The organism is Brevibacterium sp. 91QC2O2, from assembly GCF_024580695.1.
GTDB lineage: Bacteria > Actinomycetota > Actinomycetes > Actinomycetales > Brevibacteriaceae > Brevibacterium > Brevibacterium moorei.
Map to the genome: position 1 here is coordinate 1 of NZ_JANIJY010000024.1, position 43,054 is coordinate 43,054.

Consider the following 43,054-nt stretch of genomic DNA (forward strand, 5'->3'; position numbering starts at 1 on the left):
AAACGCCGAGACGATGACTTCGTCATCGCCTACCGTGAATACCTGCTCGCCGCGTAGGCCACCTCGCCATGGTCGATCACCACCACCATGATCACGACCGGGCTTGACAACCTATAGGAGCATCACGCACTGTCTCAGCCGTGCCGCCCGTCAGACTTCGGTCCTCAGCTCGCGGGTGAAGTAGACCCGATCGAATCCGTCTTCCGAATGTCGACCCGTTTCACGGAACCCGCGCCGCGGATAGTACTCAAGGTTCTCCGTCATCTTCGCATTGGTGTACAGACGCATCTCCGGCCGCTCTTGCGACCGCGCACAGTGCTCCGCGTATGTCAACAGCAGCGAGCCGACGCCGGAGCCCTGGATCTTCGGGTCGACCGCCAGATTGGCGACATGGAGATGGTCGGGGTGAAGCTCCATGACCATCATGCCCACCACTTCGCCATCGCGGCGGGCGACGACGACGTGCCCATCCCCGACGAGCTTTGCATAGTCCGCATTCATCGGCGCCGGTTCCCGACCGATTCTTTCGACATACTGGCCATAGGCCGCCGCGACGATTGCGCGGATAGCGGGGACATCCGACGGCCTTGCCGCCTCGATAACAGGGGACGCGGACATGCGCTCATGCTACCCGGTCATTCCACCACGTCGACCACACCGTCACTCCGGCATACCGTAAGACACGCGGGCCCGTGATATCTTTTGACCTATGCCAAATGAATCGAGTGTGCAGGAGGCCGCCCGCAAGCACACGGCCCTTGCAGACCCGGGCATCGAATGGTCGATCATCGGCCCCGGTCTGCTGTCCATGGGCATGTCCGGCGACTATGAGCTCGCCGTCGAGGAGGGCGCCGACGTCGTGCGGGTGGGCCAGGCGATCTTCGGAGCGCGCAGCACTCCCGACAGCTACTACTGGCCGGGCGGGAGTGCAGATGCGCAATAAGACCGCCGCTGCACCCCCACAGATCTCCGGGCGCACCGCCGATGAGATAGTCGACAGCGTCCGCGGCCTCATCGACTCCGGCAGACTGCAGGCCGGGGATGCGCTGCCGCCCGCCCGGGACCTGGCCCACACCCTCGAAGTCAACCGGAACACCGTGTTATCGGCCTACCGGCGGCTCTCCGTATCCGGCCTGGCGGTCACCCGGGGCCGAGGCGGGACCTCGGTCGCACGGAACCAGCCCACCGCGACCGAGGGCTTCTCCCCCGGCACCGTGCTGCGCGATATCGGCAACGGCAACCCCGATCCGCACCTCCTGCCGGACCTGCGACCGGCACTGGCGCAATCGGCCGGCGATCCCGTCCTCTACGGAGCGCCGGTGATCGACCCCGGACTCGCCGCCTGGGCCACCGACTGGCTGGGCGAGGACCTGGACCGGTCCTTCGACCTGTCCCTGGCCGCAGGCGCGGTCGACGCGGTCGAACGGCTGCTCGCACAGGCCTTGACTCCCGGGGATGCGGTGGCTCTGGAGGACCCCTGCTTCCTCACGAGTGTGCAGACCGTCCAGCTGGCCGGCTACCGCATCCTGCCGGTGGCCGTCGACGAACAGGGGCTGACTCCCGACGGGCTGCGCGCGGCATTGGGGTCCGGGGCCAGAGCCGTGGTGTGCACGCCGAGGGCCCACAACCCCACCGGGGCCTCGCTGAACGCCCAGCGCGCCGCCGAACTCCGGGCCGTACTCGCGGACCACCCCTATGTGCTGGTGATCGCGGACGACCATTTCTCCCGCCTGTCCACCAGCGCCTACCAGAGTATCGTCGGGCCCGAGCACCAGCGCTGGGCCCTGGTCCGGTCGGTCTCCAAGTTCCTGGGACCCGACCTGCGTCTGGCCCTCATCGCCGCGGATCCGAAGACCACGGAACGGCTGAGCGCACGCCTGGCCCCCGGCGTCACCTGGGTCAGCCACCTGCTCCAACGCCTGGCTCTGGGCCTCCTGAGCGACGCGGACACCCAGGCTGCGATAGACCGGGCCCGTGAGCACTACGCCGAACGCAACCGCGCCTTCGCCGCACTCCTGGAACGACACGGCATCCCCGCTTGCGCCGGCGACGGGCTCAACCTGTGGCTCGACACCGGATGCGAGGCCCGCACCACCCACGAAGCGCTGATGCGCAAGGGCTGGCTGGCCCGCACCGGCGACGAGTTCGCCCTGACCGCCTCCGCCCCCTCGCGCCATCTGCGCCTGACGATCCATGACCTCGACGAGGCCTCCGCCCAGAGCCTGGCCGACGCCCTTGCCGATGCCCTGACAGATGCCCGTGGCACTGAACCCGCCCACCCCGATAGGAGCCGCCGATGACTCAGAGCACCCTGGTCGTGCGTCACCTCGCCTTCGAAGACCTCGGCATCATCGAACTCCTGCTGCGCCAACGCGGCCACGACATCGTCTACCGCGAGGCGGGGGTAGACGAGCTGAGCACCGGCGAGGCGCTCGCGGCGGACCTCATGATCATCCTCGGCGGGCCGATCGGCGCCTACCAGACCCGCCAGTACCCGTTCCTGCTCGCGGAGAGAGCCGCCATCGCCACCCGGCTGGAGGCCGGACTGCCGACTCTGGGGATCTGCCTGGGCGCACAGCTCATGGCAGCTGCACTCGGCGCCCCTGTCACCCCCAGCGGGCGCACGGAGATCGGCTACTCCCCGCTCACCCTGACACCCGCCGGCAGAGCCGGGGTACTGGCGCCCCTGGACGGTGTGCCGGTGCTGCACTGGCACGGGGACGTCTTCGCCATCCCCGACGGTGCCGAGCGGCTGGCGGAGACCCCCGGCTTCCCCCAGCAGGCCTTCGCCTTGGGCCCGGCCGTGCTGGGACTGCAGTTCCACCTCGAAGCGCAGCCGGAGAAAATCGAGCGGTGGTTGATCGGCCACGCCCATGAACTCGCCGGCGCCGGGATCGACCCGCAGCTGATCCGCGCGGACGCACAGCGGTATGGACCCGGGCTCGCCGCAGCCGCCGGTCGGGTGATCGAGGATTGGCTCGACCGGGCAGGCCTCGGCCACTGACCCGCCGGCCGTTCGATTCGCACGAAGAAGGAGCACGAAGGAGTTTGCACACGTGGAGATACTGAGGCTGTTGACCGCTCTGGCGCCGATCCTGGTCGTCCTGGTCCTACTCGTCTGTCGTGTGCCCTCGTTGTGGGCCGCCGGTGCTGGGCTGGTCACAGCGGTGGCCGGCAGCCTCCTCGCGTTCCCGCTGAGCGGCTCAGCTTTGGGGGCTACCGCTGCCAATATGGGTCCGACGCTCATCGAGGTCGCCCTGATCCTGCTGGGAGGGGTCGGGCTGGCCCAAACCACCGCCCGCAACGGCGCCCAGGACAGAATCGCCGAGTGGCTCGCCGCGGCCGAATCGGGTGAGGACCGCAGCATCAGCCTGTTCCTGCTGATCTTCGGACTCACCCCGTTCATGGAGTCGGTGACCGGCTTCGGCCTGGGTGTGGTCATCACCGCCCCACTGCTGATCCGCCTGGGCCTGAGCCCCGTCAAAGCGGTCGTCGCCGGCTTGCTCGGGCTGGTCCTGGTGCCCTGGGGGTCCCTGGGCCCCGGCACTCTCATCGCCGCCCAACTGGGCGGTCAGGACTTCCACCAGGTGGGTATCTGGTCCGCACTGCTAACCCTGCCCGTGCTCATCGTCAGCGCGATCGTGGCGACCGCCGTCGTCATCGGCCGCCCCACCGGTCGGCAGGTGCTGCTGGCGGGGTTCGTGATCGTCCTCGAATGGGCGGCGCTGACCGGGGCAAATCTCGTAGTCGGGACGCCGCCGGCCGGGGTCGTGGCCTCGGCAGTCGTCATCATCGGCCTGCTGGTGGTCGCCCGGCTGACCCACGGCACTCTGCCGAGCATCGACCGGGGGTTCGGACGCGCGCTGCTGCCCTACGGGGTTCTGGTCGGTGGTGTGCTCGCCTCCGCGGCACTGACCGCGCGCATCGAGGACGGCCTGCTCACCCTGATCGCCAATCCCGCCGTGTGGCTCATCCTCGCGGCGCTCATTTCCCTGTCCGCCGTGCCCGGGGCCATGCGCGGGCGGGTGCGCGTGGCCGGACGGTGCCTCGTGGCGTGGGTGCCGATCACCGCCAATGCCATCGGCTTCATGCTCATCGGCATCATCATGGCGGCGACCGGGATGGCCGAGGACTTAGCGGGGACCGCCGCACACATCGGCCCGTTCTTCACCGCTCTGGTGCCGGCGATCGGAGCATTGGGCGGCTATCTCACCGGTTCGAACACCGGGGCGGCCGCGATGTTTTCCACGGCCACGACCAGTGCCACCGCAGGGGTCGGGGCCAATCCGGTTGTGGCCCTGGCCGGGCAGAACGTCGCGGGGTCCTTTGCGATCATCGCATCTCCCCCGCGCGTGGCCCTGGCCGTGGGAGTCGCCCTGCCCACCGGACAGAAGCTTCCGACGACGGCAACTCGTGTGCTCATCGGCAGTGTGCTGGCCGCGGCAGTACTGCTGGGGATCGTGGTGTACTGCGCGGCCTGAGCGAGGTCGCCCGGCGGGCGAACGTGGTACCCCCAGTGGGACTCGAACCCACACTGAACCGATTTTAAGTCGGTTGCCTCTGCCATTGGGCTATGGGGGCGTACCGTTCCACTCTAACGCACCCGGGCCCGCGTAGCATGTCCGGCATGGAGACCGTCCCCGCGCTGCGCACCGATCACAGTCACCTGTTCCCCGGGTCCCGCCTCGGGCCGGCCGACCCGGCCACACCCGCCGAGATCCCGGCCGCCGGCGAGGTCGTGGTGCTGTTCTCCGACGGCTCCAGCGCCGAAGCAGAGCTTTCCCCGCAGGATTCCGGTCCCCTCCTCAGGGTGCAGGCGTACCGGACCGCCGCCGGCACCCCGATCGCCCAGAAGTCCTGGCGGCTCCGGGTCGAAGACCGGCACCTCAAGGTCCTGGGCCCCGCTGCCTGAGCATGAGCAAAGGGCCCGGGTGCCATCCAGTCGGATGGCACCCGGGCCCTTTGCCGGGTTCGGAGCACGGGGCTCAGGACACCGGCATCAGCTCACCGGGAGCGGCTCACTTCGCGGCGGGGGCGTCCTTCGGAGCCTTGCGCGGAGCCGGCTTCGAGTGCGCGGCCTCGACGAAGGCCTTGCGCGGCACGTCCGCGTCCTTCAGCGGGGTGACATCGCGGCCCACGACGGCGTTGAGGATCCAGTTGCCGAAGACCTTGACCTTGCGGTCCACGGTCGGGATCGCGTAGCCGTGGTACAGGCGGTGCATGAGCCAGGCCGGGAAGCCCTTGAGGTTCTTGTCGCCGAGCTTCGAAGCACCCTTGTACAGACCCAGGCCGGCGACCGAACCGATCGTCTTGTGGAAGTACTGCTTGAATTCGGTTTCACCGCGCAGCGCGGCCAGCAGGTTCTGGGCCAGGACGGGGGCCTGGCGCGAAGCGTGCTGGGCGTTCGGAACGCAGTAGCCGCCGGGGCCCATGCCCGACAGGTCCGGAACGGCGCAGGAGTCGCCGGCGCCCCAGGCATCGGCCACGACATTGCCGTCTTCGTCCTCGACGCGCAGATCGGCGCGGACCGTCAGGCGGCCGCGCTCGTCCAGCGGCAGGTCGGAGTCGACCAACAGCGGGTTGGCCTTGACACCGGCGGACCACAGGATGGTGTCGGCGTCGAATTCCTCACCGGAGGACAGCTTGACGTGCTTGTCGGTGCAGTCCTGCAGGAAGGTCGACAGGTAGACGTCGATGCCGCGGTCGCGCATGTGCTGCACAACCCACTTGGCGGTCTCCGGGGTGACCTCCGGCATGATCTTGTCCAGGGCCTCGACCAGCACGAAGCGGACATCCGCTTCGGTCAGGGTCTCGTGTTCGGCGACGGCCGAACGGACCATGTCCTCGATTTCGCACAGCGCTTCGACGCCGGCGAAGCCGCCACCGACGTTGACGAAGGTCAGCGCGGTCCGACGGGCTTCGTCGTCTTCCATCAGAGCTGCGGCGGACAGCTGGTTGAGGACGTGGTCGCGGATCGCGACGGCCTCTTCGATGCGCTTGAGTCCGATGCCCTCTTCGGCCAGGCCCGGGATGGGCAGGGTACGGGGCACGGAGCCGGCGGCGATGACCAGCTGGTCGTAGTCGAGCTCGAAGGGCTCATCGCCTTCGGCCTCGATGGTCGCGAACTTCTTGTCGTGGTTGATTGCGCGGACGTAACCGGTGATGACTTCGGCACCCTTGAGGTTGCGGCGCAGCGGCACGATGGCGTGGCGCGGCTCGATCGAACCGGCGGCGACCTCCGGCAGGAACGGCGCGTAGGTCATGTACGGGTTCGGGTCGACCACGGTGACGGTGGCTTCGCCACGGCCCAGGCCTTTCAGCAGATTCTGAGCGGTGATGAGGCCAACATAGCCACCACCGACAACGAGGATACGGGGACGCAGTTTCGAGTTTCTAATCAAAGCCATGCCCTAATTCTATGTCCGATCGACAAAGCTCGCTACAGGCGGGGTCGTCTCCAAGCTCACAATTCTTCGGACGTCCGAGAATCCGCCGGTCCGTCGCCGGGTCGACCACACGGTGATTCCGCCCCGATTCCGCCCTGTTCGGCTGCCATCCGTGCGCTTTGCCCGGCACCTGCACCACTCCCGCGGCGCACCCGGATCAGCCCGAGGCACGCGCAGACCAGCGCGGCGATGATCCCGCTTGCCAGGACGACGGGTCCCAGCACTGCCCGCGGACGACCCTGCTGGGCCTGCGCCGGGGTGTCGGTAGCGGCCGCTGTGGTGGCCGGGGCCGAGGCGCCCGCCGTGTTCTGCGGCGCCGTATCGGCCCGCCGGTGCATGGTCCTCCAGGCGGCCAGTTCCTCAGCAGCCGAGCGCGGATGCTCGGCCGGCGAAGCCGCAAGAGCCGCCAGCGGGTCCAGGCGTCCGAAACCCACCGTCGGGTCCGGCTGCGCGGCGGTGCCCCTGCCCTTGTGACCCTTGACCGGGGCGGCCGAATGCAGCAGCACGTCGGAGACCTGGTCCGCTGAGTAGTCGGGATGGGCGCTGCGGATGAGTGCCGCAACCCCCGCGACCACGGGGGCCGCGAAGGAGCAGCCCTCGGCCTCCGCATAACCTCCCTGGTAGAACGGCACCGGGATCGCCTGGGCCGGACCCATCAGATCCACCGAGGTGCCCGGAGCAGAGGATGCCTGATCGACGCGACCGTCCCGGCCCAGGCCGCCGACGCCGATCACCCCGGGCACCGTCGCCGGCGACCAGGCCCGCCTGGCGCCCTGGGATCGGTTGCCGACGCAGGCGACGACGAGGACGTCCTTGCTGTAGGCGTAGCCGAAGGCCTCGTCCCAGGACTCGGGCCAGGCCGGATCGTCCCAGCCCAGGGACATGTTGATGACCCGTGCCCCCTTGTCAACCGCCCAGCGCACCGCCTGTGCGGCCTGGGTCCGTGAATCGGAGGAACCATCGGGGGCGCCTGAGCCCAGCCACATCGAGGCCGAGAGCAGTTCGGCGTCCGGGGCCACGCCGCGCGGACCCTCTCCAACGCCCTGGCCGGCGATCACCCCGGCGACCGCGGTGCCGTGCTTGATCGTCTCCTCCGGCCCCACCGGGGTGCGGCCGTCCTTGCCGGATCCGGAGAAGTCCTTGGCCGCGACCACCGTATCGTGCAGATCCTCGTGGGAATCCTTGATCCCGGAGTCGATCACGGCGACCTTCACACCCTTGCCGGTGCTGGTCTTCCATGCCCTGTCAATCCCGTAGTCGGAGATGTACCACTGGCCCGGGCCCGCCGTGGGTGCGGCCAGTGCCGCGCCCGGAACCAGGCAACCGGCCAGCAGCGCGCAGACCGCGAACAATCCCGATGCCGGGCGCATGCTCAGTCCTGTCCCAGCCGCAGCGCCGTGCCGTCGAGGATATCGGCCTCGCTGGCCATGACGACCGGCGCGCTGCCGGTGGCGGCCAGTACCTGGGCACTGATCCGCTGGAGCAGGCGGGAGAAGATCAGGGCTCCGGCCCCGATCACGTCGACCCGGCCGGGGTGCATGAAGCCCAGTCCGGCACGCTGCGCCCGCGGCATGGCTGTGAGTTCGGCGCAGGTGGCCACGGTGTCGTCCAGGTCCAGGCGGGCACCGTGGATGGCGGCACGATCGTAGGCCTCTAGCCCGAGGACTGCGGCTGCCACCGTCGTCACGGTGCCGGCGACGCCGACAATCGTACGGGTACCCGAGACGTCGACGGTTTCCAGGGCCCGGTCGTACCAGGCGTCCACCGCGGCCTGCGCGGCCTCCACCTCTGCAGCGCTCGGCGGGTCCGAGCGCAGGAGGCGTTCGGTCAAGCGCACGCAGCCGATGTCCATGCTGAAGGCCGCGTCCACCTCCCGGGTGCCCGTGACCAGTTCGGTCGACCCCCCGCCCAGGTCCATCACCAGATAGGGAGCCGCCGGGGCGTCCTGGCCGGTGCCCAGGGTCGCGGTGGCGCCCAGGAACGACAGTCCCGCCTCCGCCACGCCGGTGATGACCTCGGGATCGACTCCCAGGCGCTCCCGGACGCCGGCGAAGAACTCCTCACGATTGGCCGCATCCCGGCTGGCCGAAGTGGCAACGAAGCGGACGCGCTGCGCCCCGTGGTCGGCGATCAGCCGCGCGTACTCCTCACAGGCCGCGAAGGTCCGCTCGAGCGCCTCGGGGGCGAATGCGCCGGTGCGGTCGACACCCTGGCCCAGGCGCACGATTCGCATCTCACGGACCACATCGCTCAGCCGGCCGGCGGCGATGTCGGCGATGAGCAGGCGGATCGAGTTCGTGCCGCAGTCGATCGCGGCCACCCGCACGGCACTACTCACCGCCTCGGCCCGTGCATCATCATCCGATGCGGGGGCCGCCGCTGTTGGGTCCGGTACCGCTGCTCCCGTCGCCGAGGCCTGGGCCGGCGCCGGTACTCCGGTCATGAGCGAGATCGCGCGGTCGCCGATCGGGTTGACCCCGGGGCCCGCCGCCAGGGCGTGGCCGACCAGGGCGTGCAGGCATTTGACCCGCACCGGCATGCCGCCGGCGGAGAAGTCCTTGATCTCCGGCACGTCATCGGTCCCGGCCAGGCGGCCCAGTGCCGCTCGGCGGTCCAGATAGTCCCGGTGGGCGTTGGCGTAGGCGGCCGCCAGGTCCGCGTCCTCGCCCAGTTCCCGCGTCCATTCGGCCATGGTGCCGGCGGCCTCCAGGCGCGAGGCCTCGGCGACGTATGCGGGATGGCTCAGATAGAAGGAGGTGGGAAACGGCGTGCCATCCGGCAGACGGGGCGCGGTGGCCACGACCAGCGGCGTGCCATCGACGGCCCTCGCTGCGATGCCGACGACCCCGCGGGGGATGCGCCCCAACTGTTCGTGAACGACGTCGAGGTCTGCCTGCGTGGCCGGTGTGATCATCTACTGCTCCTGCGTGGCGGTTCCGACGGCCTTGAGGGAGTCGAGGAGTTCGACGTACCACGGCCGGCCGCTATCGCCCTTGTTTGCCTGTCTGTCTGCCTGGGCGATCGTCTGTTCGCCCGTTGATGTGCCGTCCTCGTCGATGACGATGTAAACGGTCTCACCCTTCTTCACGTACTGCTGTTCCTGACGGGCCAGGCCGGCCAGGTAAACAGGGTCCTTCAGTTTAGCCTGTTTGCCCTGCAGATCCGTGATCTCCGATTCGAGCGCGGAGTTCTGGCTCTCCAGCGATCCGATCCGCTGCCACTGTCTGATCCCGGAATTCACCGTCGGCACGAACATCACCAGCACCAGCGCCAACGCGGCGATGATCATCAGCCGCCGCAGGCTGATGCGCCGCCGATCGTCTCGCGAGGTGGCCCGGCCGCCGGCGCGCACACCGGGCAACCGGGACCTGCGTCTGCGCGTGGCCGCGGAGTTTCTAGGACCGCGCTTTCTGCTCGCCGCCATGGCCACCTCGGATCTCGTGCATAGGGGAAGGGAAGGCACGACCCTTCAAGTCTGCCTTCCCCTCCCCTACCAGTGGCGGATTTCCACCGGTGTGTCAGCCGTACAGCGCGACGCCGTTGTCAGTCCTGCGCGAAGCGCGGGAATGCCCCGCGGCCGGCGTAGCGGGCGGCGTCGCCGAGCAGTTCCTCGATGACCAGCAGCCGGTTGTACTTGGCCACACGCTCCGAGCGGGCCGGCGCACCGGTCTTGATCTGGCCGGCGTTGGTCGCCACTGCCAGGTCCGCGATCGTCGTGTCCTCGGTCTCGCCCGAGCGGTGCGAGATCATGCAGCGGTAGCCATTGCGCTGGGCCAGTTCCACTGCGTCCAGCGATTCGGTCAGCGTGCCGATCTGGTTGACCTTGACCAGCAGGGCATTCGCCGCACCCTCATCGATCCCGCGCTGCAGACGCTCCGGATTCGTCACGAACAGATCGTCGCCGACGATCTGCACGCGGGCCCCGATCCTCTCGGTCAGATGGGCCCAGCCGGCCCAGTCGTTCTCGTCCAGCGGGTCCTCGATGGACACCAGCGGGTAGGTCTCCAGCAGCGACTCATAGTAGGCGGCCATCTCCTCGGCGGACTTCTGCTCGCCCTCGAAGGTGTAGGAGCCATCGGAGTAGAACTCGCTCGAGGCCACATCCAGGGCCAGGGCGATGTCCTGACCCGGGGTCAGGCCGGCCTCGCGGATCGCATCGATGATGAGGTCCAGGGCCGCGGCATTGGATTCGAGGTTCGGCGCGAAGCCGCCCTCATCGCCCAGCCCTGTCGAGAGACCGCGGGCCTTGAGCACGGACTTCAGCGCGTGGTAGACCTCAGCGCCCCACTGCAGGGCCTGGCGGAAGGTCGCCGCGCCGATCGGGGCGATCATGAACTCCTGGATGTCGACATTCGAGTCCGCGTGCGAACCGCCGTTGAGGATGTTCATCATCGGCACCGGCAGCACGTGGGCGTTGGGCCCGCCCAGGTAGCGGAACAGCGGCAGGTCCACGGAGGCGGCCTGGGCACGGGCCACCGCCAGGGACACGCCCAGGATCGCGTTGGCGCCCAGGCGCTTCTTGTTCTCCGTGCCGTCCAGATCGATCATGGTCTGGTCTAGGATCCGCTGCTCATCGGCTTCGAGTCCGGCAATCGCATCGTTGAGCTCGTCGAGCACGGAGACCACGGCGTTCTGCACGCCCTTGCCGTTATAGCGCTGCGCATCGCCGTCGCGCAGCTCGAAGGCCTCCCATTCGCCGGTCGAGGCGCCGGAGGGGACACCGGCCGAACCGATCGCGCCGTCTTCCAGCAGGACCTCGACCTCAACGGTCGGGTTGCCACGGGAATCGAGGATCTCGCGTGCATTGGCCGCAATAATCTCTGCCATGAATGCTCCAAAGTGTGTGAGGATACTTCCCGTCCGCTACCAGGAGTGGCACGCACGGGCACGTGCACCACCAACTCTAGTGCACGCCGGCCCCGTTCCCGCCCGCTCCCTCGCCCACCGGGCCCGCCGCGGCGACGCTGGCGGCCTCGACGCGTGCGGTGTGGGCGCGCAGTGCGGCCTCTGCATCTACTCCTGCTGTTCCTGCACGACGCACCAGGGCGAAGAGCTGGGCGCCGAAGTCCTCCGGCGTATCCCCCGCGCCAGGTGGCGGCGCTACCGCGGATTCCGCCGGTGCACCGGTGGGTGACGTTCCCGGATCGACTGCCGGCACGGACAGCCGCTGGCAGCGGTCGAGCACGGCCTGCGCCCGGGTCAGCGCCGGCAGGCTGACCGGGACCGAGGCGAAGGAGTCCGCGAGCGCAGTACCCCGGCCGCCCGCCTCGGCTCCGGTATCCGCGGTGCCGCCCGTGGCCGCAGCGCGTTCGGCCCGCTCCTGTGCCTTGATCGCCTCGTACCGGCGTTCGACCTCGGCCAATTCGACGGGCCCATCGGAGTCGAAGACGTGCGGATGACGGCGGATCAGCTTGGCCTTGAGCCGCCCGGCCACCCGGTGCAGGGTCTCCCCCTGCGCCAGCCCGTGGGACTCGTCGAGCAGGGCTGCGTGGAAGATCACCTGATAGAGCACGTCGCCCAGTTCGCCCTCGATCTCCTCTGCATCTCCGCCATCGAGGGCCGCCAGGAGTTCATAGGCCTCCTCCAACAGGTAGCGCTGCAGGCTGGCGTGGGTGTGCGCCGCGGCCCACGGGCAGCGGGCCCGCAGGTAGGCCATCACGCCGGCCAGGTCCAGAGCCCCCGTATCCGGGCGCTCCCAGCGGACTTCACCGGCGGGTTCCGCTCCGGGCGCCGTCGGTTCCTCGCCTGGGGTCCCCGTCTGCGGCCCCCTCACGAGGCCGCTTCCGCGGCCTCGACCGGCAGAATCGCGTCGAGGAACGACATGCACCAGGTGATGAGCGGCCCGTCGACCAGGTCCGACTTGTCGAAGCCACTGCCGGCCTGCGGTTTGGGCACCAACACCGAGCGGATCGCCGGCTTGATCAGCGTCTTGGGGTAGAGCCGTTTGAGGCGCACCAACTGACTGTCAAGCAGCTCGACCGGCCCGAAGCGGATGAAATTGCCCTGTGCCACGATCTCGTTGACGCCCGAGGCCCTGGCGCGGATGCGCAGTCGGGCGATATCGGCCAGCACCGCCACGGCCTCGGGATAGGGCCCATAACGGTCGGTGAGTTCGGCCAGCACGTCCTGGATGTCGGCCTCGCTGGTGGCCCCGGCCAGTTTCCGGTAGGCCTCCAGGCGCAGGCGTTCGTGGTCGACGTAATCTTGCGGCAGGTGTGCGTCGATGGGGAGTTCGACCCGCATCTCCGGGGCCTCCTCGACCGTTTCGTCCTTGAGGTTGGCGACCGCCTCGCCCACCATGCGCACGTACAGGTCGAAGCCCACGCCCTCGATCTGGCCCGACTGCTGGCCGCCCAGCAGGTTGCCGGCCCCGCGGATCTCGAGATCCTTCATCGCGATCTGCATGCCCGCTCCCAGCTCGGTGTGGGCGGCCAGGGTGGCCAGCCGGTCGTGGGCGGTCTCGCTCAGCTGCAGGTCGTTCGGATAGAGGAAGTAGGCGTAGGCGCGTTCGCGCCCGCGCCCCACCCGCCCGCGCAACTGGTGCAGCTGGCTCAGACCCAGGCGATCGGCGTGGTCGATGATGAGGGTATTGGCATTGGAGATGTCCATACCGGTCTCCACGATCGTCGTACACACCAACACGTCGTAGCGCTTCTCCCAGAAGTCCACCATCACCTGTTCGAGGCGGGACTCGCTCATCTTCCCGTGTGCCACGGCGATTCGCGCCTCCGGCACGAGTTCGGCCAGGTGCCCGGCGACCCGTTCGATGTCCTGGACCCGGTTGTGGATGAAGAACACCTGGCCCTCGCGCAGCATCTCCCTGCGGATCGCGGCGCGCACCTGTTTGTCCTCGTAGCGGCCCACATAGGTCAGCACCGGGTGGCGCTCCTCCGGGGGCGTGGCCAGTGTGGACATCTCCCTGATCCCGGTGACCGCCATCTCCAGGGTGCGCGGGATCGGGGTGGCGGACATGGACAGCACATCGACGTCCAGCCGCATCGCCTTGAGCGTTTCCTTGTGTTCCACGCCGAAACGCTGTTCCTCGTCGACGATGACCAGCCCCAGGTCCTTGAACTTCATCTCCCCGGAGAGCAGCCGGTGGGTGCCGATCACGACGTCCAGCCTGCCGGCGGCCAAGTCCTCCTTGACCTGTTTGGACTCGGCCGTGCTCTGGAAGCGCGACAGACGCCCCACCGTCACGGGGAAGCCCGCATAGCGCTCGGAGAAGGTGTCGTAGTGCTGCTGGACCAACAGGGTGGTCGGCACCAGCACCGCCACCTGCTTGCCGTCCTGCACTGCCTTGAACGCAGCACGGATCGCAACCTCGGTCTTGCCGTAGCCCACATCGCCGCAGACCAGCCGGTCCATCGGCACCTGCGATTCCATATCGGCCTTGACCTCGTCGATGGTCGTCAACTGGTCCGGGGTCTCGTTGTAGGCGAAGGCGTCCTCGAGCTCGTGCTGCCACGGGGTGTCGGGGGCGAAGGCGTGGCCCTTGGTGGCCCGGCGCACCGAATACAGACGCACCAACTCGCCGGCGATCTCCCTGACCGCCTTGCGCGCCCTGGACTTCGTCTTCGACCAGTCAGAGCCGCCCATCTTGTTCAGGGTCGGGGCGTCGCCGCCGACGTACTTGGTGACCTGGTCGAGCGCATCGGAGGGCACATAGAGCCGGTCACCTGGCTGTCCGCGCTTGCTCGGCGCGTACTCGATGACCAGGTATTCGCGGGTGTGCTGCTGCTTGCCGCGCCCGGCCGTGCGCTTGACCATTTCGACGAACCGGCCGACCCCGTGCTGTTCGTGCACGACGTAGTCACCGGGTTTGAGGTCCAGTGGGTCGACCTGATTGCGCTTGCGCCGCGCAGGCAACCGCCGCATATCCCGGGTGGACACGGCAGCGGCCCGGCCCAATACCTCGGCCTCGGTGAGCACCGCAAGGCCCGCGGCGTCGAAGACGAAACCGGCGAAGGGAGCCGCCGTGGTCACCGTCACCGTGCCCGGCGTACCAGGTTCGGGCAGATCCGTCACCAGGGTGGCGGGCAGATCCGCTTCGTTGAACACCTCGACCAGGCGCTCGCCGGGGCCCCGACCCTCCGTGAGCACGTAGACGTTCCAGCCGTCGTGCACGTGCGTCCGGACATCGGCCAGCACCGCTTCGACATCGCCGGCGTAGCCGCGGGGTTCGCGTGCGCCGATCTGGACAACGGTGTCGTCGGCCCCCAGCAGTTCCAGATCCTTGGCGAATCCGCCCATGTTCCACCACGGCAGGCCCAGCACCCCGGCGGCCTCATGGGTCTCGGCCAGGGTCCTGAAACTCGCCGCGGACAGGTCGACGGGGGCCTGCCCGCCCGCTGCCGAGGCCGACCAGGCGGCGGCCAGGAACTCCTCGGTGGTGGCCACCAGGTCCGCGGCGCGCGCGGAAACCTTCTCCGGATCGATCACGACCACTCTGGTGTCGCCCGCCATGCGGGCCAGCAGCGGCTCCATCCCATCGGCTAGGACCGGGGCCAGGGACTCCATGCCCTCCACCGCGATCCCATCTGCGACCTTCTCCAGCAGATCTGCGGCCGCCGGGATCCGGGGAATCAGGCTGCGGGCCCGGTCGCGCACGGCCTGGGTCAACAGCACCTCCCTGCACGGCGGGGCCCACAGGGTATAGACCGCACCCTCGGCCACCGGCAGCGAACGCTGATCGGCCACGGAGAACGGCCGGATCTCGTCGACTTCATCACCGAAGAACTCCACGCGCAGGGCCTGGTCGTCCGTTGGCGGGAAGATATCGAGGATGCCACCGCGCACCGCGTATTCGCCGCGGCGCGAGACCATGTCGACGCGCGAATAGGCCAGACCGGACAGGCGCTCGGCCAGATCGGCCAGGTCAGCGGTGTCGCCGGCGGCCAGTTCGACGGGCGCAAGTTCGCCGAGTCCCTGTACCAGTGGTTGGACGACCGCGCGGATCGGGGCGACGGTGATGCGGATCGCCCCGCCATCGTCCGGATGGGCCAGGCGCCGGAGCACGGACAGGCGTCGGCCGACGGTATCCGAGCGCGGGGACAGACGCTCATGGGGCAGGGTCTCCCAGCTGGGGAAGAACGCGATCTCCTCCGGCGGGTACATCCCCCGCAGGACCGCGGCCAGTTCCTCGGCCTCGCGCCCGGTGGCGGTCACCGCCAGGACCGGATGGGCGCGCCCGGCTGCCGCGATCAGATATGGCCACAGGCCCTTGACCGCGTCGATCTCACCGCCTTGCGGATCGGAGTCGAGCGCGTGGGTTGCGGCCGCTACGTCAGGAAGGGCCGACAGGGCAGAGGAGATACCGCGAAGAGACACCCCCCGAGTCTACAAGGTGGACCCGTGCCCGGCAGCCGACGTCCAGGCCCGGTACAGCCCGGTCGGGGAGAATGCGGGCATGCGATCCTACGGTCTGCGTTTCCTCTCCCCAGCGCTACTGCTGGTACTCATGTGGGTCATTCGCGGCCTCGAATGGTTCGTGCCAGGCGGCCTCACGCACCTGGGGCTGACCTCCTGGCGCCCCGCCTCCCTGGCGGGCGTTGTGGCCTCGCCCCTCCTGCACGCCGACTGGCCCCATCTGCTGGCCAACTCCGCACCTTTCCTGATCCTGGGCTGCTTGGTCACCACGGCAGGCGTCGCCCGGTTCTGGATCGTCACGGCAGTGGGCGCGCTGGCCTCGGGACTCGCGGCCTTCATCCTCAACCCACCAGGGGTCACCACCGTCGGGGCATCCGGGCTGATCTTCGCGTACTTCGCCTATCTGCTCCTGGCCGGCTTCTACGCCCCCGACTGGCCACGCCGCATCGGCTTGTGGGCGGTGGCCCTGCTGGTCTTCGGAGCCTATGGGGCCTCGCTGTTCGCCGGCCTGGTCCCCGGCACCGCCGGAGTGTCCTGGCAGGGACATCTGGGCGGGGCATGCGGGGGTCTGGTCTGCGCCCGACTGCGACGGCGTAACATTGACCCTGACCGTCCGGGCTCGAACGGGCCCGCCATCCGAACGAGGAGATCAGCACAGTGGCGACAATTGCCTCCGATATCGTGGACCACCTCCGCGCATCCGGTATCACCCGTGTCTACGGCATTCCCGGTGACTCCCTCAACGGCTTCACCGATTCCCTGCGCACCGACGACGCCATCTCCTGGGTCCACGTCCGGCACGAGGAGGCCGCCGCCTTCGCCGCGGCCGCCGATGCCGAACTGACCGGGAATCTGGGCGTATGCGCGGGTTCCTGCGGCCCTGGCAACCTGCACTTCATCAACGGCCTGTTCGATGCACAGCGTTCGCGGGTGCCCGTGCTGGCCATCGCCGCCCACATTCCGTCGGAGGAGATCGGCAGCGAGTACTTCCAGGCAACGCACCCCACCGAACTGTTCCGGGAGTGCTCGGTCTTCGCCGAAGAGGTCTCGAACCCGGCGCAGATGCCCCGGCTGTTGCGCATTGCGATGCGCGAGGCGATCGAGCGCCGCGGCGTTGCCGTGCTCGTCATCCCCGGTGACGTCGCGCTCAAGCCATCGGCGGGCAAACCAGTCGTACCGGTTCTGCCCACGGCCTCACAGACCGTCCCGGCCGCCGCTGAACTGCAGACCGCGGCTCGGGCACTGAACGAGGGCCGCAAGATCACCATCCTGGCCGGTGCGGGCGCCCAGGGCGCCCACGACGAACTTGTGGAACTGGCGGGCCTGCTCCAGGCCCCCATCGTCCATGCACTGCGCGGCAAGGAGTTCGTCGAATACGACAACCCATACGACGTCGGCATGACCGGCCTGCTGGGCTTCAGCTCCGGCTACCACGCGATGCAGGCCTGCGACACGCTGTTGATGCTGGGCACGGACTTCCCGTACCAGCAGTTCTACCCCGAGCACGCCACCATTGTGCAGGTGGACATCCGCGGGGAGAACCTGGGCAGGCGTACCCCTGTCGACGTCCCACTGCGCGGCGGAGTCAAGGAGACCTGCGCGGCGCTGACCGACCTGGTGCGCCAGAAGAAGGACTCCAAGCACCTGGACGCCATGCGCAAGCACTACGGCAAGACCCGTGGCAAGCTGGACGATCTGGCCAGCCCCACCAGGGACTCCCGGCCCATCCACCCGCAGTACCTGACCCGCCTGATCGATGAGATGGCCGATGACGACGCCGTGTTCATCCCCGATGTGGGTTCACCCGTGGTCTGGGCCGCCCGCTATCTGACGATGAACGGCAAGCGCAGGCTGATCGGTTCATTCAACCACGGTTCCATGGCCAATGGCCTGGTCCACGCGATCGGTGCACAGGCGGCGTTCCCGAAGCGCCAGATCATCTCCATGTCCGGCGATGGTGGACTGGCCATGATGATGGGCGAGCTCATCACCCTGGTGCAGAACAAGCTGCCCGTCAAGACTGTCGTCTACAACAACTCCTCGCTGAACTTCGTGGAGTTGGAGATGAAGGCGGCCGGCTTCGTCACCTTCGGCACCGATCTGGCCAACCCCGATTTCTCCAAGGTGGCCGAGGCCACCGGCATCAAGGGCTTCCGTGTCGAGAAGTCCTCGCAGCTGCCCGAGGTGGTGCGCGAGTTCCTCGCCTACGACGGTCCCGCTGTGCTCGACGTCATCACCGAGCGCCAGGAGATGTCGATGCCCCCGGCTGTGACCGCCGAGCAGGCCAAGGGCTTCGCGCTCTATGCCATCCGCACCGTGATGAGCGGCAAGGGCGATGAACTCGTCGACCTCGCCAGGACGAATCTGCGTCAGATCGTCTGAGACCACGGCGGCACTCCACCGACGAGCGGACGGGGCCCGGGAAACCAGTTGGTTTCCCGGGCCCCGTCCGCTCGGGCCACCGCGCCCTACGGTCAGCGCGAGTGGAACCTCTGCTGGGCCGCTTGCAGCCCCTCGGAGACGAGCGCCTCGACCGCGTCGGCCAGCTCCCCGACGAAGATCGGCAGGGTGGTCCGCTCCGCTGCGCTGAAACGCTGCAGCACGTAATCTGCGGTGTCCATCCGGCCCGGCGGCCGGCCCACCCCTGCGCGCACACGCAGATAGTCCTTGGTGCCCAAATGGCTGCTGATCGAGCGCAAACCGTTGTGTCCGCCCTCTCCCCCGCCCAGCTTCAACCGGATCGACTCATAGGGCAGGTCCACATCGTCATGGATCGCCACGACGTGATCGGCCGGCACCGAATTGAAGCGGGCCAGTTGCCCTACCGGGATACCGGAGTCGTTCATATAGGTCGATGATTTGACCAGGATCGACCTGGGTCCCGGGCCACCTGCCGACCGTGGCAGCCGGGTCGTGGCCGCCTGCGCCCTGGCCTTGGTCGATCCCAGGCGGGAGCCGGTGCGCTCGAGCAGCTCGTCGATCACCAACTGCCCGATGTTGTGCCGCGTCCCGGCGTAGCGCGCCCCTGGATTGCCCAGCCCGATGATCAGCCAGGTATCGCTCATTGCGTCTCTCCTCGATAACACGACGGCGGCCGCACACCGCACCCTCAGGTGCGGTGTGCGGCCGCCGTGGACATCACCGGTTGTTCACCGGTGTCCGGGTCACTCCGCTGCGGGGGTCTCTTCCTCTGCAGCTTCGTCGTCCGCGGGGGTTTCGCCCAGTTCGGCCTCGAGCTGGGCCTCGCTGATCTCGGCGGAGACGTTGACGACCAGCAGTTCGGGGTCGGCCACCAGCTCGACACCGGCGGGCAGCGCGATGTCCTTGGCGAACACGTGCTCACCGACTCCGCGGCCGGTGATGTCGACCGAGATCGACTCGGGCAGGGCGGTCGCGTCCGCCAGCACCGCCAGGGTCAGTTCCTCGTGCTGGACCAGGGTGCTCGGTGCGGCCTCGCCGACCAGGGTCAGCGGAACGTCGACCTCGACCTTTTCGCCGCGGCGCACGATGACGAAGTCGATGTGCTCGAGTTCGCGGCTCACCGGGTGCTTCTGGACCTCGCGAGCGATGGCCAGGGTGTTCTCGCCCCCGGCGATCTCCAGCTCGAACAGCGCATTCGCGTGGCGCAGGGCCAGGCGGGTGGTGTGCGCATCCACCGAGATGTGGACGGGATCGGTGCCGTGACCGTAGACGACGGCGGGCACGCGACCGGCGCGGCGCAGGGTGCGGGCAGCGCCCTTGCCAAAGCCCTCGCGCAGTTCGGCGCTCAGATTGATATCAGCCATGTTTCACTCCTTTGATCGGTTCGATTCCTCGGGCGTCGGGGCTCGAACACAGGACCGGGCGTGAACCGCAGGAGCGTGTCGAAGAACCGCGTCGATAACGGAGAGCCCAACCGGGCCTCCCTCGCCGAGGCAAACGATAATATGTTATCAGATATTGAACAGGCTCGTCACCGAGCCGTCCTCGAACACCTCGTGCACGGCGCGGGCCAGCAGCGGGGCGATCGACAGCACGGTCAGCTTGTCGAACTTCTTCTCGTCTTCCAAGGGCAGCGTGTTGGTCACGATGACCTCTTGAGCCACGGAGTTCTCCAGGCGCTCCACGGCGGGTCCGGAGAAGACCGCGTGCGTGGAGACGATGACAACGCCCGTGGCTCCGGCATTCATGCAGGCCTCTGCGGCCTGCACGATCGTGCCGCCGGTGTCGATCATGTCGTCGACCAGCACGCAGGTGCGGCCCTCGACATCGCCGACGACCCGGTTGGCCTTCGTCTGGTTCGGCCGCGTGATGTCACGCGTCTTGTGGATGAAGGCCAGCGGGGCACCGCCCAGCTTCGCAGACCAGTTCTCGGCGACCTTGATGCGCCCGGCGTCCGGGGATACCACGGCCAGATCGCCGGTGTACTTCTGCTTGACGTAATCGGCCAGGATCGGCATTGCCACCAGGTGGTCGACCGGACCGTCGAAGAAGCCCTGGATCTGCGCAGTGTGCAAATCCACGGTGATCACCCGGTCGGCGCCGGCGGTCTTGAACAGATCGGCCAGCAGGCGGGCCGAGATGGGCTCGCGGCCGCGGTGCTTCTTGTCCTGCCTGGCATAGGGGAAGAACGGCGCGATCACGGTGATCCGCTTGGCCGATGCGCGTTTGAGCGCGTCGATCATGATCAGCTGTTCCATCACCCAGTCGTTGATCGGCGCACAGTGCGACTGCATGACGAATGCGTCCGCACCGCGCACCGATTCCCCGAACCGCACATAGATCTCGCCGTTGGCGAAGTTGTACAGATCCGTCGGCAACAGTTCCGTCCCGAGGTTCTCGGCCACCTGCTCCGCAAGTTCGGTGTTAGCCCGTCCCGTGACCAGGACGAGGCGCTTCTCGCCCGCCGTCGTGATTGAGTTCACGTGTCTTCCCCTTCTACCCGTGTTCCCTGTTTAGTCTTCTTCTGACTTCTTCTTCGCGGCAGCAGCCGCCTCCGCCGCGGGGGTTCCCGGGCGATGCTCGATGACCCAGTCTTCGACGATCTTCTGCGGGCCATAGGTCAGGGCCAGCGCGCCGGCGGGAACGTCCTTGCGGATCACGGTCCCGGCACCGGAATAGGCTCCGTCGCCCACGTTCACCGGGGCCACGAACATCGTGTCCGAACCGGTGCGCACATGCGAGCCGACGGTGGTGTGGTGCTTGTTCACCCCGTCGTAGTTGACGAAGACCGAGGAGGCGCCGATATTCGACTCCTCGCCGATCGTGGCATCCCCGACGTAGGTCAGGTGGGGTACCTTCGAGGCCCGGCCGATGTGGGCGTTCTTGGTCTCCACGAAGGTCCCGATCTTACCGTCGGCGCCCAGTTCGGTGCCGGGGCGCAGATAGGCGAAGGGGCCGACCTTGGCTCCCGCTCCGATCACCGACAGGCTCCCGTGGGTTCGGATCACACTGGCGCCGGCGCCCACCTCGACGTCGGTCAGGGTGGAGTCCGGGCCGATCTCGGCCCCTGTATCGACCTTCGTCGCCCCGTGCAGCTGCACGCCCGGCAGGATCGTGACGTCTGCGGCGAGTTCCACATCCGCATCGATCCAGGTGGCGGTGGGGTCGACCACCGTCACGCCCTCGCGCATCCAGTGCGTAAGGATCCGACGATTGAGCTCGGCACCCAGACCCGCCAACTGCACCCGGTCGTTGGCACCCTCGACCTGCCAGACATCGTCGATCGGCAGAGCGGCCACCGGCGATCCGGCGTCACGGGCGATCTCGATGACATCGGTCAGGTACTTCTCCCGCTGATTGTTCTCCGTGGACACCTTGGCCAGCGAGGTGCGCAGCACCGCGGCATCGAAAGCGTAGATGCCCGAGTTGATCTCCGTGATCGCGCGGGTCGCCTCATCGGCGTCCTTCTGCTCCACGATGCGCTCGAGTGCGCCCGAGGCGTCGCGCACGATCCGGCCGTAGCCGGTCGGATCGCCCAGCTGGGCGCTGAGCACGGTGACGCCATTGCCACCGGCCTCGTGGAATCCCACCAGTTCGTCGAGGGTTTCCGAGGTCAACAGGGGCACATCGCCGTAGGTCACGACCACGGTGCCCGCCAGATCCACCGGCAGGACCCCGAGCGCACATTCAGCGGCGGCACCGGTGCCGGGGACCTGGCCCTGCTCGGCCAATTCGACGGTCAGGGGCAGTTCGTCTGCCAACTGCGCAATATGGCCTGCGACCAGTTCCCGCTCGTGTCGCAGCACCGCGACCAGGTGATCCGCCCCCGTGCCCGCCGCGGCGGCCAGCGCATGGTGGACCAGCGTGCGACCGCCGATCCGATGCAACACCTTGGGTGTGGCTGACTTCATGCGGGTTCCAGCTCCCGCGGCCAATACGATGACGGCTGCAGGCCGATGTTCGGTCATGCGCATTCCCTTCCGACCGATTGCACAACGCTCCGCCACCAGGATTCGAACCTGGACTGCACGGCTCCAAAGGCCGGCGTGCTGCCGTTACACCATGGCGGATTGTCCACTGTCACACCACCTGAACCACAGCCCATGCACACCGGCATGTGCAGCCGCTCACCCAGGCGGAGCTAAGCATACGGTTGATTATCTTTCCACTAAAATATGCCGTATGGCAATTCTGCAAAGCGTCCTCCTATTCCTCCACCTGCTCGGCATGGCCATCATCGTCGGCTCGTATTTCGCCAACATCAAGAACCCCAAGGTCATCCCCGGAATGCTGCACGGATCCTACCTGCAGCTGCTCACCGGCATCATCATGTTCGGCCTGCTGGAGGCACAGCACAGCGCGACCATGGGCATGCGCGGGGTGCTGGGCGTCAAGCTGGTGCTGGGCATTCTGGTCGCGGTCTTCGCCTTCCTGGGCAATAAGCGGCAGAAGGCCTATACGGGAGCCGCCGACGCCAAGCCGCAGCCCTCGGCCACCTTCGCCCATCTGTCCTTCGGCGCAGCCCTGCTCGCCGTGATCGCGGCTCTGGTCCTGCCCTACGCCTGACCGATTCTCCCCGACTCCCTCCTAGCGATAGGCGGCCCGCACCATGGTGTGTCAGGGCCGCCTGTTAGTTTGCAGATGTGATGAGTTCTCCTTTCGATTTCCTCAACACCGCCCCGACCGCCGGCCGCAGGGCTCCCGCGCCCTCGGCGGCCGCGTCCGCACAGGCCGGCGGTGATCAACGAGCCGATACCGGCCGACGGTCCGACGACGACACGGCCGCACACCTGCTCGAGGGCCTGAACCCCCAGCAGGCCCAGGCGGTCACACACACCGGCTCGGCGCTGCTCATCGTCGCAGGTGCCGGCTCCGGCAAGACCACCGTGCTGACCAGGCGGATCGCCTATGCCCTGGCCCGTGGCCGGGCCCACCCGGGACAGGTGCTGGCCATCACGTTCACGAACAAGGCGGCCAGGGAGATGCAGGAGCGCATCGCCTCCCTGGTGGGCCGGGCGGCCGGAGCCATGTGGATATCGACCTTCCACTCCGCCTGCGTGCGGATCCTGCGCCGCGAGGCCGCGACCCTGGGACGCAAGTCCAATTTCACGATCTACGATTCCGCAGACTCCCTGCGCCTGATCACCCAGGTGGTCAAGGAGGCCGACCTCGACTCCAAGAAGTTCACCCCCAAGTCCCTCCAGCACCGGATCTCCAACCGGAAGAACGATCTGGTCGACGTCGATGACTTCGCCGCCACTATGAAGTCCGATTCCCCCGCCGACCGGGTGCTGCTGGACGTCTACCGCCGCTACACCGATCGGCTGCGCCTGGCCAACGCCTACGACTTCGACGACCTCATCATGGAGACCGTGGGCCTGCTGGAGGCATTCCCCGCCGTTGCCGCGAACTACCACGCCAGGTTCCGACATATCCTGGTCGACGAATATCAGGACACCAATCCGGCCCAGTACCGGCTGATCCGCGCACTGGCGGGGGCCGATGCGCAGGTGGACACCGCAGAACTGACGGTGGTCGGCGATGCCGACCAGTCCATCTACGCCTTCCGCGGCGCGACGGTGCGCAATATCGTGGAGTTCGAAAAGGACTTCCCCGACGCCACGACCATTCTGCTGGAGCAGAACTACCGGTCCACCCAGAACATCCTGAGTGCTGCCAACGCGGTCATCAGCAACAACGAGGGCCGCCGCGTCAAACGGCTGTGGACCGACCGGGGCGATGGCGAGCTCATCACCGGATGGGTCGCGCAGACGGAGGCCGACGAGGCGCAGTTCGTCGTCGATCGAATCGACCGGCTGCGCGACGAGGACGCCGGCTACACCTACGGCGACTTCGCGATCTTCTACCGCACGAATGCGCAGTCCCGCGCGCTCGAGGACGCGCTGATCCGTGCCGGCCTGCCCTACAAGGTCGTCGGCGGCACCAAATTCTACGAGCGCAAGGAGATCAAGGACGCCCTGGCATACGCCCGGGTGCTGGTCAATCCGGCAGACGATGTCAACCTGCGCAGGATCATCAACGTGCCCAAGCGGTCGATCGGCGATCGCACGGTGGCCTTCGTCGCGGCCTTCGCAGCCCGCGAGCGCATCAGCTTCTTCGACGCCCTGGAGCGCACGGACGAGATCCCCGGGCTGACCTCCCGCTCGCTCAAGCCGCTCGCGGCCTTCCGGACACTGCTGGCCGAACTGCGCACCACCACGGATGGGGCCGCACCCTCGCGGGTGATCGAGGCGGTGTTGGAGCAGACCGGGTACCTCGATGAGTTGCGCTCCAGCCGGGATCCGCAGGACGAGGCCAGGGTGGACAACCTGGCCGAACTCGTCGCGGTGGCCGAGGACTTCCACACGCGCCAGCCCGACGCCGGCTTGGAGGAGTTCCTGGAATCGGTTTCGCTCTCCGCCGACGCCGACCAGATCCCCGACCAGGATCAGGGCGAGGTCACCCTGATGACCCTGCACACCGCCAAGGGCCTCGAGTTCCCCGTGGTGTTCCTCACCGGGATGGAGGACGGGACCTTTCCGCACCAGCGTTCCATGGGTTCGAAACAGGAGATGGACGAGGAACGCCGGCTTGCCTATGTCGGTCTGACCCGCGCCAAACGCAGATTGTTCATTTCCCGGGCCGAGACCCGCTCCATGTGGGGACAGCCGCAGTATAATCCGCCCAGTCGCTTCCTCGTCGAGATCCCGCAGGATCTGATCGAATGGGAGTCCACTGGGTCCGGTGGTTCGGCCGGTTTCGGCTCCCCGGCGTTCGGTTCCGGCTCCGCGTCCCGGGCGAGTGGGTCGAAGGGCCTCGGCGGGTTCCCGAACCGGATCAGGCCCGGCCGTGAGGCGATCTCCGTGGTCCCCGGCGACAAACTGTCCCACGAGTCCTTCGGACTGGGCACCGTCGTCGAGGTCAAGGGCAGCGGTGATAAAACAGTCGCCCAGGTGGACTTCGGCTCGGCCGGTGTCAAGCGACTGCTGCTGCGCTATGCCCCGGTTGACAAGCTCTAAGGCGGAAAACCAGGCCAACGCCAACGGGCCCCTGTCCGGATCCAGTGGATCCGGACAGGGGCCCGTTCGGCAGTGGCGACTAGCTCACTGACCGCCCAGCTTGCCCTTGATGGTATCTGCTGCGCCGTCGATCTGCTCGTCGAACTTACCGCCGGTCTTGTCCTTGGCGAATTCCGCCGCGGAGTCGGTCGCGCCTGAGACCTTGTCCTTGACCTGGTCGTTGTCCAGCGCGTCCTTGGCCTTGTTGGCGAAGTCTTCGATTCCCATATGGTCCTCCTCGAGTCGGATCGGATGGTTCCACGGCCCGGCATCGGAACGCCGATGCCGAACACGTACTCCCAGCCTAACCCCCCGGCACGACGGCGGCCAAGACGATCAGTCCGAAACCCGCCAAAAACCCCACCGTCGCATCATATGCCGGGGTGCGGTTCGACCAGGCGTGTTGGAACCCGGTGGGGCTTAGTCGCATGATCGCGATCGTGATCGGGCACAGTGCCAGAACGAAGGCGGCCAGCCTGAACTGTACGAACATCAGGGCGCACGAAACGACGATCCACACCAGGCACAGGCCCAGGAACCAGTCGCGCATCGTCGGGTTGGAGAACCTGCGCTTCCAGTAGATCCAGCGTTTCGAAATGGGACCACGCCCCTTTCCACGCCCCCGCTTGGGTGGCGTGGAAAGGGGCCGAGGGCCCGGCTCAGTGGAAGAAATGGCGCGTTCCCGTGAAGTACATCGTGATGCCGGCGGCGGCGGCCGCTGCAATCACCTCGTCGTCGCGGATCGAACCGCCGGGGGCCACAACGGCCTTGACGCCGCCGTCGATGAGCACCTGCAGGCCATCGGCGAAGGGGAAGAAGGCATCGGAGGCGGCGACGGAGCCCTTGGCCCGTTCGGCCCCTGCCCGGTCCACCGCGAGGTGCGCCGAATCGACCCGGTTGACCTGGCCCATGCCCACGCCCACCGAGGCTCCGCCGGAGGCCAGCAGGATCGCGTTGGACTTCACGGCCCGGCAGGCGCGCCAGGCGAATTCCAGGTCGGCCAGAGTCGCTGCGTCCGCGGCCTCCCCTGACACCAGCTGCCAGCCGGAGACCTGGTCGCCGGCGGCCTGGAAGTTATCGCGGTCCTGGACGAGCACACCCCCGGAGATCTGGCGGAACTCGCGCTTGATCGGCTGGTAGTCGCCCAGTTCCAGGATGCGCAGGTTCTTCTTCTTCGTCTGCAGCAGTTCGAGGGCATCCGGGGCGAATGACGGAGCGGCGATGACCTCGGTGAAGATCGGGCGCACCGATTCCGCGAAGGCCATGTCGACCTCGACATTGGTGGCGATGACACCGCCGTATGCCGACAGCGAATCGCAGGCGTGGGCGAGCTTGTGCGCTGCGACGCCGGAGTCGGCCACCGCGATGCCACAGGGATTGGCGTGCTTGATGATGGCCACGGCCGGTCGGTCGAAGTCGTAGGCGGCGCGGACGGCTGCGTCGGTGTCCTGGTAGTTGTTGTAGGACATCTCCTTGCCGCCGTGCTGGGTGGCCGTGGCCAGGCCATGCGTGCCGTCGGTGTAGACGGCGGCGTTCTGGTGCGAGTTCTCGCCATAGCGCAAATCGTGCAGTTTGACACCCGTGGTGCCGAAGAACTGCGGCAGGTCCGCGGGTTCGTCCAGCTGCGCGGCGAACCAGTTGGCGACTGCGACGTCGTAGGCCGCGGTGTGCTCGAAGGCCGCCTTCGCCAACTGCTTGCGAGTGGCGAGGTCGAAGCCCCCGGAGGCGGCCGCCGCGACGACCTCCTGATAGCGGGCGGGGTCGACGACCACTGCCACGGAGGGATGGTTCTTGGCAGCTGCCCTGACCATCGAGGGACCGCCGATGTCGATCTGCTCGACGCACTCGTCATACCCGGCGCCGGAGGCCACCGTCTGCTGGAACGGATACAGGTTGACGACGACCAGTTCGAAGGCCTCGACGCCCAGTTCCTCCAGCTGTGCCAGGTGTTCCGGCTTGCGGGTATCGGCCAGGATCCCGGCGTGGACGCGGGGGTGGAGGGTCTTGACGCGCCCCTCGAGGCATTCCGGGAACCCGGTCAGGTCCTCGACCTTGACCACTGGCACACCGGCGGCGGCGATTTTCGCCGCGGTCGAGCCGGTGGACACGATTTCGACGCCGGCGGAGGCCAGGCCACGGGCCAGGTCCTCCAATCCGGTCTTGTCATAGACGCTGATGAGTGCACGACGGATAGGGCGGACGCCTTCCACGTTGTCTCCTTGGGCTAGCTGTTGCGGTTTACGCCGGGGGCGCATAACCGGTCACGATCCGACCGGTCAGACTGAGGGAGGACCGGCCGAGGAATTCCAGCAGGTTCACGAGTTCCCGCTGTTCCACCGCCTTGATCCGTTCGTGCAGACTCGCCTCTGTGTCCTCCGGTGCGATGGCGACCGGGAACTGGGCGATGATGGGACCCGTGTCGACGCCCTCGTCGACTAAGTGGATGGTCGAACCGGTGACCTTAGCCCCATAGGCCAGGGCGTCGCGGACGCCGTGGGCACCCGGGAATGACGGAAGCAGAGCCGGATGGGTGTTGATGATCCGCTGCGGGAAGGCCGTGACGAACTCATCGCCGAGGATGCGCATGAAACCGGCGCTGACCACCCAGTCGGGTTCGAATCCCGCGACCAGATCACGCAGTCCACGGTTCCAGGCGGCCCGATCGGCGAAGTCGCGCGGCAGACAGGTGAATGTCGTGGCGCCCGCGGCCGCGGCTTTGTCCAACACCGGCGCATCGGCGCGGTCGGAGCCGACCGCCACGATTTCCACCCCGGTGCCGTCGGAGGGCGCCGGGCGCGCATCCTGGGGCCGTGGCGGGAATGCGCGCAGCACCGCCTGGGTCAACGAACCTGTTCCGGAAGCCAAGAGCACACAACGCACGCTCATATTCTATGCCAAACTGATCCGGTGAGTTCTTTTGATCCGAATGGCACCGGCCCCGGCAACCCGACACCGACCGAACCCGATGAGAAGACAAAGGAGCTGATCGCCAGGGCCGGCCGCGAGGGCATGGTCATGATGGTGCTGTTCGCCGCCGCGCTGTTGACCAGCCTCTACACCCTGCCCTGGCGCCTGACCGCGGGGCTGTTCGCCGCCGCCGGGATCATCTGGGCCATCCGCTATGCCATCGCCTCGACCCGTGCCAAGCGCGGGGGAACCTGGCTGCCGACTGTGATCATTGCAATATTGGGCTGCGGCTGGTGCCTATTGGGCACGATCAGCAATGTTGCGTTCTACCCGATGCAGCAGGAGCTCCAGGACTGCAGGGAGTCCGCGCTGACCGAACAGGCCGCGCTGGGCTGCCAGACGACCTACGACGATAAGCTCGAGAACCTGATGAAGTCCCTGACGGGCCAGACCGGGTGGCTCCTGCGCGACTGAACCGATGGGTCCGAACCGACGGGCCGGCATCATTCGGTTCCAATCATGCAGTTCCGTACGGCTTTTCTCGTTCAGTCCTCTACAGCTTTTGTGGACAGCACCTGCGCCACCCTGCCCAGGCAGACGCCGGCCATTGCGAAGACCGTCACGAAGGCGGGGAAGCGCACCAGATCCACCCCGAATCGAGCCAGGCCGCCGGGCCCCACTCCGCCGCAGGAGAAGACGGCGACAAGGACCAGGGATACGTATACCAGCACGGCGGTCGTGCCCACCACAGGCCAATCGACCCGGTCCCGCCAGGCCCGCCGGCCCAGCACCGCGAACATCCCCGCCAACACGACCACGGCCGCCAGGACGGGCACCCAGCCGGCCGGCTGGCCCGGCATGAGTGCCAGCGCGGGGATACCCGGACGCATTCCGACATCGCTGGCATAGGCGGAACCGGTCGCCGAACCCGACAGGTCGACCCCGGCACCCGTAATCCAGGCCAGGGCGAAGGCCATGAGGGTCGGAGCGTACAACAGCTGGAGGATCCCCAGACCCACCGCGGCCATCGCCGGAGCCGAGTACTGTTCGACAACGTCCCAGGCGGAATTCCAGCGCAGCGCGATGCCCAGGACGATCAGCACCAGTGCGGCACCACCCAGCGCCACCACCACCCGCCGCAACAACTCCCACGCCCTGCCGAGTACCTCGGTGAAACCCGCGCCGAGCCCGTCGACGGCGCGGACCCACCCTGCCGGGGGGCTCGGCCGCAGGCCGACCAGCGCCGCGCTGCACACGACGATCCCGGCCCGCGCCCAGCCCACCGGACCGGGCTCGAGCAGAGGTGCCCACAACCCGGTGCACAGTGCGCCGAGCACCAGCGGAAGCACGAACCCCGCTGCACATGTCCACTGGGGGCCGACGCCAGGTACAGCCTCGACCGCCCTGTTACGGCGCAACTTCGCCGCACCAGCGCAGATCAACGCCCACAACCCCAGCACGGGCAGAGTCGGCGGCAGTGCCACGAGGAGGCCCCCGGCCCCCGCGGGCATACCGAGGAAGACCCCCAGCACGGTACCGGTCCAGCTGAACACCGATCCCGCCGGCAGCTGCTGGGTGATGGTCATCGCCCAGGCGCCGGCGGCGAGGGCGAATCCCACCACCACTGCGGGCAGCAGCACCCAAAGACTGCCGGCCATCCCATCGAGCAGGTCCCTGGCCATGGTGTCGCGTTCTTTACTCACGTACGCCATCTTGCCCGAGTCACCCAGGCGGAGGGGAGTGACGACACACCCAATAAACAAGTGACTCTGATAGTTTGGGATACCGTTCGAGCCGCTCACCAGGCGGACACGAGGAGACCCGAAGGACAGCAATGAGCGATCAGGAAAAGCCGGCGTCGAACCCGGAGAAGAAGGCTACAGACGCCCCGTCTTCGTCACCCAATACGGGGTCGGCTACGACCCCGATGCCCGCGGTCCCCCAGCACAAACCGGTCACACCGCCCAAGGCTCCCCAGCCACCGGCTCAGCCCCCCAAGGTCAAACCCGCCCAGGCCAACCGGCCGGTTCCCCCGCAACCGGATCGTGCACCGCAGCAGGGCTCCCAGAACCAGGGTGCGACCACGGAGCCACAGGCCACACAGCGAATCACCCCGCTGCCCCCGTCCCCGGGCGGTCCGCAACCGGCCCCGGCGGCAGCGAATCGTCAGGGCCCTGTCCAGCCACACGGCCCGGTCCCTCCGCACGGTCCGGTTACGGGTCCCGGCGGCCGGGCAGGTCAGGGTTCGCCCACGGGCCCGAATGCCCCCGCTGGGCCCGGTGGCCCGGGGGCTAGGGGCGGTCAGGACGGCCCGACCGGCCCGGGTGGTCCGGGTGGTCCGACCGGACCCGCGGCCTTCGGCGCGGCGGGCGGCCCCGATGCGCAGCCGCAGCGGAAGGGGCGCTCGGCGGCGTTCTGGCCGCTCATCATCTCGGCGATCGTCGTGGTGGTGCTGCTGGCCGGTCTGGGTGTGACAGCCGCCGTGCTGAGTTCGGTGAACAAGAAGAACCACGGTCCCGACAAGGTCGTCGCCGAGTACTTCCAGGCCCTGTCCTCCGGGGACATCGGCCGGGTGAGGGAACTGGCGCCGTTCAGTCTGCCGGAGAATATCAGCGACGCGCTCCTGACCAACGACGCCTATCTGAAGAACTCGGCGTCAAAGATCAGCGATGTACAGGTCGGGCAGGCCCAGGTCGATGGAGACAACGCCCGTATCGAGGCCACTTACAAGCTCGGCGACGAGGACCGGAAGATGACGCTGCAGGCCACCAAGGCCGGCAAGGAGAAGTTCGTCTTCGACAAGTGGCGGCTCAAGGCCCCACAGCTGTCCGTGATCCAGACGGCCCTGCCCGATGTCAAGGGCATGACGCTCAACGGCCAGGCCTTCCAACCCGAGGACGGCTACGCCAACTACGTCGTGTTCCCCGGCAGCTATGAGCTCAAGGTGCCCGGCGGCAAGTACTACGACGGCGTCACCCAGACCTCGGTCGCGGGTTTCGGCACGGATGAGGCTTCGCCCAAGCCGTTGAAGGCCACGCTCAAGGCGAACAACACATATACCAAGGACGTCCGCAAGGCCGTGTCCGACAAGCTCACGTCCTGCTACTCGAAGCACAAGTGGGCGCCCTCCGGGTGCCCCTTCTTCATCGATCCGAAGACCAAGTCATCCGGCAAGACCCTGGGCAAGGACGCCAAGGAGAAGGACGCCCGCTGGTCGGGCCCGAAGAACCCAGCGGTGAAGGCGACCATGTCACCGAATCTGACCTCGGGCACCTTCATGACCGATTCGTCCCAGTCCTTCAAGTTCAAGGCCAAGAGCACGAAGACGAAGGGCGCGACCTGGCGCGCCTCGGCGGACCGCCGCCTGGTCGGGACCGTCAAGGTCGCCTCCGACAAGGTGACGATCGAATTCTCACAGGCCAATAAGTGAACCGGGCCGAATAAGCCCGAATAAGCACAGTAATGCGCCCGGGACCCGCACTATCGCGGGCACCCGGGCGCACCGTCGTCTCAATCAGCCGATCACGGGGACGGGAACCGGCACCGCGGCCGCCGCTTCGTACCAGGCGGCGGCCGCGAGCACCCGGGCGTCGGCGAACCGGGCCCCGGCGATTTGCAGACCGATCGTCCGCCCATCCCCGGTATATCCTGCATTGACCGTGGCAGCGGGCTGCTCCCCCATGTTGTAGGGCAGGGTGTAGCCGATGTGGACCATCGGCCGATCCGCGTCGTCTCCCCAGGGCATCGGCCAGTCGGCGGGGAAGGCCGCCATCGGGGCGACCGGGGAGAGCACCAAATCGAATGAGTGCGTCACCGCGTTGGCCCGCTCCCGCATCTCCTGAATCGCATGATAGGCGGCGAACACATCCTGTCCCGTCGCATCCGCCCCGCCCAGGCACCACTGGCGGATATAGGGCAGAATCCGGCTCCGCTCATGCACCGGCAGGGCCTTGAGATCGCCCCAGGACCTGGCGCGCAGGAACACATCTGTGTGGCCCAACAGCTCCCCGTCCATGAACGGTTCGATGCGTGTGACAGTGGCTCCGGCCGCGGCGAAGAGATCCGCCGCGGCATCCACCGCGGCGGCGACCTCGGGGTCGGTCGGCAGGCCGCACCCGGCGTCCGTGTGCACGGCCACCCGCAGCTCGGCAGGATCGAAGGGCTCGGTATAGGCTCCGGCGTATGGCGGGAGTTCGGAATAGTCCCTGCCGTCGGCGCGGCCGATGACGTCCATGGCTGCGACGACATCGGCCACGCGCCTGGCCAGCGGACCGGCGCAGCGGCCCAGGTACGGTGCGGCCAGCGGCACTCGGCCGAAGCTGGGCTTGAGCGTGGCCAGGCCCAACCAGGTGCCGGGCAGGCGGATCGAGCCGCCGATGTCGGTGCCGATGTGAATGGGCCCGTACCCCGCCGCGGCCGCGGCGCCGGCTCCGGCCGAGGACCCACCGGTGGTCAGCTCGGGGTTCAGCGGCGAGCGCGTGATCCCGTGCCGGCTGGACACCCCGGAGGAGAGCATCCCCCAGTCGGGCATGACCGTCGACCCCACGATCAACGCCCCGGCTTCCGCCAGCCGAGCGGTGATCGGCGCGTCCTCCTCGGGCACCGGCGGGGTGCCGGCGGCGTGGCCGGCCGGCATCGGGATGCCGGAGCGTGCGATGTTCTCCTTGACCGTCACCGGGACCCCGTCCAGCGGGCCCAACGGCGCACCGGCCCGCCATCTGGCCGCTGCCGCGGCCGCCTGTTCCAGTGCCGTGTCCAGGGTGGGCACCCACAGGGCGTTGAGTGTGGGTTCGCAGGCCTCGATCCGGCCCGCCACCGATTCCACCGCATCCACCGGAGTGAAATCGCCGGATGCGAAACCGGCGCGCAGTGCTTCCGCGCTGTAGTCCGCCAACTCGGTCATGCCTTCTCCTCTCAGATACCCCGGGCGGCTTCCAATGCCCGGGCAAGATTGGGTGTCGCCTCGATCAGTCCTGCCGTGTACGCATCCCGCGGGTGCGTATAGACCCGCTCGATGGGCCCCGCCTCCACGACCCGGCCCGCGCGCATCACCGCCACATCGGTGCACAGATGCCGTACGACTCCAAGATCGTGGGAGACGAAGACCAGGGTCAGCCCGTATTCGTCCACCAGGTCCATCAGCAGATTGAGGACCTGGGCGCGGACCGAGACGTCGAGGGCCGACACCGGTTCATCTGCGACCAGCACCCTGGGTTTGCCCGCCAGGGCCCGGGCGATCGAGATCCGCTGCCGTTGCCCTCCGGAGAATTGGTGGGGGTAGCGCTGCAGGGCATCTGCATCCAAACCCACATCGGCGAGCACACTGGTCACGCGGGAGCGCCTGGCCGCAGCGTCGAGCGAGGTGGCGATGAGGGGTTCGGCGATGATGTCTGCGACCGTCATCCTGGGGTCCAGCGATGCGAAAGGGTCTTGGAATACCAGCTGCAGGTCCTGCCGCAGCCGGTACAGGCCGCGCGGGCCCGGATCCGTCACCTCGATGTCGGCCACCCGGACCCGGCCCGAGTCGGCTGTCTCCAAGCCGGTGAGGATCTTGAGCAGGGTCGATTTGCCCGAACCCGATTCGCCCACGATGCCGAAGCGGCCGCCACGTTTCACGTTGAACGACACTCCGGTCAGGGCGTGGACCCGATCTGCCCGGCCGAAGGGGAAACGCCGGGTCCGAGCATAGGTCTTGTGCAGATCGGCCACGCTGATCAACGATTCCCCCTCGTCCGCCCGATCGAAATCGACCGGCACCGGTTCGACGGCGTGTGCGGCCGGGGCCGTGGGTTCGGGCCGTGGCCGCTGCGCCGTCTGCCGCGCAGCCGACTGTCCGAGTCGGGGCAGCGGGGCCCCCTGGTACTCCCCCGATGTCGCGATGGTGAACAACCGACCGGAGGAGTCGGTGGACTCCAGATCACTGGCGGCAAGCAGCCCGCGCGTGTACGGATGGACGGGAGAGGTGAAGATCTGTTCGACGCTGCCCGATTCCACGACCACGCCACGGTTCATCACCAGGACCCGCTGGCACAGGCCGGCGACCACCGCCAGATCGTGGGTGATGAAGAGCAGGCCGGCACTGTGACTGGCGACCTGGGCGGAGATCAGGTCGAGCACGCTGCGCTGCACCGTGACGTCCAGGGCCGTGGTCGGTTCATCGCAGATCAGCAGGGCCGGATCATTGGCCAGGGCGATCGCCAGCACGACGCGCTGCCGCTGGCCGCCGGAGAGCTGGTGCGGGTAGGCGCGCGCCGCCGCGGCGGGGTCGGGCAGGTCGACGCTGGCCAGCAGCTCGACCGCACGTGCGGCCGCGGCTGCCCGGGTGGGGGCTCCGCCGTGGAGCACGATGACCTCGGCGACCTGCGCGCCGACGCGTTGCAGGGGGTTCAGCGCGCTCAGCGGGTCCTGGAACACCATCGACATGGCCTTGCCTCGCAACCGGGAGAGCTGCCGGTCCGTCATTTCCAGGAGGTTGCCCCGTGCCCCGGCCAGACGAACGTCCCCACAGGCATTCGCATCATCGGGCAGCAGACCCATCACTGCCGATGCCGTCAAGGACTTCCCCGAACCCGATTCGCCGATCAGCCCGACCCGTTCGCCGGCGGCGATCCTGAGGTCTAGCGGTTCGACCAGCGTCCGTCCCCCGATCTCGATGCTCAGACCGGTGATCTGCAAGGCGGGGGCACTGTCGCCGGTCTGCGGCACGGGCGGCCGCTGGGCACTGCGGGTGGACATCACGAGCGTCCTTTCAGCCTGGGATCGAAGCGGTCGCGTAGACCATCCCCCAGAAGGTTGAAGCCCAGCACGGCCAGGGCGATGAACAGTCCCGGCCACAGTGCCAGATGGGGCGCGGTGGAGAGGAACTGCTGGGACTCCTGCAGCATCCGGCCCCAGGAGGGGGTGGGCGGCTGGGTGCCCAGGCCAAGGAACGACAGACCGGCCTCGGCCAGTACGGCCAGGGCGAAGGCCACGGAGGCCTCGACAATGACGAGGCCGACGATATTGGGCAGCACATGGTGCCAGGCGATGGCCAGCGGGCGCCGATTGCCGGCCTGCGCGGCCATAATGTACTCGCGGCTGAGCACCTGCAGCGCAGAGGAACGCGCGACCCGCGCGAAACCCGGAATCGAGGCGATCCCCAGCGCCACCACCGCCGGTCCGATCCCGGTACCGACGGCCGCGGCGAAGATCATCGCCAACAGCAGTGCGGGGAATGCCAGCAACAGGTCATTGCCGCGCATGATCAGGCCCGACAGCCAGGACCATCGGGTCTGGGCTGCGAGCATGCCCAGCGGCACACCGATGACGAAGGCGATCGCCACCGCCACCAAACCCACCAGCAGGGTGATCCGGGCGCCGGCCATAATGGCGGAGAACGTGTCACGGCCGAACTGGTCGGTGCCGAACCAGTGCGCCGCCGAGGCGCCCTGCAGCCTGGCGGCGGGATCCGCCTGGGTGGGATCGTAGGGCATCCAGATGAAGGACACCAGGGCCAGCACGACGACGAGTGCCACGAGCACCGCACCGATCGTCAGCTGCGCGTTCTTGCGACGTGAGGGACGAACGGGGGCAGTCGTCGCGCGAGTGCCGGATTGCATCGGTTCTGTCATGCCGCCCTCCGAATCCGTGGATCGATGATCGTGTACAGAACGTCGACCAGCAGATTGATCACCAACACCATGAACACCAGGACCAACACGATACCCTGCACCGTCACCAGATCGCGGTTGCCCACCGCGCGCACCAGCTCACTGCCCATGCCGGGGAGCACGAAGACCTGTTCGACGACCACTGCGCCGACCAGCAGGGCCGACAGCTGCAGGCCGGTGACCGTGAGTACCGGCACCGCCGCGTTGCGCAGGCCGTGACGGACCACGGCAGCGCCCCTGGTCAGGCCCTTGGCCCTGGCCGTGCGCAGGAAGTCCTCGCCCAGGACGTCGAGCACCGCCGAGCGCACATAGCGCGAGAGGATCGCCGCCTGGACCAGGGACAGGGCCAGCACCGGCAGGATGAGCGAACGGAGGAAGCCGGCCGGATCGACCGCGGGCACGACCCAGCCCGAGGACGGCAACCAGCCCAGATTCACGGAGAACACCAGCACGAGCAGGATCGCGGCCAGGAAACTGGGGATCGCGACCCCCACCTGGCCCAGTGCGGAGATCACCGCACCCAGCGGGCGCCGGTGGCTGACCGCGGCCAGGGTGCCGACCGGCACGGCGATGAGCAGGGACACCACGACCGCTGCGACCACCAGGATCAGGGTGACCTGGACGCTGCCGGAGATCACAGGGCCGACCGGGGCCTGCGTGACGTACGAGGTACCGAAATCACCGTGCAGAATACCGCCGACCCAGTGCAGATACTGCACGGGCAGGGGCCGGTCGAGTCCGTATTCGGCCTCGAGCGCGGCCACCGCCTCGGGCGTGGCGTTCACGCCCAGCGCCACCTGTGCCGCGGAACCCGGCAAGAGGTTGAGCAGGGCGAAGACGACGACCGAGGCGATGACCAGCGTAATGGCGAACTGCAGCAGTCTGACGCTGAGGAACCGCAGCATGGACGCCTCAGGCCGCGGCCAGGTCGACCAGCCGGAACGCGTCGGTGATCTGGTTCTTCGGCAGTCCGGTCACGCCCTTGTTCGCGACGATGAGATTGGGCAGCAGGAACAGGAAGTCGGCTGCTGCGTCATCGGTGATCGTCCTGGCCACCTTCTTCATCCCGTCGATGTATTCCTGTTCGGTTCCGGCATCGGCCTTGGCGGCGTCCGCTTCGATGCGCTTGTAGTCGTATCCCGTGTAGTAGCCCTTGCCGAAGACCGTGAGGATGTCACGGGCCTCGACATGGCTGACCACCGACATGTCATAGGAGTGGTCCGTCAGGGTCTTCTGAATCCACACGCCGGGGAACTCCTGGATCTGCACCTTGGCGTTCAGTCCGACCGCCTTGAGCTGGGAGACCACGATATTGCTGATCGCCGTGGCATACGGCAGATTGGGCACCGTGAAGGTCAGGCTCTTGCCGGAGATCCCGGCTTCGTCGACGAGCTTCTTGGCCTTGTCCACGTCATAGGGGTAGACGTTGTTGAGGTCCTCGTAGTACGGATCGGTCGGCGGTACCATGCTGCCGATCAGGGTGCCGTGGCCGCCCCAGGCCGTGTCCATGACGGCCTTCCGGTCGATCGCGTACATCACGGCCTGGCGCGCTTTCTTGTCCTTGAAGATGCCGGCGGCGTTGTTCATCGACAGGACGACCTCGCCGTTCGTCGTGCCCTCGATGACCTCGAATTTGTCCGACTGCTGCTGGAAGTCCGAGAGCAGATCGGGGGCCTGCAGGTTACTCAACACATCGACCTGACCGGACTTCAGCGCGTTCGCGGCCGACACCCCGTCCTTGAAGTACTTGAAGGTGACCTGCTTGAGCTTGGGCTTATCGGCCCAGTAGTCGTCGCGGGCGGCGAACACGATGTCCTGGCCACGGGTGAATTTCTCGATCGCGAACGGACCGGTGCCGTTGGCCTTGTTCGCCAGATCGTCGTGGTCCTTCGAGTCGAAGACCGTCCCGACCAGGGAGGCCAGGTTGTACAGCCACGAGTTCGAGCGCTGTTTGAGCTTGATGGTGACCTTGGCGTCGCCATCGGCCGTGACGGAGTCGATGATCGCCATCTTCTGGCTCAGCGGGTTCTTCCAACCCTTGCCGGTGCGCACGCGGTCATAGGAGTACTTCACGTCCTCGGCGGTGAAATCGGCGCCCGAGGCGAACTTCACCCCGGTCTGCAGGTCGAAGGTGTAGGTCTTGCCGTCTTCGGAGACCTTCCAGGCCTTGGCCAGGGACGGCTGGATCTTGCCGTCCTGGTCCACCCGCACCAGCGACTGGTAGACGTTCTCCAGCAGGGCCTGCGGAATGGCCGCGCCGCCGGTCGTGGTGTAGTCCAGGTTCGCCGGTTCCGCCGTCTGCGCGACGATCAGCGAATCCTTCGCCTGGCCACCGGCGGCCTGCGTTCCGCCTCCTGCGTTGCAGGCGGAAAGGGGAAGTGCCAGCACAACGGCCAGGGCCGCGCCGAGGCTCCGAAGTTTCATGATGCTCCTTTAGATGGGCGGCGCCTGGGGTTGAACACCGTCACCCAAAGTGTAATAGGGCTCACCCCACGGCGCACGCCCGTCCATCCCTAGGCCAGATGGGCGGCCAGGGCGCGGAACGCCGCCCCACGGTGGGACACCTCGTTCTTCTCCTCCGGACTGAGCTCTGCGGCCGTCCGCTGCCCCTGACCGACCAGGAAGATCGGATCGTAGCCGAACCCTCCTGCGCCGTGGGCCTCATGCGCCAGCCGACCGGGCATCAGCCCCTGCTCGACGATCTCGGAGCCGTCGGCTCCCACAAACGCGGCCGCGCACACGAAGCTCGCACCGCGGTGCTCATCGGGGATGTCCGCCATCTGGGCCAGCAGCAGCTCGAGGTTCTCCCGGTCCGCCCCGTGGGTGCCCGACCAGCGGGCCGACAGGATGCCGGGCGCCCCGCCCATCACGTCGACGGCGATTCCCGAGTCATCGGCGATGGCGTCCAGCCCGGTGGCCGCCTGGGCAGCACGCGCCTTGAGCAGCGCGTTCTGGGCGAAGGTCACCCCCGTCTCGACCGGATCGGGCAGGCCCAGGGAGCCGGCGGTGACGACGTCCACATCGCCCAACAGCGGGGTGAGGATCTCGCCGAGCTCCCTGGCCTTGTGCTCATTGTGCGTGGCCAGCACGATCCGCCGGCTCATGCCAGGGGCTCCGCCCCGGCGAGCGCCGCGCGCTGGATGCGCGCCAATTCGGTACAGCCGCCGGTGGCCAGGTCGAGCAGGTTGCCCAGCTCGGCCCGGTCGAAGGGAGCGCCCTCGGCAGTGCCCTGCACCTCGACGAAGGCGCCCGAACCTGTCATCACCACGTTCATATCGGTCTGCGCGCGGGAATCCTCCTCATAGGGCAGGTCCAGCATCGGGGTGCCGTCGATGATGCCCACGCTGATCGCGGACACGGAATCCTTCAGCGGCTGGGCGGACTTCTTGATCCACCCGCGTTCCTTGCCCAGTGCCAGGGCATCGGCCAGGGCCACATAGGCGCCGGTGATGGATGCCGTACGGGTGCCGCCATCGGCCTGCAAGACGTCGCAGTCCAACTGCAGGGTGTTCTCCCCCAGTGCGTCCATGTCGACGACTGCGCGCAGGGCCCGGCCGATCAGGCGTGAGATCTCGTGCGTCCGCCCACCGATCTTCCCCTTGACCGATTCGCGCGAGTTCCTGGTATTGGTGGCGCGCGGAAGCATCGCATACTCCGCCGTCACCCAGCCCTTGCCCTGACCCTTGAGCCAGCGGGGCACGCCCTCGGACAGGGATGCCGCGCACAGCACGCGGGTCCGGCCGAACTCGATGAGTGCGCTGCCCTCGGCGTGATCCAACCAGTTGCGGGTGATTGTCACCGGGCGCAGCTGATCGACCGCGCGTCCGTCTGAACGTGTCATGGAAATGAACTCCTCGTCTCTTCGTCTATCGTGATTCTCAGGCTTATGGGCTGCCGGTGCGGCCGCTCAGATGTCCCAGCGCCGCCCCGGCCGGGCCACCTCGAGCGGCCCGGAGAACTCGGCCGCGGCCTCGGCCGCTACGACCTCGGGATCGGTCCACGGCGGGATGTGTGTGAGCACCAGCTTGCCGACACCGGCCTCACGGGCCACGATGCCGGCCCGCCGACCGCTGAGGTGAATCCCGCGCACGGTGTCACGGCCCTCTTGGAAGGCGGCCTCGCACAGGAACAGATCGGCACCGCGGGCCGCCGCCACGATCCCCTCGCAATAGTCGGTGTCCCCCGAATAGGTCATCACCCGGCCGGCAGCATCGGTGAAGCGCATCGCATAGGCCTCGACGGGATGGTCGACAAGCGTCGCCTCGACTTCCAGGCCGCCCACGCGCAGGTGCGCCCCGTCGTGCAGGTCGTGGAACTCGAAGACCCTGTCGAGATTCGCGTCCTGGGCGTTCTCGGCCACGGGACTGGCGCCCGGATCGGTATGGTGAGCGGCCAGTAGCCTGTCCTCGGTGCCCGCCGGTCCGTACACGGGCAGGGCGCACAACGGCCGCCCGCCCTCGCAGAAGAAGCGGGGATCATAGCTGCGCGCCACGTACATCCCGGTCAGGTCGATGAAATGATCGGGGTGGAGATGGCTCAGCAGCACCGCCTCGATCGTGCTCAGATCGGTGTGCGTCTGCAGATCACCCAGCGCTCCCTGCCCCATGTCCACGACGATCGGCGCAGCGGAGGGGTCTGCGCGCAACACATAGCTGCTCGCGGGGTTGCCGGGCCCCGGGAACGATCCCGAGGTTCCAACGGCAGTCAGCTGCATGTTCACCCATTCCTCCTAGTCAAAGCCCTTGCGCCGTCAGTTGAGCCCGTCAAGGTCCATCAGCTCGTCTACGATGCGCTCCTGCATCCAGCTGAGGAAATCGTAGACCGATATGTGCATCTGGTCGGCCTCGCTCAGTTCCTCGAAGCCCGTATCCATGGCCTGTACGTCCGCCTCCGTCTGCAGCCCCAGGCGGGCCGCCAGCACCAGACGCACATCGCCGACCGCGATCATCCACGCCCGGGCGCCCTCCCGGTCCAAGTCGATGCGGCCCGAGCGGTCCAAGTCGAGCAGGGCCCTGCGCAGATTCGACAGCTTCGACTCCCGCAATTCGGGCTCCGTGTAGCGACGGAACTCCGCCGAGCGCTCGGGATCCTCGCGATCCAGACTCGGCAGCAGCCGGGCCAGGGCCGGATCCTCCGGCGGCGTCTGCGGCCCCATCGTGAACATCCGCTCGAACATCGCGCCGAGGCCCTCGGTGGCCTCCCCCGTTATGTCGGTGGTGTCGCCGATTTCCGCGTTCGCGGCGCCGGCCGGCGCGCCGCCAAGCAGTTCGATCGTGTCGGTGAACAGCCCGGTCAGGAGCCTGCGTTCGTTCGCTTCGAGGTCGATGACGACCGGATGGCGGTGTGAGCCGGAAATGCGCATCTCACTCCCCCCGGTCCGTAGCCCGGCGGCATTCCGCCCAGAGACCGAATTCGTGCATGGCCAGCGTGTCGCGCTCCATCTTCTCCCTGCTCCCCCTGGCGACCACGGCCCGGCCGCGTTCGTGAACCTGCAGCATCAGGGCCTCGGCCTTCGCCTTCGAATAGCCGAAATAGGAGCGGAACACATAGGATACATAGTTCATCAGGTTGACCGGATCGTTGAGCACGATGGTGAGCCACTCGTCCTCACCGGCCCTCTGCCGTGCGACTGTGGGTGCATCCTCTAAGACCGCGCTGCCGGCCCCCGCGCTGTTCGTCACCCGTTAAGCCTATGCGAAAGCCCACCCGGGACGTGCTCTGGGCATGCAATAGGATTCCTTTTATGAAGGATCTCATACGCCAGGCGGCCTCTTCGGCATTCCTGACCGACCACTACGAACTCACCATGTTGCAGGCCGCGCTGCGCTCGGAGACGGCTGGGCGGCCCAGCCTATTCGAGGCATTCGGACGCAGTCTGCCGGCCGGCCGTAGATACGGTGTTCTCGCCGGCACCGGGCGTTTCTTAGAACTGCTCGCCGACTTCCATTTCAGTGGCGAACAGTTGGACTTCCTGCGCCGCACCGCTGTGGTCGACGAGGCCACCATCGACTATCTTGCCGAGTTCGAGTTCTCCGGAACGATCCGCGGATATGCCGAAGGCGAGATCTACTTCCCGGGTTCACCGCTGGTCACCGTCGAGTCGACCTTCGCCGAGGCGGTCGTCTTGGAGACGCTGCTGCTGTCGACGTTGAATTACGATTCTGCTGTCGCTTCGGCGGCCTCGCGCATCACCTATGCGGCCGGTAATCGGCCGTGTGCGGATATGGGATCGCGCCGGACCCATGAGCAGGCGGCGGTGGCGGCGGCCAGGGCCGCTGTGATCGGCGGCTTCACCTCGACGTCGAATCTGCAGGCGGGACTGCGCTACGGGCTCAAGACGATCGGCACCTCGGCCCATTCGTTCACCCTGCTCCACGACGACGAGCGCGCGGCCTTCGCCGCCCAGATCGATGCCCTGGGAATCGACACCACGGTGCTCATCGACACCTATGACATCGAACAGGCGGTGCGCACCGCCGTCGAGGTCGCCGGCCCCGGCCTGGGTGGAGTGCGCATCGACTCCGGTGACCTGGCCATGCAGGCGGGCGAGGTCAGGGCCCTGCTCGATGAACTGGGGGCGGTGAACACCACGATCACCGTGACCAGCGACCTCGACGAGTACGCGATCGCCGGTCTGCGCGCCGCCCCCGTGGACTCCTACGGAGTCGGCACCAAGCTCGTCACCGGGTCGGGGGCTCCCACCGCAGCGCTCGTCTACAAGCTGGTCTCCCGCCGTGACGGGGAGTCCGGGGAATGGGTGTCGGTGGCGAAGCGTTCGGCGCACAAGGAATCCCACGGCGGTTTCAAACAGGCCGTGCGCAATTTCGACGGCACGATCGCAACCGAGGAGTCCATCGGCGTTCCCACCCTGCCGGATTCCGCAACGACCGGCCGACCGCTGACCGTGGACCTGGTCGTCGACGGCGTCATCGACGAGTCCTATACGGGTGTTGAGGGAGTGCGCCGCGCACGGGCACGACATGCCGCGTCCCTGGGTGAGCTGCCGCCTCGGGCACACAGCCTGCAGCCGGGTGAGCCGGCCCTGCCCACGGTCTACTACCAGGCCTGACCCCCTCCGGGCCCTCGCCCTACCAGTGGCTCTCGCCAGACAGGTGCCCCTCGGGCCAAGTGCCCGCGCCTTACCAGTGGCTCCACTCAGGTGACTGTGGCTCGATAACTCGTGAGTTATCGAGCCACAGTCACC

Annotated in this window: 37 protein-coding genes, 2 tRNA genes and 2 pseudogenes; 12 read left to right on the top strand and 29 right to left on the bottom strand. The window is 67.7% G+C overall.

The annotated features are described in order from the left end of the window. Nucleotides 1-150: 150 nt before the first annotated feature. A complete protein-coding gene (locus NQ036_RS13205; protein ID WP_257049818.1) occupies nt 151-618 on the bottom strand; it encodes a GNAT family N-acetyltransferase in 468 nt (155 codons plus the stop codon). A gap of 181 nt (nt 619-799) precedes the next feature. Between NQ036_RS13205 and NQ036_RS13210 the strand changes: the two are divergent. The 4 genes and pseudogenes from NQ036_RS13210 to NQ036_RS13225 all read left to right on the top strand — a co-directional run. After that, nucleotides 800-943, top strand: a pseudogene (locus NQ036_RS13210) (YggS family pyridoxal phosphate-dependent enzyme); the annotation flags it as partial. After that, complete coding sequence (locus NQ036_RS13215; RefSeq protein WP_257049817.1) at nt 933-2,300, top strand: aminotransferase class I/II-fold pyridoxal phosphate-dependent enzyme; 1,368 nt, start codon at nt 933-935, stop codon at nt 2,298-2,300. The pseudogene NQ036_RS13210 and the gene NQ036_RS13215, both read left to right, overlap by 11 nt. Continuing rightward, nucleotides 2,297-3,004 (top strand): glutamine amidotransferase, encoded by a 708-nt coding sequence (locus NQ036_RS13220; RefSeq protein WP_257049816.1) that lies wholly within the window; start codon nt 2,297-2,299, stop codon nt 3,002-3,004. Before NQ036_RS13215 ends, NQ036_RS13220 begins: the two co-directional genes overlap by 4 nt. Before the next feature lie 52 nt (nt 3,005-3,056). Then, nucleotides 3,057-4,481: an L-lactate permease gene (locus NQ036_RS13225; RefSeq protein ID WP_257049815.1), complete on the top strand. Its 1,425-nt coding sequence runs from the start codon at nt 3,057-3,059 to the stop codon at nt 4,479-4,481. A 24-nt stretch (nt 4,482-4,505) separates the two neighbouring features. On the opposite strand, the gene NQ036_RS13230 is transcribed toward NQ036_RS13225, so the two are convergent. After that, nucleotides 4,506-4,581: transfer RNA gene (locus tag NQ036_RS13230), tRNA-Leu, on the bottom strand. A 46-nt stretch (nt 4,582-4,627) separates the two neighbouring features. Between NQ036_RS13230 and NQ036_RS13235 the strand changes: the two genes are divergently transcribed. After that, nucleotides 4,628-4,912, top strand: coding sequence for a hypothetical protein (locus tag NQ036_RS13235; RefSeq protein ID WP_257049782.1), 285 nt, complete (start codon nt 4,628-4,630; stop codon nt 4,910-4,912). 106 nt (nt 4,913-5,018) lie between these two features. Here the strand turns inward: NQ036_RS13235 and NQ036_RS13240 are convergent, their stop codons facing one another. The 7 genes from NQ036_RS13240 to mfd all read right to left on the bottom strand — a co-directional run bounded on the left by NQ036_RS13240 (nt 5,019) and on the right by mfd (nt 15,776). Continuing rightward, the gene (locus NQ036_RS13240) at nt 5,019-6,407 is read right to left on the bottom strand and encodes an NAD(P)/FAD-dependent oxidoreductase (protein WP_257049780.1); all 1,389 of its coding nucleotides are present in this window, start codon (nt 6,405-6,407) and stop codon (nt 5,019-5,021) included. 56 nt (nt 6,408-6,463) lie between these two features. Continuing rightward, on the bottom strand, nt 6,464-7,816 hold the full coding sequence (locus tag NQ036_RS13245) for a S8 family serine peptidase (protein WP_257049778.1): 1,353 nt from the start codon (nt 7,814-7,816) through the stop codon (nt 6,464-6,466). A 2-nt stretch (nt 7,817-7,818) separates the two neighbouring features. Next, nucleotides 7,819-9,360, bottom strand: a complete 1,542-nt coding sequence (locus NQ036_RS13250) for a DUF501 domain-containing protein (RefSeq protein WP_257049776.1) — start codon at nt 9,358-9,360, stop codon at nt 7,819-7,821. Further along, complete coding sequence (locus tag NQ036_RS13255) at nt 9,361-9,870, bottom strand: septum formation initiator family protein (RefSeq protein ID WP_257049773.1); 510 nt, start codon at nt 9,868-9,870, stop codon at nt 9,361-9,363. It lies immediately after the preceding gene. A gap of 119 nt (nt 9,871-9,989) precedes the next feature. Next, a complete protein-coding gene (gene eno / locus NQ036_RS13260; RefSeq protein WP_257049771.1) occupies nt 9,990-11,273 on the bottom strand; it encodes a phosphopyruvate hydratase in 1,284 nt (427 codons plus the stop codon). A gap of 76 nt (nt 11,274-11,349) precedes the next feature. Further along, nucleotides 11,350-12,219 (bottom strand): MazG nucleotide pyrophosphohydrolase domain-containing protein, encoded by an 870-nt coding sequence (locus tag NQ036_RS13265; RefSeq protein WP_257049770.1) that lies wholly within the window; start codon nt 12,217-12,219, stop codon nt 11,350-11,352. Continuing rightward, nucleotides 12,216-15,776: a transcription-repair coupling factor gene (gene mfd, locus NQ036_RS13270; protein WP_257059538.1), complete on the bottom strand. Its 3,561-nt coding sequence runs from the start codon at nt 15,774-15,776 to the stop codon at nt 12,216-12,218. Before mfd ends, NQ036_RS13265 begins: the two co-directional genes overlap by 4 nt. Before the next feature lie 130 nt (nt 15,777-15,906). Between mfd and NQ036_RS13275 the strand changes: the two are divergent. Both NQ036_RS13275 and poxB read left to right on the top strand, forming a co-directional pair. Continuing rightward, a pseudogene (locus NQ036_RS13275) lies at nt 15,907-16,392 on the top strand (rhomboid family intramembrane serine protease); the annotation flags it as partial. Between the two features lie 80 nt (nt 16,393-16,472). Further along, nucleotides 16,473-18,197 carry a ubiquinone-dependent pyruvate dehydrogenase gene (gene poxB / locus NQ036_RS13280; protein ID WP_257049767.1) on the top strand — a complete coding sequence of 575 codons (1,725 nt, stop codon included), beginning with the start codon at nt 16,473-16,475 and terminating at the stop codon, nt 18,195-18,197. A gap of 92 nt (nt 18,198-18,289) precedes the next feature. On the opposite strand, the gene pth is transcribed toward poxB, so the two are convergent. The 5 genes from pth to NQ036_RS13305 all read right to left on the bottom strand — a co-directional run bounded on the left by pth (nt 18,290) and on the right by NQ036_RS13305 (nt 22,306). Continuing rightward, the gene (gene pth, locus NQ036_RS13285; RefSeq protein ID WP_257059540.1) at nt 18,290-18,880 is read right to left on the bottom strand and encodes an aminoacyl-tRNA hydrolase; all 591 of its coding nucleotides are present in this window, start codon (nt 18,878-18,880) and stop codon (nt 18,290-18,292) included. A gap of 99 nt (nt 18,881-18,979) precedes the next feature. After that, nucleotides 18,980-19,600 carry a 50S ribosomal protein L25/general stress protein Ctc gene (locus NQ036_RS13290; RefSeq protein ID WP_257049842.1) on the bottom strand — a complete coding sequence of 207 codons (621 nt, stop codon included), beginning with the start codon at nt 19,598-19,600 and terminating at the stop codon, nt 18,980-18,982. Between the two features lie 147 nt (nt 19,601-19,747). Then, nucleotides 19,748-20,719 carry a ribose-phosphate diphosphokinase gene (locus tag NQ036_RS13295; protein WP_257049843.1) on the bottom strand — a complete coding sequence of 324 codons (972 nt, stop codon included), beginning with the start codon at nt 20,717-20,719 and terminating at the stop codon, nt 19,748-19,750. Between the two features lie 30 nt (nt 20,720-20,749). Further along, nucleotides 20,750-22,204, bottom strand: coding sequence for a bifunctional UDP-N-acetylglucosamine diphosphorylase/glucosamine-1-phosphate N-acetyltransferase GlmU (gene glmU / locus NQ036_RS13300; RefSeq protein WP_257059541.1), 1,455 nt, complete (start codon nt 22,202-22,204; stop codon nt 20,750-20,752). Between the two features lie 30 nt (nt 22,205-22,234). After that, a tRNA-Gln gene (locus NQ036_RS13305) sits at nt 22,235-22,306 on the bottom strand. Nucleotides 22,307-22,418: 112 nt separating this feature from the next. Between NQ036_RS13305 and NQ036_RS13310 the strand changes: the two genes are divergently transcribed. Continuing rightward, nucleotides 22,419-22,802: a hypothetical protein gene (locus NQ036_RS13310; RefSeq protein WP_257049845.1), complete on the top strand. Its 384-nt coding sequence runs from the start codon at nt 22,419-22,421 to the stop codon at nt 22,800-22,802. A gap of 80 nt (nt 22,803-22,882) precedes the next feature. Beyond that, complete coding sequence (gene pcrA / locus NQ036_RS13315) at nt 22,883-25,255, top strand: DNA helicase PcrA (protein WP_257049846.1); 2,373 nt, start codon at nt 22,883-22,885, stop codon at nt 25,253-25,255. An 84-nt stretch (nt 25,256-25,339) separates the two neighbouring features. On the opposite strand, the gene NQ036_RS13320 is transcribed toward pcrA, so the two are convergent. The 4 genes from NQ036_RS13320 to purN all read right to left on the bottom strand — a co-directional run bounded on the left by NQ036_RS13320 (nt 25,340) and on the right by purN (nt 28,174). Beyond that, a complete protein-coding gene (locus NQ036_RS13320; protein WP_257049847.1) occupies nt 25,340-25,522 on the bottom strand; it encodes an antitoxin in 183 nt (60 codons plus the stop codon). A 76-nt stretch (nt 25,523-25,598) separates the two neighbouring features. After that, nucleotides 25,599-25,844, bottom strand: coding sequence for a hypothetical protein (locus tag NQ036_RS13325; RefSeq protein WP_257049848.1), 246 nt, complete (start codon nt 25,842-25,844; stop codon nt 25,599-25,601). 109 nt (nt 25,845-25,953) lie between these two features. Further along, nucleotides 25,954-27,504 (bottom strand): bifunctional phosphoribosylaminoimidazolecarboxamide formyltransferase/IMP cyclohydrolase, encoded by a 1,551-nt coding sequence (purH, locus tag NQ036_RS13330; protein WP_257059542.1) that lies wholly within the window; start codon nt 27,502-27,504, stop codon nt 25,954-25,956. 28 nt (nt 27,505-27,532) lie between these two features. Continuing rightward, nucleotides 27,533-28,174, bottom strand: a complete 642-nt coding sequence (gene purN / locus NQ036_RS13335; RefSeq protein WP_257049850.1) for a phosphoribosylglycinamide formyltransferase — start codon at nt 28,172-28,174, stop codon at nt 27,533-27,535. A gap of 27 nt (nt 28,175-28,201) precedes the next feature. Between purN and NQ036_RS13340 the strand changes: the two genes are divergently transcribed. After that, nucleotides 28,202-28,675 carry a hypothetical protein gene (locus NQ036_RS13340; RefSeq protein WP_257059544.1) on the top strand — a complete coding sequence of 158 codons (474 nt, stop codon included), beginning with the start codon at nt 28,202-28,204 and terminating at the stop codon, nt 28,673-28,675. A gap of 71 nt (nt 28,676-28,746) precedes the next feature. Here the strand turns inward: NQ036_RS13340 and NQ036_RS13345 are convergent, their stop codons facing one another. Continuing rightward, complete coding sequence (locus NQ036_RS13345; protein ID WP_257059547.1) at nt 28,747-29,904, bottom strand: DUF6350 family protein; 1,158 nt, start codon at nt 29,902-29,904, stop codon at nt 28,747-28,749. A 131-nt stretch (nt 29,905-30,035) separates the two neighbouring features. Here NQ036_RS13345 and NQ036_RS13350 point away from each other — a divergent pair, with 131 nt between their 5' ends. Next, nucleotides 30,036-31,631, top strand: coding sequence for a hypothetical protein (locus NQ036_RS13350; RefSeq protein WP_257059550.1), 1,596 nt, complete (start codon nt 30,036-30,038; stop codon nt 31,629-31,631). An 84-nt stretch (nt 31,632-31,715) separates the two neighbouring features. Here NQ036_RS13350 and NQ036_RS13355 read toward each other — a convergent pair whose 3' ends face one another. The 10 genes from NQ036_RS13355 to clpS all read right to left on the bottom strand — a co-directional run bounded on the left by NQ036_RS13355 (nt 31,716) and on the right by clpS (nt 41,531). Further along, on the bottom strand, nt 31,716-33,104 hold the full coding sequence (locus NQ036_RS13355) for an amidase (protein WP_257059552.1): 1,389 nt from the start codon (nt 33,102-33,104) through the stop codon (nt 31,716-31,718). Nucleotides 33,105-33,115: 11 nt separating this feature from the next. Then, nucleotides 33,116-34,936 (bottom strand): ABC transporter ATP-binding protein, encoded by a 1,821-nt coding sequence (locus NQ036_RS13360; RefSeq protein WP_257059554.1) that lies wholly within the window; start codon nt 34,934-34,936, stop codon nt 33,116-33,118. Beyond that, on the bottom strand, nt 34,936-35,811 hold the full coding sequence (locus NQ036_RS13365) for an ABC transporter permease (protein ID WP_257049856.1): 876 nt from the start codon (nt 35,809-35,811) through the stop codon (nt 34,936-34,938). Before NQ036_RS13365 ends, NQ036_RS13360 begins: the two co-directional genes overlap by 1 nt. Continuing rightward, nucleotides 35,808-36,755 (bottom strand): ABC transporter permease, encoded by a 948-nt coding sequence (locus NQ036_RS13370; RefSeq protein WP_257059556.1) that lies wholly within the window; start codon nt 36,753-36,755, stop codon nt 35,808-35,810. The genes NQ036_RS13365 and NQ036_RS13370 overlap by 4 nt, the downstream gene beginning before the upstream one ends. 7 nt (nt 36,756-36,762) lie before the next feature. After that, nucleotides 36,763-38,274, bottom strand: coding sequence for an ABC transporter substrate-binding protein (locus NQ036_RS13375; RefSeq protein WP_257059559.1), 1,512 nt, complete (start codon nt 38,272-38,274; stop codon nt 36,763-36,765). Between the two features lie 89 nt (nt 38,275-38,363). Further along, nucleotides 38,364-38,954: an RdgB/HAM1 family non-canonical purine NTP pyrophosphatase gene (gene rdgB, locus NQ036_RS13380; protein ID WP_257049859.1), complete on the bottom strand. Its 591-nt coding sequence runs from the start codon at nt 38,952-38,954 to the stop codon at nt 38,364-38,366. Continuing rightward, complete coding sequence (gene rph / locus NQ036_RS13385) at nt 38,951-39,691, bottom strand: ribonuclease PH (RefSeq protein ID WP_257059562.1); 741 nt, start codon at nt 39,689-39,691, stop codon at nt 38,951-38,953. The genes rdgB and rph overlap by 4 nt, the downstream gene beginning before the upstream one ends. A 66-nt stretch (nt 39,692-39,757) precedes the next feature. Beyond that, a complete protein-coding gene (locus NQ036_RS13390) occupies nt 39,758-40,564 on the bottom strand; it encodes an MBL fold metallo-hydrolase (RefSeq protein WP_257059567.1) in 807 nt (268 codons plus the stop codon). Nucleotides 40,565-40,600: 36 nt separating this feature from the next. Next, nucleotides 40,601-41,212, bottom strand: coding sequence for a DUF2017 domain-containing protein (locus tag NQ036_RS13395; RefSeq protein WP_257049861.1), 612 nt, complete (start codon nt 41,210-41,212; stop codon nt 40,601-40,603). A gap of 1 nt (nt 41,213) precedes the next feature. Then, the gene (gene clpS, locus NQ036_RS13400; RefSeq protein WP_257049862.1) at nt 41,214-41,531 is read right to left on the bottom strand and encodes an ATP-dependent Clp protease adapter ClpS; all 318 of its coding nucleotides are present in this window, start codon (nt 41,529-41,531) and stop codon (nt 41,214-41,216) included. A 62-nt stretch (nt 41,532-41,593) separates the two neighbouring features. Here clpS and NQ036_RS13405 point away from each other — a divergent pair, with 62 nt between their 5' ends. Further along, nucleotides 41,594-42,919, top strand: a complete 1,326-nt coding sequence (locus NQ036_RS13405) for a nicotinate phosphoribosyltransferase (RefSeq protein WP_257059564.1) — start codon at nt 41,594-41,596, stop codon at nt 42,917-42,919. Nucleotides 42,920-43,054 lie beyond the last annotated feature (135 nt).

Bases quoted from the DNA above. Each gene is read 5' to 3' on its own strand.
- NQ036_RS13205 (WP_257049818.1), bottom strand. From the start codon at position 618: ATGTCCGCGTCCCCTGTTATCGAGGCGGCAAGGCCGTCGGATGTCCCC.
- NQ036_RS13215 (WP_257049817.1), top strand. From the start codon at position 933: ATGCGCAATAAGACCGCCGCTGCACCCCCACAGATCTCCGGGCGCACC.
- NQ036_RS13220 (WP_257049816.1), top strand. From the start codon at position 2,297: ATGACTCAGAGCACCCTGGTCGTGCGTCACCTCGCCTTCGAAGACCTC.
- NQ036_RS13235 (WP_257049782.1), top strand. From the start codon at position 4,628: ATGGAGACCGTCCCCGCGCTGCGCACCGATCACAGTCACCTGTTCCCC.
- NQ036_RS13240 (WP_257049780.1), bottom strand. From the start codon at position 6,407: ATGGCTTTGATTAGAAACTCGAAACTGCGTCCCCGTATCCTCGTTGTC.
- NQ036_RS13245 (WP_257049778.1), bottom strand. From the start codon at position 7,816: ATGCGCCCGGCATCGGGATTGTTCGCGGTCTGCGCGCTGCTGGCCGGT.
- NQ036_RS13250 (WP_257049776.1), bottom strand. From the start codon at position 9,360: ATGATCACACCGGCCACGCAGGCAGACCTCGACGTCGTTCACGAACAG.
- NQ036_RS13255 (WP_257049773.1), bottom strand. From the start codon at position 9,870: ATGGCGGCGAGCAGAAAGCGCGGTCCTAGAAACTCCGCGGCCACGCGC.
- eno (WP_257049771.1), bottom strand. From the start codon at position 11,273: ATGGCAGAGATTATTGCGGCCAATGCACGCGAGATCCTCGATTCCCGT.
- pth (WP_257059540.1), bottom strand. From the start codon at position 18,880: ATGAGCGATACCTGGCTGATCATCGGGCTGGGCAATCCAGGGGCGCGC.
- NQ036_RS13290 (WP_257049842.1), bottom strand. From the start codon at position 19,600: ATGGCTGATATCAATCTGAGCGCCGAACTGCGCGAGGGCTTTGGCAAG.
- glmU (WP_257059541.1), bottom strand. From the start codon at position 22,204: ATGACCGAACATCGGCCTGCAGCCGTCATCGTATTGGCCGCGGGAGCT.
- NQ036_RS13310 (WP_257049845.1), top strand. From the start codon at position 22,419: ATGGCAATTCTGCAAAGCGTCCTCCTATTCCTCCACCTGCTCGGCATG.
- pcrA (WP_257049846.1), top strand. From the start codon at position 22,883: ATGAGTTCTCCTTTCGATTTCCTCAACACCGCCCCGACCGCCGGCCGC.
- NQ036_RS13320 (WP_257049847.1), bottom strand. From the start codon at position 25,522: ATGGGAATCGAAGACTTCGCCAACAAGGCCAAGGACGCGCTGGACAAC.
- NQ036_RS13325 (WP_257049848.1), bottom strand. From the start codon at position 25,844: ATGCGCGACTGGTTCCTGGGCCTGTGCCTGGTGTGGATCGTCGTTTCG.
- NQ036_RS13350 (WP_257059550.1), top strand. From the start codon at position 30,036: ATGAGCGATCAGGAAAAGCCGGCGTCGAACCCGGAGAAGAAGGCTACA.
- NQ036_RS13355 (WP_257059552.1), bottom strand. From the start codon at position 33,104: ATGACCGAGTTGGCGGACTACAGCGCGGAAGCACTGCGCGCCGGTTTC.
- NQ036_RS13360 (WP_257059554.1), bottom strand. From the start codon at position 34,936: ATGTCCACCCGCAGTGCCCAGCGGCCGCCCGTGCCGCAGACCGGCGAC.
- NQ036_RS13365 (WP_257049856.1), bottom strand. From the start codon at position 35,811: ATGACAGAACCGATGCAATCCGGCACTCGCGCGACGACTGCCCCCGTT.
- NQ036_RS13370 (WP_257059556.1), bottom strand. From the start codon at position 36,755: ATGCTGCGGTTCCTCAGCGTCAGACTGCTGCAGTTCGCCATTACGCTG.
- NQ036_RS13375 (WP_257059559.1), bottom strand. From the start codon at position 38,274: ATGAAACTTCGGAGCCTCGGCGCGGCCCTGGCCGTTGTGCTGGCACTT.
- rdgB (WP_257049859.1), bottom strand. From the start codon at position 38,954: ATGAGCCGGCGGATCGTGCTGGCCACGCACAATGAGCACAAGGCCAGG.
- rph (WP_257059562.1), bottom strand. From the start codon at position 39,691: ATGACACGTTCAGACGGACGCGCGGTCGATCAGCTGCGCCCGGTGACA.
- NQ036_RS13390 (WP_257059567.1), bottom strand. From the start codon at position 40,564: ATGCAGCTGACTGCCGTTGGAACCTCGGGATCGTTCCCGGGGCCCGGC.
- NQ036_RS13395 (WP_257049861.1), bottom strand. From the start codon at position 41,212: ATGCGCATTTCCGGCTCACACCGCCATCCGGTCGTCATCGACCTCGAA.
- NQ036_RS13405 (WP_257059564.1), top strand. From the start codon at position 41,594: ATGAAGGATCTCATACGCCAGGCGGCCTCTTCGGCATTCCTGACCGAC.